This window comes from Azospirillum thiophilum (assembly GCF_001305595.1).
Lineage (GTDB): Bacteria > Pseudomonadota > Alphaproteobacteria > Azospirillales > Azospirillaceae > Azospirillum > Azospirillum thiophilum.
Genome location: NZ_CP012401.1, coordinates 2,159,626 through 2,217,296, shown reverse-complemented (window position 1 = coordinate 2,217,296; position 57,671 = coordinate 2,159,626). Strand labels below are relative to the sequence as shown.

Genomic DNA, 57,671 nt, shown 5'->3' with positions numbered 1-57,671 from the left:
TGTTCGTGGCGGTTCCGTGCGAACCGAAGGGAGGCCGGATGCCTCCCACCCTGGTCATCGGGGAGAGGGCGTCCCACCCTCTCCAGGTCCTGCGGTCGTTGTCCAGGATCAGAGGTCTCCGTCGGGATCCTCGGTCATGGCGAAACCGGCGCCCGGCTCGGCGTCCATGTCGGCGGCGACGTCGTCCTCTTCCGTCAGCTCCTCGCCATCGGTCTCGCTCATGCCGTCCTCATCGCCGAGCGATGCGGCGCCGCGGGCGGCCCAATCATTCTCGCCGGCCATCAGCTCGACGATCTCCTCCTCGGGCTCGTCCGGCTCGACATGCTTCTGATGGCCCTTGATCAGGGCGTTCTTCAGATAGTCCAGCGACACCGTCTCGTCCGCGATCTCGCGGAGCGCCACGACCGGGTTCTTGTCGTTGTCGCGGTCGATCGACAGCGGAGCGCCGCTCGCCACCTCGCGCGCGCGCTGGGCGGCCATCATGACCAGCTCGAAACGGTTCGGAACCTTCAGGACGCAATCTTCAACGGTAACGCGGGCCATGCCAGACGAACTCCGGATTCAAAGGAGGCTCTAGACTATATGGATGTGGCCCGATAGGTGCAAGCGCGAACGACAGCGCTGCTGCATTGCATCACAGGAGCATCGGCCGAAAGTGAGGATCGGCGGCACCGTTGGCGTAGTGGCATAATAGGTTGACGCAGAACACTTGTACGATCGCGTTCGATCCACTAGATTTCAAAATTGGAACGCGAGCTTTTGCGCATGTTCCATTCATATTCCCCAAGCGACGACGAAAGGATCTAAACATTGGACCGCAATTCGACTTTGCCGCGTGACGTCAGCAAGTTGTTTTACAAAGAGGAGCGGCTCGCTCTGTTCATCGACGGAGCCAACCTTTACGCCGCGGCGCGTTCATTGGGCTTCGACATCGATTACAAGAGGTTGCGGGACGGCTTCGCAGGAGAGGGCCGACTTGTCCGCGCCTTCTACTATACCGCGCTGGTCGAGGACCAGGAATACTCCCCGATCCGCCCGCTGGTCGACTGGCTCGACTACAACGGCTACACCATGGTGACCAAGCCGACCAAGGAGTTCACCGACGCGTCCGGCCGGCGCAAGATCAAGGGCAACATGGACATCGAGCTGGCCATCGACGTGATGGAGATGGCCGACCATGTCGACCACATCCTGCTCTTCTCCGGCGACGGCGACTTCCGCCGGCTGGTGGAGGCGGTGCAGCGCAAGGGAGTCCGCGTCAGCGTGGTCAGCACCGTGCGCTCGCAGCCGCCGATGGTGGCCGACGAGCTGCGCCGCCAGGCCGACAACTTCATCGAACTGCAGGAGCTGGCGCCCTTCATCGCCCGCACCCACCACCACCGCGACCCATCTGCCGGCGGCCACCACGATCACCAGGGCGGCCCGACCATGTACGATCCCGACGATCGGGGCTGATCACGGGCCGGGGCAGACGCACCTGCGGACGAATATGAAAACAGGAGCGCCCGGGCGCTCCTTTTTCATTTCGGCCTCTGCCCTTCCGATAAGGAACCCGGAGCTCAGCCGGCCCGGCGGTTCCCCGCCATCCGCTCTGCGGTCTTCAATGCGGCGATCAGGCTGGTCGGATTGGCCGCCCCGCTGCCGGCGATGTCGAGCGCCGTGCCATGGTCCGGCGAGGTGCGGACGAAGGGCAGCCCCAGCGTGATGTTCACGCCGCCGTCGAAATCGACCGTCTTCACCGGGATCAGCGCCTGATCATGGTACATGCACAGCGCGGCGTCGTAGCCGCGGCGGGCGGCGGCGTGGAACATGGTGTCGGGCGGGCGCGGCCCCGTCGCGTCGATCCCCTCGGCCCGCAGCACGGCGATGGCCGGGGCGATGACGTCGATCTCCTCGCGGCCCATCGCCCCGCCCTCCCCCGCATGGGGGTTGAGACCGGCGACGGCAAGCCGCGGCCGGGCGATGCCGAAATCGCGGACAAGCGCAGCGGCGGTGACGCGGCCGGCATGGATGATCGCCGCGGCGGTCAGCTGGTCCACCGCGTCGCGCACCGACACATGGACGGTGACCGGCACCACCCGCAGGTCTGCCGCCGCCAGCATCATGATCGGCTCGTCGGTCAAGCCGGCGAGATGGGCCAGATACTCGGTATGGCCGGGATGGCGGAAGCCGGCGGCGTACAGCGATGATTTCTGGATCGGGTTGGTGACCACCGCGGCGGCCTGCCCGACCTGGACCAGGGCGACGGCCCGGTCGATGCTGGCGATCACCGCGGCGCCGTTTGCCGGGTCGGGCCGGCCGGCGACCGCCGGGATGTTCAACTCCACCGGCAACACCGGCAGCGCGCGGTCGAACAGTGCCGCCGCCTCGGCCGGCGAGGCCACCGCCTGCACCGGCACCGCCAGCCCCAGGGCCGCTGCCAGCGCCGCCAGCCGCGCCGGATCGTCCAGCACGAAAAAGGGCGGCAGGCGGGAGTCGCCCCGCAGCGTCCAGGCCTTCAACGTGATGTCCCCGCCGATGCCGGCCGGCTCCCCCATGGTGAGGGCCAGCGGCAGCGTTTCCGGCGGGGCGCCGGTCACAGCCGGGTCTCGACGAAGGCGGTGCGGCGCAGGTCGCGCAGATAGCGGCGCGACAGCAGGTCGGCGCGCTCGCCGATCAGGTCGCGTTCGATCTCCGCGCGATCGGGCAGCGTCCCCTCCTTGATCGGGGTCGCGGCGGGCGGCGGCGGCGGGGCCGGACGGGCCTCCGGCGGCGGCTGGATCATCGGCACGTCCCGCTTGCAGACGATCAGGATGACCGCGGCGGCCTGGCTCATCAGCACCGGGCTGGCCTGCCCCACCGGGATGCCGAGCGCCAGGTTCTGCAGGCCGGGCGCCATGTCCTTGACCCGCATGGTGCCCATGTCGCCCGATTCCGGCATGCCGCTCTCCTTGGCGCGGGCCTGGAAATCGCCGCAGCTCCTGATCGACTTGCGCAGCTTCTCCGCCTGTTCCTTGACGGCCTTGGCCTGTTCCTTGGACTCGATGGGGATGATGATCTGCTTCATGTTGACGGTGGCCTTCGCCACGTCGGGGCGCGGCTGCGGACGCGGCGCCACCGGCTGGGCCGCCGGCATCTGCATCTCGCCGCCGCTGCTGCCGAAGGGCCGCTGCCCGCGCACCATCAGGATGTGATAGCCGGTCGCCGTGCGGATCGGGGCCGACATCTGGCCGCCGCGCATGCCGGACAGCGCCTTGTCCACCTCCGGCGACAGCTCGCCGGTCCGCACCCAGCCCAGGTCGCCGCCCGTCGCGGCGCCGGCCGATTGCGAGAACTGGCGGGCCAGCGCCGCGAAGTTGCCGCCGCGCTTCACCTCCTCGATCAGGCGTTCGGCGTTGCGGCGGACCTCAGCGTCCTGGTCGGGGCTGTCCACCGCCAGGAAGATCTCGGCGACCAGATATTCGGGCTTGCCGATGTTGGCCTTCAGCCGCTCCATCGCGGCGTCGATCTCGTCCTCGCCGACGACGATCTCCTGGCGGATGCGGCGCTGCATCACCTTCTGCCAGGCGAGCAGCGCGCGGATCTGGTCCTTCAGGGTCGAAACCGGCACATTCTGCCGCTTCAGCATCTCCTGGAGCTGCTGGCCGTTCATGCGGTTCTGTTCGGCGATGCGCTTGATCGCCTCGTCGATCTCGGCCGGCGGCACGGTGATGCCCAGGCGCTTGGCCTCCTGCATCTGCAGCCGTTCGTCGACCAGCAGGCGCAGCACCTGCGGGGTCAGGCGCTGGATCGTTTCCGGGTTGCCGGCGGCGCCGGCATTCAGCAGCGCCATGCGGATGCGGGCATTGACGTCGGAGACCGAGACCACCTCGTCGTTCACCACCGCGGCGATGCCCTCGGCCCCCGGCGTCCTGACCGGGCGCACCCCCTCGTCGGCCGTCCGCGGCGCGGCGGCACCGGCGGCCGCCTTGCTCGACTGCGCCGCGGCGGGCAGGGCCAGAAGCGCGCAGGCGCTCGCCACGGCGACGGTGGTCCGGACGGCTCGCAAACTCGACATGGTGCTCAAGCTCCAAAAACGGGTCGTCCGTTATTACGGTGGGGCCGGTGCCCCATGCAAACGGAATCCGACCCGGCCATTCCCTGCGGAATCCTGATAACCGGCGGGGGCGGCGGAATTATGGCCTGTGGGGACAATCGCCCGCTTTGCGGCGTTTGGTCCCACCCTCCGGAGCCGGGGTCGGGCTCAGCCGTCCTCCAGATGCAGGAGCGCCGCCGTGCCGAGCAACAGGCTGATGCCGGCCGGGCTCCAGGCGGCCATGATGATCGGGATCGTCTCGGACATGCCGAAGGTGCGCACGATGTCGGTCATCACGAACAGCACGAAGCCGGTCAGCACGCCGCCGGTGACCATCGCCATGGTGCCGCCGCGCCGCGGCAGCCGCAGCGAGAAGGCGGCGGCGAACAGCACCATCGCCAGGAACAGGAAGGGCTGGGCCAGCAGCGACTGGTAATGCAGGCGGTGGCGCACAGCGGGGAAACCGGTGGTCTCCAGCGTGTGGATGAAGCGCGGCAGCTCCCAGAAGGAGACGGTCTCCGGCGGGGCGAAACTCTCCTCGATGGTCGCCATGTCCAGCTCGGTCGGGATGGTGTAGCTGTCCAGCAGTTCCGGATCCTTCCTGGCCCGGTTCAGCACGGCGTCCTGCAGCTCCCACTTCCGGTCCCTCAGCGCGGCGCGCGGCGCATCGACGCGGCCGAGATAGGTCTGGTCGGCGTCGAACAGGAAGACGACGACGTTCGACAGCTCGAAGCTCACCGGATTGACCAGCTCGGCATGGATGAAGAACTGCTCGTTCTCGTTGGTCTGGCGCAGCCACAGTCCGGAGCGCGAGATGTTCAGCGTGCTGGACTGGAGCTTCAGGTAGCGGTCCTGCAGCTGTTCGTACCGGGCGATGAAGACCGCGCCGACCGGGTTGATCAGCGTCACCTTCACCACGCCGATCGCAGCTGCGGCGAACATCACCGGCATCAGGAACTGCCAGGCCGACACGCCGACCGCGCGGGCCACCACCAGCTCGGCGCTGCGGGTCAGCCGCCAGAAGGTGAACATGCCGGCGAACAGGATGACGAAGGGAAAGATCTGCTGGCCGATCTCCGGCAGCTTCAGCAGCGCCATCTCCACCACCAGCCCGAAGGTGACGTTGGGCTTGGTGCCGGCGCGGCGCAGCAGCTCGACCGTGTCCAGCAGCAGCACGATGGCGAGCAGGATCACCATCAGCAGGCAGAACCAGACGATGAACTGGCGCCCGATGTAACGGGACAAGGTGGAGGAGGAATACATGCGGTGTCCGGTCTCCGGAGCCCCGTCCGCGGCGCCGGCGGGCGCCGCGGACGGACTGGCGGACCCCCGATCCGATGGGTGCCCGCCTGAACAGTCCCGGCTGTTTACCCCTGTTGCGGCGCGATGACAACCGCGCCCGCATCCCTCAGGTCTCGGGACGGCCCGACCGGGACGCGACCCTGCCCCGTTTTCCGGCTGGACTTCCGCCGTTGGCGGTACAAACTGTCGGATAGGAAGGCTGCACGGGGGAGGGTCGGTCGATGACGGACACCACGGTCGCAATCCGCGAAGCGTATCTGACCGATGCCGCCGGCATGGCGCGCGTCCATGTGCAGAGTTGGCGGTCCACCTACCCCGGCCTGATCCCGGCGCCGTTCCTGGTCGGCCTGTCCGAGCCGGCCGCCGCCCAGCGCTGGGCGGCCATCGCCGAGGCGCGGGCCCCCGGCCAGGGCGCCTTCGTCGCGGTCGACTGCGCCGGGCTGGTCTCGGCGCCCGGCACCATCGTCGGGATCGCGTCCTACGGTGCGCGCCGGGTGGCGGTGCGGGACCATGGCGGCGAGTTCCACGCGCTCTATGTGCTCGACGACGCCAAGGGGATGGGCATCGGCCGGCGGCTGATGGCGGCGATGGCCGACCGCTTCCTGGCGGCCGACATCCGCTCCGCCGTGGTGTGGTGCCTGCGCGACAACCCGTCCCGCTGGTTCTACGAGCGGCTGGGCGGAATCAGGGTCGCGGAGCGGCCGATCCGCTTCGCCGGCACCGACCTTGTGGAAATCGCATATGGGTGGCGCGACCTGACGCCGCTTGCACGCTTGTCGGCGGGGCCGGAGGTGAGGTAGTGAGGGGCCTTGAGTCCCCCCGCATCAGGATTCGTCGATGTCCAGCGCCGCTCCCCTTTCCGCCGAACGCGTCCTCATTCTCGATTTCGGGTCGCAGGTCACCCAGCTCATCGCCCGCCGCGTGCGCGAGAGCGGGGTCTATTGCGAGATCCACCCGTTCGGCATGAGCGACGAGCGCATCCGCGCGTATGATCCGAAGGCGATCATCCTGTCCGGCAGCCCGGCCTCCGTCACCGAGGCCGACGGCCCGCGCGCGCCGCAGGCGGTGTTCGACCTGAGGGTCCCGGTTCTGGGAATCTGCTATGGCCAGCAGACCATGTGCCACCAGCTGGGCGGCACCGTCTCCGGCTCCGACCATCGTGAATTCGGCCGCGCCTTCATCGAGATCAAGGAGCCCTGCGCCCTGTTCGACGGGCTGTGGGAGATCGGGTCGAAGGAACAGGTGTGGATGAGCCACGGCGACCGCGTCACGGCCTTGCCCGACGGCTTCCGCGCCGTTGCGGTCAGCGACGGCGCCCCCTTCGCAGTCATCGCCGACGACAGCCGCCGCCTGTACGGCGTGCAGTTCCACCCGGAGGTGGTCCACACCCCGCACGGCGCCCAGCTGCTGGCGAATTTCGTCCACCGCGTCGCCGGTATCGAGGGCGACTGGACGATGGCCGCCTTCAAGCAACAGGCGATCGAGAAGATCCGCGCCCAGGTCGGCACCGGCAAGGTGATCTGCGGCCTGTCGGGCGGCGTCGATTCGTCGGTGGCGGCGGTGCTGATCCATGAGGCGATCGGCGACCAGCTGACCTGCATCTTCGTCGACACCGGCCTGATGCGGGCCGGCGAGTCGGAAGAGGTGGTGCGGCTGTTCCGCGACCACTACAACATCCCGCTGGTCCACCGCGAGGCGTCGGACCTGTTCCTGGGCAAGCTGGCCGGCGTCACCGATCCGGAGCAGAAGCGCAAGATCATCGGCGGCCTGTTCATCGAGGTCTTCGACGAGGAGAGCCACAAGATCGGCGGCGCCGAGTTCCTGGCCCAGGGCACGCTCTATCCCGACGTGATCGAGAGCGTGTCCTTCACCGGCGGCCCGTCGGTGACCATCAAGTCGCACCACAATGTCGGCGGCCTGCCCGAGCGGATGAAGCTGAAGCTGGTGGAGCCGCTGCGCGAGCTGTTCAAGGACGAGGTGCGGGCATTGGGCCGCGAACTCGGCCTGCCCGCCGCCTTCATCGGCCGCCATCCCTTCCCCGGCCCGGGCCTCGCCATCCGCATCCCCGGCGAGATCACGCCGGAGAAGCTGGAGATCCTGCGCAAGGCCGACACGGTCTATCTGGAGGAGATCCGCAACGCCGGCCTGTACGACGCGATCTGGCAGGCCTTCGCGGTTCTGCTGCCGGTCCGCACGGTCGGCGTGATGGGCGACGGCCGGACCTACGACCATGTGCTGGCGCTGCGCGCCGTGACCTCGACCGACGGCATGACCGCCGACTGGTATCCCTTCCCGCACGACTTCCTGGCGCGCGTGTCGAACCGCATCGTCAACGAGGTGCGCGGCGTCAACCGCGTGGTCTACGACATCACCTCGAAGCCGCCCGGCACCATCGAGTGGGAATGATCAACGCCGGTCCGAGGGTATCCGGGAATACGTCACGGCGCGACGTAGCCAACTGGAAAACATGGATGATTTTACCGGTACCCATCGGGTGCCATGAGGGGCCATCGATGGGTATGGGTCGCGTCCGGCGGCATCGCTGACGGACCTGGCCCCTGTCGATCAACCGGAAGATCAGACGTACCGTCACGACGAATGAGGCTCGTGGCGGTACTTTTTTGACCTGGGTTGAGGAACTGGAAGCACTCGATTTCTCGGGTCGGTCCCTCAGCCCTCGCCTGTCCTCAGTTCCGGCTCCCCGGCGCAAACCGCAGCGAGGAAATCGATGAAGTGCCGCACTCGGGAGGGCATGCGCCGTCCGGCAACGGTCACCGCGTTGATCGGAAAGGGCGGCGGCGCATGCTGGTCCAGAATTCGTACGACCTCGCCGGAGGCCAGCACATCCGTGAACAACCAACTCGCGTGATGGGCGATGCCGAGGCCCGCAAGGACAGCGCCGCGGACATGCTCGGCGTCATTCGTGCGGAACGCTCCCCCACCGTCGAGCGTGACCTGCCGACCGTCAACGTGGAAACCCCACCCAATGATATCGCCCTGGTGGACATAGCCGATGCGCTGGTGGTTGCGCAGTTCGTCCAGCGTTTTCGGCGTGCCGTGTCTGGCAAGATAGCTGGCGGAGGCCAGGGTTATCATCTGCATGTCGCCGATGCGCCGGGCGACGAGTGCTGAATCCAAAAGCCGGCCGATACGGATCGCGACGTCTATCCCCTCTTCGATCAGGTCAACGTGCCGCCCGGAAACCTCCATCTCGATCGCGACGTCGGGGAAGCGGTTCCTGAAATCCGATAGCCGGGGAATCACGAACATTCTCCCGAAGGCTGGCGAGAGCGTGACCCGGACCAGCCCTGAGGGAGCCGATTGCCCTTCATGGATCCTCTCCTCTGCGGAGTCGAGATCCTGAAGGATACGGACGGTGGCCTCGTAATAATCCTGCCCTGCGGGCGTCACGGCGAGGGTCCGGGAATTTCTCGCGAGGAGTTGCGTCCCAAGCCGCGCTTCAAGTGCCGCGAGTTGTTTGCTGACCGTCGGTTGGCTGACGTTCAGATCCCGCGCAGCCTGCGAAAAGCTCCCGCTTTCGACGACGCGCACGAACATCCGCATCGCATCGAGCTTATCCATCTCTCTTATTCCGCATGAGAATAGTAGGCATAGCCGTTTCCAATCTTATCTGACTGCTTGAATGACGTGAATCTGCGGGTGAAAGAAAACCTTATGATCGACCGAAAAATTCTGACTCCTGACGCAAATCATCCCATCGCCATCACCAGATGCCCTTCGATGGTCATCGTCACAAAGGGATCGCTTCATATCGCAAAAACAAGGGGAGCTCTGACGCTTGCGGAAGCGTCTTATCCGCCTGTTCAGTATATACCGCGTCGCGACGTCGACATGTCACTGTTGGAGCGCTCGCAACACATCACCTATTGCCCATACAAGGGCGAAGCGAACTATTACAGCATCCCGGCCCTCGGAGAGTCCGGGCTGAACAGCGTTTGGACCTACGAGACACCCTTCGAAGCGGTTGGCGACATCGCCGGCTGTCTCGCCTTTTATCCCGACCGGGTGTCGATCGAGCTTGTTGACTAGGCCACGACCCGCCACGCACACAATACCTCCATTCATTCCAAAACAGAATATATTCTATTCAATGATCGCCAATATCATTCGAATTAGGAATGTGGGAATTGTCATTCGGCGGCCCGGTCACGGGCTCCGAACCGAAAGGAACAGTTATGACGATCAAGATTTATGGTGATGCAGGCTCGGGCAGCTTGCGTCGCGTGACCGCGGCGGCAAAGATCATGGGGATCGAACTCGAAAGAGTGAACGTGGATCTTTTCAAGGGCGAGAGCCAGACCGACGGGTTCAAGGCACGCTTCAATCCCCACGGCCTGACGCCGGTTCTGGTGGACGGCGACACCGTCCTTTATGAAGCTTCCGCGATCAACCTGTATCTGGCCGGCAAAGTGAATTCACCGCTGGTCGGAACCACCGAGAAGGACCGCTTTCATGTCCTTCAGTGGATGTTCTGGTCGGGCGAGCAGTGGCGCACCTTCACCACCACCATCTTCGATGAGCGGGTCGGCAAGACGGTCATGGGCTTGCCGAAGGACGAGGCCCTCCTCGGCTTTGCCGAGGGTAAGGTTCGCGCCGCGGCGAAGGTGCTGGACAAGCATCTCGAAGGCCGCAAGTTCATGGTCGGCGATGCGTTGACCCTCGCGGATCTCGATGTCGCGGCCCCCTTCTCCCAGGTGGATCGCGCAAAGTTTCCGTTCGGCGACTATCCCAACCTGATCGCTTGGCACGACAACCTGTTGCAGTCGTTCCCGGCGTGGGCCGAGACGAAGGCTGAAGTCGACAACCGTATCGACACCTTCCTGGCGAGCGTCGGCGTGACACTATAGCTCCTGGGAATGATACACGCCGGTCCGAGGTCCGGAGTTGCCGGAAAGGTAACGTCCGTGGAAATTCATCCTCGGATGGCGAATGTCCTCGCCTTCGCCCACATCGCGCCCTTCATCGAGCAGGTCACGGGCTCCTCGACGGGCCGCTGGATCATGACGGCCTCGCTGCCGGTCTTTTGCCGCGGCCGGCGCCCCGCCTCAGCCGCCACGCAGCCGCGGTGCGGCCGGCAGCATGGTGTCCAGCAGCGCGCTTGCGGCCGGATGATCGAAGGTGAAGGAAGGGACGACCGGCCGATCCTCCACCAACTCCCCGTCATGCAGCACCGCCACCCGGTCGCAGAAGCGGCGGACCAGCCGGACGTCGTGGGTGATGAACAGGAAGGCGGTGCCCAGCCGTTCGCGCAGTCCGGCCAGCAGGTCGAGGATCTGGATCTGCAGCACGAGGTCGAGGTTCGACACCGCCTCGTCGAGCACGATCAGCCGGGGCTGCGGGGCCAGCGCCCGGGCGATGCAGACGCGCTGGACCTGGCCGCCGCTCAGGCTGCCCGGCAGGCGGCCGGAGTCCTCGGGTGCCAGCCCGACCAGCCGCAGCAGCTCCGCCACCCGCATCGCCCGCTGGCCGGCGTCGAGGTCGGTCAGGTGGCGCAACGGTTCGGCGATGATCCGGCCGATCGGATGGCGCGGGTTGACGGCGCCCAGCGGATCCTGGAACACCGCCTGCACCGTTTGCCGGAAGGCCCGGCGTCCGGCGGCGTTCAATTTGCCGAGCGGCCGGCCGAGACAGCGCACCGTGCCGCCGTCCGGCCGGTCGAGGCCGAGCATCAGGCGGGCCAGCGTGCTCTTCCCCGACCCGCTGGCGCCCAGCAGCGCCACGCTCTCCCCCTCGCGCACCGACAGGCTGACGCCGCGCAGAACGGTCTTGGCCGGGCGGTCGGCGAAAAGGCCGTGCCCGGAATAGCGCTTCTCCACCGCCTCGGCGGCCAGCAGGACCGTCACGCCAACTCCTCCGGATAGAGCGCCCGATGGGCGGCCAGCAGGGCGCGGGCGGCATCCGAGCGCGGCGCGGCGAACAGCTCGGCCACCGGCGCCGTCTCGACGATGCGGCCGGCCTCCATCACCGCCACCTCGTCGGCCAGACGGGCGACCACCCCCATGTCATGGGTCACGATGAGGACGCCCAGACCCCGCGACACGACCAGCCGCTCGATCAGCGCCAGGATGTGCGCCTGGGCCAGCGGGTCGAGGTCGGTCGTCGGCTCGTCGGCGAGCAGGAAGGGCACCTCGGCCAGCAGCGCCAGCGCGATCATCATGCGCTGGAGCATGCCGCCGCTCATCTCGAACGGGTGCAGCCGGGCGATGCGCCCCGGCTCCGGCAGGCCGACCTCGGCCAGCGCCGCGGCCAGCAGGTCGTCCAATCCGTCGGCAGCGCCACGCACCGTCAGCGTCTCGCGGGCGTGGGCGCGCATCGTCAGCACCGGGTTGAAGGCGCTGCGCGGATTCTGCATCACCGTCGCCACCACCCGGCCGGGCAGCGTCGCCGGCGCGACCTCCGCCCCGTCCAGCCGGACACGGCCGCCGGTCCGCTCCACCCCCGGCGGCGTCAGCCCCTGCAAGCCAAGGCAGGTCAGCGACTTGCCCGACCCGCTGGCGCCGACCAGCGCCGTGACCCGCCCGCGCTCCAGCGCCAGATCGACGCCGTGCACCAGCTCCGCCGGCCGGCCGGCGCAGCGGGCGGCCGGGCGGGCGGCGAGCCGCAGCCCCTCGACGCCCAGGCGTTGCGGGCTCAATGGTCGTCCCCCGCCAGCGTCGGGTCGAGCCGGTCGCGCAGGGCGTCGCCCAGCAGGTTGAAGCCCATCACCGTCAGCAGGATCATCAGCCCGGGCCACAGCATCAGCGCCGGCTGGGTCCAGATGAATTCGCGCGCGTCGTTGATCATCACCCCCCATTCCGGCGTCGGCGGCGTCACCCCCAGCCCCAGGAAGGACAGGCCGGCGACGTGCAGGATCATGTGCCCGATGTCGAGCGTCGCCAGCACCACGAGCTGCACCAGAACCCCCGGCAGGATGTGCTCGACGAAGACGCGCGGGCGCGAGGCGCCGGAGACGATGGCGGCGGCCACGAAGTCGCGCTCGCGCAGCGACAGCACCATGCCGCGCACGAGGCGGGCGTACCAGGCCCAGTGCGACAGCGCGATGGCCAGCATCACGTTGCCCAGCCCGGTGCCGAGCACGCCGACCATGAACATGGCGAGCACGAAGGTCGGCACGGTCAGGAAGCCGTCGCACAGCCGCATGAGGATGCGGTCGGTCCGTCCGCCGAGGAAGCCCGACAGGCCGCCGACGCCGATGCCCAGCGCCAGGATCAGCCCGACGATGACGGCCACCGCCCCCAGCGACACCGAGGCGCCGTGCAGCAGCCGCGCCAGCACGTCGCGCCCGAGATGGTCGGTGCCGAGCCAATGGGCGGCGCCCGGCCCCTCCAGCCGGATCATCAGGTCGACCGCCTCCGGATCCCAGGGCAGCAGGGGTGCCGCCAGGGCGGCCAGCACCATGGTTCCGACCAGGGTCAGCCCGGCCAGCGTCGTGGGGCGCGGCCAGGAGCGCCGCAAGGCGGCGGGTGCCCCGACCTCCTCCGAAAGCGCGCTCATCGCGCCGCCTCCCGTCCCGGCCGGATGCGGGGGTCGAGCCAGGCGTACAGCAGGTCGACGGCCAGATTGCACGTCACGAAGATCACCGTCATCAGCAGGGTGAAGCACTGCAGCACCGGATAATCCCGATTGTAGATGGCGGAGACGGCATAGCGCCCGACGCCCGGCCAGCCGAAGATGTTCTCGATCACCAGCGTACCGCCCAGCAGCTCGCCGATGTGCATGCCGGTGGCGGTGACGATCGGCAGCAGGGCGTTGCGCAGGATGTGGCTGTGGACGATGCGCCGCTCCGGCAGGCCGCGCAGCCGGGCATAGAGGACATGCCGCTGCCCCGCCGTCTCCAGCATGCTGGCACGCAGCAGCCGGGCATTGATGCACAGCGACATCAGTGCCACCGCCGCCACCGGCATCACCATATGGCTCCACCCGCCGCGGCCGAGCGGCGGCAGCCAGTTCAGTGTCACCGCGAACAGCAGCACCAGCAGGAAGCCCAGCCAGAAGTTCGGGATCGACACGCCGACGAAGGCGAGCGCCCGCACCAGATGGTCGGGCAGCCGGTCGCGGTGCCGCGCCGCCCACATCCCGAGCGGCAGGCTCACCGCCAGCGTGACGGCCAGCGCGGCGGCGCCCAATTGCAAGGTGGCCGGCAGGTAATAGAGCAGGTCGTCGAGCACCGGCCGGCGGGTGACGTAGGACAGCCCGAAATCGAGATGCAGCGCCTGCCACAGCCAGGACAGATACTGTTCCGCCAGCGGCCGGTCGAGGCCGAGCAGCCGCTGCGCCGCGGCGACGGCGGCGTCGGTCGGCGGGATGTTCGACAGGCGCAGGTAATCCAGCGCCGGATCGCCGCGCCCCAGCCGCAGCAGCAGGAACACGCCGGCCGACACCGCCAGCAGCAGCGGCGGCAGGGTCAGCAGGCGGCCGGCGATGAAGCGCAGCATCGTCCCCTCCCCCCGCGTTACGGCGCCGGCCGCATGGCGCCGAACGGAATCTCGTAGGCGCTGGCGCCGAAGCCGACTCCATCCACCCCGCGGCTGACGGCCATGGCGGTCAGGTAGGACAGCGGCAGGTAGACCGCCTGCTCGTGCAGCGTCGTCAGGATGTCGCGGTAGAGCGCCTGCCGCTCCGCCTCGTCCGTCGTCACCAGCACGGCGCCGATCCTGGCATCGATCTCCGCCTTCATCGGCAGGCCGCGCTGGGCCTGGTAGTCGGCGTGCGACGCCACCCGCATGGAGCTGACGAAGGAATGCGGGTCATAGGGGGCGCCCCAGGTGTCGCCGAAGATCAGGCCGAAACGGCCGTCCTTCTGCCGGGCCTCGACCGCGTTCTCCTCCTCGCCGACCAGAACCGCGTCGATGCCGATGGCCTTCAGGTTGGCCTGGACCGCTTCGGCAATCGCCTTCTCGCGGGCGTCGTTGCCGATGAAGCACAGCTCCACCCGCAACGGCTGGCCGCCGCGGACACGCACCGTCCCACCCGGCGGCAGGGTCCAGCCCGCCTCGTCGAGCAGCCGCGCGGCCCGCGCCGGGTCGTAGCCGTAGGGCGTCAGGCCAAGGTCGGTGTAGGGAAAGTTCGGGGCGAACAGCGTGTCGGCCCTGGGCTCCAGCCCGTAGAGCAGCTTGGCGGCGATGGCGTCCTTGTTGACCGCATGGTTGATCGCCTTGCGCACCGCCGGATCGCTGGTCGGCGCGCGGCCGCTGTTGATCGCCAGCGTCCGGGTGGCGAGCGGCGCCGACACGGCGGTCTGCCCGATGCCGCGCGTCCTGAAGCGGGTGAAGCTGTCGGCCGAGATCTGGCCGGTGCCGCCATAGATCAGGTCGATCTCGCCGGTCTCGAAGGCAACGGCGCGGGAGGTCGGGTCGGGAATGACCTTGACGACGATGCGCTCGTAGGCCGGCTTCGGCCCCCAGTAGGAGGGGTTGCGGGTGAAGAGGTCGTATTCGCCCCTCTTCGTCTCGGCCAGCATCCAGGGGCCGGTGCCGACCGGCGCCCGGACGCCGTCCGCGGTGAGGACGGAGGGGGCGGCGAAGCGGACCGGGCGGATCAGCGCCAGTTCCAGCAGGGTCGGGTAATAGGGATCCTTGAGGGTCAGCCGGACCTTGGCCGCGTCCAGCACCTCGACCGATCGGATCTGCGCGACCAGCTCCAGCCACTCATGCTTGGCGCGATCGGCCAGCAGGACGTCGAAATTCGCCTTGACCGCCGCCGCATCGAAGGGCGTGCCGTCGGAAAAGACGACGCCCTCGCGCAGGGTGAAATCGTAGGTCCGTCCATCCGGCGACACCGTCCAGGCGGTGGCGAGCCACGGCTCGATGACGCCGCCTTCGCGGTAGCGCACCAGCGGCTCGTAGACCATGGCCTGGGCGAACATCTGGTTGGGCGAGTAGCGGTGCGGGTCGAGAGGCCCGACATTGCTGGTCCAGGAATAGGTCAGCGTGCCCTTCGGGCTCCCCGCCGCCGCGTGACCGCCGGTCAGCGCCGCCGCCAGCATGACGGCCGCGACCGTCCTGACAAACCCCGTTCCCGGAAATGCCATCCCATCCCCCGTCGCGCCCGCCCGGCCCCGGCATCCTTGCCGTGGGCATGCGCCGAAACCCTCCGGCCGCCGGTTGCGGATGGACGGTCGGCCCGGCCGGTTCTATGGTCGATGAGCGCGACGATACGACCGCCCGGGTATGATGTCTATCGTAAATCATCATACTTTGTGGGAATTGGCCTCGTGGTCCTGCCAGAATGATGGGGCCGGCGTTTTGGAACCGGTGCGACGGAGGATGGCATGCAACGGGTGACGATCACGCTGGACGACGACCTGTTGGCCGGCATCGACCGGCTGGTCGAGCGGCGCGGCTACCAGGGGCGCTCCGAGGCGATCCGCGACCTCGCCCGCGCCGGGCTGGCCGAAGCCGCACCGGTGGAGAAGGAGGACGGTCCCTGCGTCGCCGCCCTGGTCTATGTCTACGACCATGCGGCGCGCGAGCTGTCGAAGCGGCTGACCACGGCCTACCACGAGCATCACGAACTGACCTTGACCACGCTGCACGTCCATCTGGACCATGGAAGCTGCATGGAGGTGTCGGTCCTGAAGGGCGACGGCTCGGCGGTGCGCGGCATGGCGGAGCGGGTGATCGCCGAGCGCGGCGTGCGCCACGGCCGGGCGGTCGTCATCCCGGTGCGGGAGACGGAGACGGGAACCGGCCACCGCCACCATGGCCATGGCCACAATCACAGCCACAGCCACAGCCACGAGGACGAGTGAGCGTTCCCGATGCGGTCGGCGGCGATGAACGACCGCCGCCGCCGAACCATCGTCAGTGGGCTGCCCCGGACCCGCCGACGGCGACGATGGTGTAGGGGGTGCCGGCCACCGCGATCGTGCGCTCTTCCTTCAGCGTCTCGGTCGAGACGAGCCGCACCAGCCCCTTGAGCGGATCGGTTACCGCCACATGGTCGCCGGCCACCGCCAGCCGGGGCCGCGGGTTGCGCCAGTGGCCGTCCATCGAATAGGGAGCGGTGAGCTGGACGCTCTTTTCGATCTCGCCGGACAGGATGTTGAGCAGGTGCAGCCTGCCATCCTCGGTCAGGATATAAGCTTGGTTGGCCTTGACGTCGTCCAGGGCGAAATCCACGCGGCGCGTCGGCAGGTCGATCTTGCGGAAGCTCGGCTCGGTGCCGGGTTCGATGATGACGACGGCGCGCGGTCCGTAATTGCCGAGGAAATACTGCATCGCCGTGCCGCCCTTGAGGGTCGAGACGTTGCCCTCGCCGAGCGCGGCGGTGGAGACGTGGCGCAGCGTGGGCGGCTTCGAGCCGCCGCCCGGCTGGGCGAAGACGACCCCGTCCTTGCAGCCGAAGGCGAATACCCTGGCCGACTGGGCCTGACCATGCACGGCCGGGCAATCCACCACCCCACCGACCGGCTTGCCCTGCGCATCGATGACCTTGAGGCCGACACGCGGCTTCTCCGGGTCGTCGTGCGGAACCGAGACGACGAGGAAGTCGCCCATCGGCGCGGCGAGGCCATGGTGGGCGGCGCCCGGCGTCAGGGTGCGGGGCTTGAACGCCCCCTCCAGCAGGTCGTTTTCCCCGAACAGGGTGACGCCGCCCGTACCGTCGTCGAACAGCGCGATGGTGCCGGAGCCCTCCACGACATGGGCCGGCTTGGTCCCCGTGAGCACCGTCGGCAGCAGCCTGGCGTCTTCGACCGTGATGTCGGCGTGGTCGCCGTGATCCTCGAACGAAATCCCGGTGCCGATGACGGCGACCTTGCCGGCATCGCCCTGCACAGCCAGCACGGTGCGTCCGCTGACGCTGCGCGCAAGGGCCGGCGTCCGGTCGATCCTGAATGTTCCCGCGCTCGCCCCGTCCTTGAGGTCGATGGCCCGGACGATCCCGTCGGCGTGGTCGCCGATGAACAGGCGGTGGTGCGTGACGCCCCGATCGTCCTTGTTGTCCTCAGCCTGTGCCGCGCCGGCCGAGAGGCCTCCTGCCGCGGCACCGATCCACAGCAGCGTCGCGAGGGAAGGCAAGCTGTTCATATGTCACCTCGTTGTCGAACCTTCATGCAAGTCTGGAAAAGGCGCGACACGCCCGCCCCACCCCGCCGGACTCATCGCGGGCGGGGCCTTCCCGCAAGCAAATGTAACGTTATAACGTTACTATGAAGGAGCGCAACCGCCTTCCGGCACGGCAACCGCCGGATGGCGATTGCCGGCGGAGGCTGCCCGGCTGCTCAGCTGTAGATCTTCTCCAGCGCGTCCCATTCGGGCTTGCCGACCAGACGCTGGCGGTCGGCGAAGGGAGTGACGAGGCCGCTCGATTCCTTCAGCTCCTTGTCGTCGCGCAGCACGGTCAGCGCCTTCTGCATGCCCATCACGGCGCCCTGCAAGGCGGCGTTGGCGTAGAGCACGACGCCATAGCCGAGCTCCGCCAATTCGGTCGCGTTGAAGATCGGCGTCCGCCCGCCGATGACCATGTTCATCAGCTGGGGCCTCTCCAGGCGCTGCGGCAGGGCGCGGATTTCCTCGGCCGTCCTCACCGCCTCGACGAACAGGATGTCGGCGCCGGCCTCGGCGAAGCGCTGGGCGCGCTCGACGGCGGCATCGAAGCCGTAGATCGCGGCGGCGTCGGTGCGCGCCATGATCAGCAGGTCCGGGTCGCGGCGGGCGTCGGCCGCCGCCTTGATCTTGCCGACCGCCTCCTCGGTGGAGATGACGTCCTTGCCGGCGAAATGGCCGCAACGCTTGGGCGCCACCTGATCTTCGAGCTGGATGCAGTCGGCGCCGGCACGCTCCAGCACGCGCACCGTATGATAGACGTTCAGCGCGTTGCCGAAGCCGGTGTCGGCATCGACGATCAGCGGCACGCCCACGGCGTCGCGGATGCGGGCCGTGTGGTCGGCGATCTCGGCCAAACCCATGAAGCCCTGGTCGGGCATGCCGAACCACATGTTGGTGACCCCGGCGCCGGTGACGTAGATCGCCTCGAAACCGAGATCCTCCACCAGCTTGGCGGACAGCGCGTTGAAGGCGCCCGGAACGATGACGCCGCGGCGGGCTTCGACGAGCTCTTTCAGTGTCTTGCGGGTGGACATGGTGTTTCCTTGGAATTTGGAGCGCTTGGGTTCAGAACGAATCGGCGGGCACGCGGACCCAGCCTTCCATCAGGATGCGGGCGCTGCGGCTCATCACCGCCTTGGTGACGGTCCATCGGCCGTCCACCGGCACCGCCTCGGCGCCGACGCGCAAGCTGCCGGACGGGTGGCCGAAGCGGACCGCCGTGCGTGCGCCGCCCCCGGCTGCAAGATTGACCAGGGTGCCGGGCACGGCGGCGGCGGCGGCGATGGCGACCGACGCCGTGCCCATCATCGCGTGGTGTAGCTTGCCCATCGACAGCGCCCGCACCAGAAGATCGACCTCCCCGGCCCCGACGGTCCGGCCACTCGACACGACATGGTCGGCCGGCGGCGCCACGAAGGCGATCTTCGGCGTGTGCTGGCGCCTTGCGGCCTCGCCCGGCTCCTTGATCAGCCCCATCCTCAAGGCGCCGATGGTGCGCAGGGCCTCGAAGCGGGCCAGCGCCGCGGCGTCGCCGTTGATCGCCTCCTGCAATTCGGTCCCGCGATAGCCGAGATCGGCGGCAGCGACGAAGATGGTCGGGATGCCGGCGTCGATCAGCGTCGCCTTCAGCCTGCCGCCGGGAACCAGGGAGTCCGGCACCTCCAATGTGTCGATAAGGTTTCCGGTGGGGAACATCGAGCCGTTCCCCCCGCCGGCTCCCCCGCTGTCCCCCTCTTCAGCGGGATCGAGGAATTCCAGCACGATCTCGGCCGCCGGGAAGGTCACGCCGTCCAGCTCGAAATCGCCGGTTTCCTGGACCAGTCCGCCGGTGGCCGGCACATGGGCGACGATGGTCTTGCCGATGTTGGCCTGCCAGATCCGCACCGTGCAGACGCCGTTCTCCGGAACGCGCGCCGGGTCCATCAGCCCGGCATGGATGGCGAAGGCCCCGGCCGCCGTGGAGAGGTTGCCGCAATTGCCCGACCAGTCGACGAAGGCGCTGTCGATGGAAACCTGCCCATACAGGTAATCGACGTCGTGGCCCGGCCGTGCGCTCTTCGACAAGATGACCGCCTTGCTGGTGCTGGAGGTGGCTCCGCCCATGCCGTCGATGTGCCGGGCGTAGGGGTCCGGGCTGCCGATCACCCGCAGGAACAGCCGGTCGCGCGCCGCGCCGGCCACGCGGCAGCGCTCCGGCAGGTCGTCGAGGCGGAAGAAGATGCCCTTGCTGGTGCCGCCGCGCATATAGGTGGCGGGAATGCGGATCTGCGGTGCCGACGCCATCAGGCGGTTCCTTTCTGCGTGCTTTCCGAGGCCAGGAAATCCTGGGCGAAGCGTTGCAGGACGCCGCCGGCCTCGTAGATCGACAGCTCCTCGGCGGTGTCGAGACGGCATGTCACCGGCACCCGCAGGGTTTCGCCGCCGCGGCGGTGGACGACCAGGGTCAGGTCGGCGCGCGGCCGGCGCCCGCCGGTCACATCGTAGGTCTCGCTGCCGTCCAGCCCCAGCGTCCGCCGTGTCGTGCCCGGCTTGAACTCCAGCGGCAGCACGCCCATGCCGATCAGGTTGGTGCGGTGGATGCGCTCGAACCCCTCGGCGACGATGGCCTCGACTCCGGCCAGCCGCACGCCCTTGGCGGCCCAGTCGCGGCTCGACCCCTGGCCGTAATCCGCCCCGGCGACGACGATCAGCGGCTGCCGGCGCTCCAGATAGGTTTCCATCGCCTCCCACATCCGCATCACCGTGCCGTCGGGTTCCAGCCGGGTCAGCGAGCCTTTCCTCACCGTGCCGTCGACCACGGCCATCTCGTTGACCAGCTGCGGGTTGGCGAAGGTGGCGCGCATGGCGGTCAGATGGTCGCCGCGGTGGGTGGCGTAGGAGTTGAAGTCCTCCTCCGGCAGGCCCATCCGGGCCAGATACTCGCCGGCCGCCGAGTCGGGCAGGATGGCGTTGGAGGGCGACAGATGGTCGGTGGTGATGTTGTCCGGCAGCACCGCCAGCGGGCGCATGCCCGTCAGGCTGCGCGGATTGGCGGCCAGCGCGCCGACCCCCTCGGTGTCCCAATAGGGCGGACGGCGGATGTAGGTGGAGGCCGGGCGCCAGTCATAGAGCGGGCTGATGCGCTCCGTCGTCCCGTGGTTCGCCGCGAACATCGGCTCATACACCGTGCGGAACTGCTCCGGCTTGACGGAGGAGGCGACGATGGCGTCGATCTCCTCGTCGGACGGCCAGAGATCCTTCAGCCTGATCGGGGCGCCGTCCCGGTCCATGCCCAGCGCGTCGCGCTCGATGTCGAAACGCATCGTGCCGGCGATGGCGTAGGCGACGACCAGCGGCGGCGAGGCGAGGAACGCCTGCTTGGCATAGGGGTGGATGCGCCCGTCGAAGTTGCGGTTGCCGGACAGAACCGCGGTGGCGTAGAGGTCACGCTCGACGATCTCCCGCTGGATCGCCGGGTCGAGCGCGCCCGACATGCCGTTGCAGGTGGTGCAGGCGTAGGCGACGATGCCGAAGCCGAGCGCCTCCAGTTCCCCCAGCAGCCCGGCCTCCTCCAGATACAGCCTTGCGACCTTGGAGCCCGGCGCGAAGGAGGTCTTGACCCAGGGCTTGCGCACCAGCCCCAGCGCGTTGGCCTTCCTCGCCAGCAGCCCGGCGGCGACGACGTTGCGCGGGTTCGAGGTGTTGGTGCAGCTGGTGATTGCGGCGATGATCACCGCGCCGTCCGGCAGCAGGCCGGCCTTCTCCTCTTCCAGCGCCTTGTCGAGATCGACGGCGATGCCGCGCTCCTTCAGCGCCGATGTGGGCAGGCGGCGGTGCGGGTTGGACGGGCCGGCCATGGTGCGCACGACGCCGGACAGGTCGAATTCCAGCACCCGCTCGTACCCGGCGCTTTCCAGCGCGTCGGCCCACAGGCCCAGCGCCTTGGCGTAGGTCTCGACCAGCGCCACCTGTTCCGGCGCGCGGCCGGTCAGCCGCAGATAGTCGATGGTCTGCCGATCGATGGCGAACATCGCGGCGGTGGCGCCATATTCCGGGCACATGTTGGAGATGGTCGCCCGGTCACCGATGGACAGGCCGGCGGCCCCATCGCCGAAGAACTCGAGCCAGGCGCCGACCACGCGCTCCTTGCGCAGGAACCCGGTGAGCGCCAGCACGATGTCGGTGGCGGTGATGCCGGGTTGGTGCCGCCCGGTCAGGCGGACGCCGACGATGTCCGGCAGCCGCATCATCGAGGCGCGGCCGAGCATCACCGTTTCGGCCTCCAGCCCGCCGACGCCGATGGCGATGACGCCCAGTGCGTCGACATGCGGGGTGTGGCTGTCGGTGCCGACGCAGGTGTCGGGGAAGGCGACGCCGTCACGGAGCTGGATCACCGGCGACATCCGTTCCAGATTGATCTGGTGCATGATGCCGTTGCCGGCCGGGATCACGTCGACGTTCCCGAAGGCACGCCGGCTCCAGTCGATGAAATGGAAGCGGTCCTCGTTGCGGCGGTCCTCGATGGCGCGGTTCTTCGCAAAGGCCTGGGGGTCGAAGCCGCCATGCTCGACGGCCAGCGAGTGATCGACGACGAGCTGGGTCGGCACCACCGGGTTGACCTTGGCCGGGTCGCCGCCCCGCCCGGCGATGGCGTCGCGCAGGCCGGCGAGATCGACCAGCGCGGTCTGGCCGAGGATGTCATGGCAGACGACGCGGGCCGGATACCACGGGAAGTCGAGATCGCGCCGGCGCTCGACGAGCTGCCGCAGGGCGTCGTCCAGCAGCGCCGGATCGCAGCGGCGGACCAGCTGTTCGGCCAGCACGCGCGACACATAGGGCAGCCCGGCCCAGGCGCCGGGTCGGATGGCGTCGACGGCGGCCGGCGCGTCGAAATACTCGACCTCCGTGCCCGGCAGCCGCTTGCGGTATGAGCTGTTCATGACGCGTCCGGCTTACTGGCGTTGATCGATGGCGACGAAGACGCGGTCGTCCGGGCCGACATAGTTGGCGCTGGGACGGATGATCTTGTTGTCGATGCGCTGCTCGATGATGTGGGCGGCCCAGCCCGAGGTGCGGGCGATGACGAAGAGCGGCGTGAACATGGCCGTCGGCACGCCCATCATGTGGTAGCTGACGGCGCTGAACCAGTCGAGGTTGGGGAACATCCGCTTGACCTCCCACATCACCGCCTCCAGCCGGGCGGCGATGTCGAACATCCGGGTCGATCCGGCGTCCACCGACAGCTTGTGGGCGATGCCCTTGATCACCTCGTTGCGCGGGTCGGAGACGGTGTAGACCGGATGGCCGAAGCCGATCACCACCTCCTTGTTCTCGACCCGGCGGCGGATGTCGGCCTCCGCCGCGTCCGGGCTGTCGTAGCGCTTCTGGATCTCGAAGGCGACCTCGTTGGCGCCGCCATGCTTGGGGCCGCGCAGGGCGCCGATGGCGCCGGTGACCGCCGAATACAGGTCGGAGCCGGTGCCGGCGATGACCCGGCCGGCGAAGGTCGAGGCGTTGAACTCGTGCTCGGCATAGAGGATCAGCGAGCTGTGCATCGCCCGCTCCCACAGCGCCGAGGCTTTGCGCCCGTGCAGCAGATGCAGGAAATGGGCGCCGATGGAGTCGTCGTCGGTCTCGACCTCGATCCGCCGGCCGTTGGTGGACCAGTGATACCAGTAGAGCAGCATGGACCCGAGCGAGGCCATCAGCCGGTCGGCGATGTCGCGGGCGCCGGGGATGTTGTGGTCGTCCTTTTCCGGCAGCGCGCAGCCCAGCGCCGACACCCCGGTCCGCATGACGTCCATCGGGTGGGCGGAGGCCGGCAGGGATTCCAGCGCTTGGCGGACGTTGGTCGGCAGGCCGCGCAGGGATTTCAGCTTGGCCTTGTAGGCCTTCAGTTCGGCGAAGGTCGGCAGCTTGCCATGGACCAGCAGATGGGCCACCTCCTCGAATTCGCAGCGCTCGGCGATGTCGAGAATGTCGTAGCCCCGGTAATGCAGGTCGTTGCCCGATTTGCCGACGGTGCAGAGCGCGGTGTTGCCGGCGGTGACGCCCGACAGCGCCACCGATTTCTTGGGCTTGAAGGGGAGTGGTGCCGTGGTCTCGGGCGCGGTCATGGTCATCGGGTGTTCCCTGTGCGAGAGCTGTCTGTTGGATGCCCGCATCATCGGAACCTGCCCCTGTTCGGAAAAGGGCTGAAAAGGTGAAGCCTTGCCGGGCCGATCCTGCAAATCGGCGAAATCTGCGAAGATTGCCCCCGCGCCGGCCTGCTTCCCTGCCCCGACCAATGCCTGGCCGGGGATCCTCGATCAGGCCGGGGTGGCGGAAACCGGATACGGCTCGAACCGGCTGAGGCTTTCGTCGACCGCCAGGGTGCGTCCGACCGGCGGGAAGGCACGCTGCGGACAGGCCGGGCGTTCGCAGACCTTGCAACCGGCGCCGATCGGGGTGGCGGCGTCCGGGTCGCCGAGCGCCAGCCCGCGCGAGTAGACCAGCCGTCCGGCGTGCCGGATGTCGCAGCCGAGTCCGATGGCAAAGCTCTTCGACGGTGCGCCGAAGCCGCTGCGACCATGAACCACCTTGCGGGCGATCCACAGATAGGCCCGCCCGTCCGGCATGCGCGCCAGCTGCGTCAGCACACGGCCGGGCGCCGAGAAGGCTTCGTAGACGTTCCACAGCGGACAGCTTCCGCCGACGCGCGAGAAGTGGAAGCTGGTGGCGGACTGGCGCTTCGACATGTTGCCGGCCCGGTCGACCCGGACGAAGAAGAAGGGCACGCCGGGAGCCCCCGGCCGCTGGAGCGTGCTCAGCCGGTGGCACACCGTCTCGAAGCCGGTGCCGAAGCGCTGGCCCAGCAGGTCGATGTCATAGGCCACGGCCTCCGCCGCTTCCAGGAAGGCCTCGTACGGCATGACCACCGCCCCGGCGTAATAGTTGGCCAGCCCGATGCGGGCGAGCGCGCGTGCCTGCGGACCGGAGAACCGTCCCTCCTCGACCAGCCGGTGCAGAAGCTCCGCCTCCCGATGGAAGGCGAGCTGCGTCGCCATCTGGAAGGCGCGGCGTCCAGGGTCCAGCGATCGGGCGACCCGCAATATCCGGTCGGCGGCATCGAAGTGGCGAAGCGCTCCCCCCGGCATGCCCGCGTCGTCGGTCACCAGCGTACGGATGCCGTGGCGATCCGCCAGCAGCCGCTCCAGCCCGCGGTCCACCGCCCCGATCTCCAGCCCGGCCTCAGCGAACAGCCGTTCGGCCGCCTCGTCCAGCGCGGCAATGTGATTGTGATGGCGGTAGAAGAAGTCGCGCACCTCCTCGTAGGGCATCGGCGGCAGGGCGCTCCCCGGCTCGGCCGGGATCACCCCGGCCGCCAGGGCGTCCAGCCGTTCCGCCAGCCCGCGCCCGCGCCGGTGCAGTGCCACCAGCGCCCGGCCGACCGCCGGCATGTTGGTGGCGAGCGCCTTGATCTCCGCAATCGCAATGGCCTCGCCGGTTCCGGCCTCCGACAGGGCTTCCCGCAGGTCGGCGACCATCCGCGCCTCCTCGTCCTCCGAGAAGAGCTGGACGTCGACGCCGAAGGAGGCGTTGATCCGCAGCAGCAGCGGCACGGTCAGCGGCCGCTGGTTGCGTTCGAGCTGGTTCAGGTAGCTCGGCGAGATCTCCAGGATGCGGGCCAGCGCCGTCTGGGTCAGCCCCCGCTCCTCGCGCAGCCGCTGCAGCCGCACCCCCATGAACGCCTTGGCCATGCCCAACACCTTATTTGCAAAATTCGCCGATCTGCTGAAACCGCTTCGCAAAACGTGACAAACTCAGCGGTTATCCAGAAGGATGGTTTGCGTATATTGCAAATTACCTGACCGCCGGGCAAGCCCTGCCGCCTCCCACGGTGCACGCCGCATCAGGCGACGGTGGCGCGCAGGGTCTTCGCCGCGCTGACCATGTTGGTCAGGGCCGGGATCACCTCGGCCCACTGGCGGGTCTTGAGGCCGCAATCCGGGTTGACCCACAGGCGGTCGGCGGGAATGCGCTCCGCCGCCTTCCTCATCAGCGCGACGATGTGCGCTTCGGTCGGAATGTTCGGCGAATGGATGTCGTAGACGCCGGGGCCGATCTCGTTGGGGTAGTTGAAGTCGTCGAAGGCGTCGAGCAGCTCCATGTCCGACCGCGAGGTCTCGATGGTGATGACGTCGGCGTCCATCGCGGCGATCGAGGCGATGATGTCGTTGAACTCCGAATAGCACATGTGGGTGTGGATCTGCGTCGCGTCCTCCACCCCGTTGGCGGTGATGCGGAACGACTCCACCGCCCAATCCAGGTATGCCTGCCATTGGGATTTGCGCAGCGGGAGGCCTTCGCGCAGGGCGGCCTCGTCGATCTGGATCACGCCGACGCCGGCCTTCTCCAGATCCAGCACCTCCTCGCGGATGGCCAGCGCCAGCTGACGGCAGGTTTCGGAGCGCGGCTGGTCGTCGCGCACGAAGGACCAGTTGAGGATGGTCACCGGGCCGGTCAGCATGCCCTTCATCGGCTTGTCCGTCAGCGAGGCGGCGTAGGTGATCCACTCCACCGTCATCGCGTTGGGACGGCCGATGTCGCCGAACAGGATCGGCGGCTTCACGCAGCGCGAACCATAGGACTGCACCCAGCCGCCCTGGCTGAAGACGTAGCCGTCGAGCTGCTCGCCGAAATACTCGACCATGTCGTTGCGCTCGGCCTCGCCATGGACCAGCACGTCGAGCCCCAGCGCTTCCTGCTCGCGGACGCTGCGCGCGATCTCGCCACGCATCGCCTCGGTGTAGGCCGCCGCATCGAGCGTCCCGGCCTTGAACCGGCTGCGTGCCTGCCGGATCTCCTTGGTCTGCGGGAAGGAGCCGATGGTGGTGGTCGGGAATTTCGGCAGGTTCAGGCGGGCGGCCTGGCAGGCGGCGCGGGCGGCGAAGGGGCTCTTGCGCCGTCCGAGCCGGGGGCCGATGGCGGCGACCGCCGCCTTCACCGCCGGGTTGTTGACCCGCGGCGAGGCACGGCGGGCGGCGATGGCGGCGCGGTTGGCGTCCAGCTCGGCCGCGACGGCGGCACGGCCCCCATCCTGTCCGGGGGTCAGCGCGGTCGCCAGGATCCGGATCTCCTCCAGCTTCTGCACTGCGAAGGCCAGCCAGGAGCGAACCTCCTCGTCCAGCTTGCGCTCACCGGCAAGGTCGACCGGCACATGCAGCAGCGAGCAGGAGGGCGCGATCCACAGCCGCTCGCCCAGTTTCCCGGCCACCGGTTCCAGCCAGTCGAGCGTCGCGCCGAGATCGGTCTTCCAGATGTTGCGGCCGTTGACGACGCCGAGCGACACGACGCGGTCGGCCGGCAGGGCCTCGATCAGCGCATCGACCTCGTCGCGGGCATTGATCGCGTCGAGGTGGATGCCCTGCACCGGCAGCGCGCAGGCCAGCGGCAGATTCTCCTGGAGCCGGCCGAAGTAGGTGGCCAGCAACAGCTTGACCGCGCCGGTGTCCAGCGCCCGGTAGGCCTGGACGAAGGCGTCCCGCCACGCCGGCTCCAGCTCGGTCACCAGGATCGGTTCGTCGATCTGGACCCAGTCGGCGCCCTGGTCGGCCAGGGCCTGCAGCAGCCCGGCATAGACCGGCAGCAGGCGGGGCAGCAGCGCCAGCCTGTCGGAACCGTCCTTGGCCTTGCCGAGCGCGAGGTAGGTGACCGGGCCGATGATCACCGGCTTGGCCCTGACGCCCTCAGCCCTGGCCTCGGCGAACTGCTCCAGCAGGCGGGAGGCGTCGAGCGTGAAGCTCGTCCCGGCGTCGAACTCGGGGACGATGTAATGGTAGTTGGTGTCGAACCACTTGGTCATTTCACCGGCGGCGACGCCGCAGCAACCGCCATGCTCCCCGCCATGCTCCCCGGGGGTCTCGGCCGAGCGGCCGCGCGCCACGCGGAAATAATTGTCCAGCGCATCGCCATGGAAGCCCTTCACCCGATCCGGCAGGTTGCCGAGCGTGAAGCTCATGTCGAGAACCTGGTCGTAGAAAGCGAAGTCCCCGACCGGCACGAGATCGAGCGCGCCCTGGTCCTGCCAGTGGCGCTTGCGGAGGTCCGCACCGACGCGGACCAGCTCGTCACGGGAGGATGCCCCCTTCCAATAGGCCTCCAGGGCAAATTTCAGCTCGCGCCGGGCGCCGATGCGGGGGAATCCGAGGGTGTGGGTCGTTGCCATGGGGCTCGCCTTGATAAGGAGGGATCGGCGTCGACCATAGGGAGTTTGTTTCATGAGAAAAAATGGTATGAATTCATCGTTCGATGAAATTCACTCATGCATGAGGCCGTCGGCATGGCGATCCTGGAGCGCATCCATCTGGCGATCATCCGCGAGGTCGACCGTCACGGCTCGCTGACGGCGGCGGCGACCCAGCTGAATCTGACCCAATCGGCGCTGAGCCACAGCATCCGCAAGCTGGAGGATCAGATCGGGGTGGAGGTCTGGCACCGCGAGGGCCGCAGCCTGCGGCCGACCCAGGCCGGGGAATGGCTGCTGGCGGTCGCCAACCGCCTGCTGCCGCAATTGTCCCACGCCGAGGAACGGCTCCAGCAGTTCGCCCAGGGGGAGCGGGGAACCCTGCGCATCGGGATGGAATGCCACCCCTGCTATCAATGGCTGCTGAAGATCGTGGCACCCTATGTCGATGCCTGGCCGAAGGTGGACATGGACATCCGGCAGAAGTTCCAGTTCGGCGGCATCGGCGCGCTGTTCGGCCACGAGATCGACATGCTGGTCACGCCGGACCCGTTGTTCAAGCCCGGGCTGCGCTTCGAACCGGTGTTCGACTACGAGCAGGTTCTGGTGGTCGGCCCAAAGCACCGGCTGCGCGACGCCGCCTTCGTCGAACCGCGGCAGCTCACCGAGGAGATCCTGATCACCTACCCGGTGGCGACCGACCGCCTCGACATCTACACCCGGTTCCTCATGCCGGCCGGGATCAGCCCGCGGCAGCACAAGCCGATCGAGACGACAGACATCATGCTGCTGATGGTGGCGCACGGCCGCGGCGTCGCCGCCCTGCCCCGCTGGCTGGTCGAGGAACAGAGCGCCAGGTTCGACGTGAGCCCGGTGCGGCTGGGGCGGGACGGCGTCGCCAAGCAGATCTTCCTGGGCTTCCGCGAGGCGGACGCCGAGATCGACTATCTGCGCGGATTCATCGATCTGGCGCTGGCCCACCGCAACGGGGCCGCCGCCTGATCGGTCACGGCCGGCCCCTGCCGGGCAATGCCCGCTCCGGCGCTCGGCGCGCTTCGCGCAGATCTCAGCCCTGCGAGGTGTCGCGTTGAACGCTCTGAAAGGTCATGGCCGGGACCGGCCTCCCCCGGTCGTCGACGGCAACCATGACGAACCACCCCTCGGCTGCCAGCCGGCGTTCCCCGGTGGCCAGCACCTCCGCGGTGAGGGAGACGTGGACGGTCATGGAGCTCCGCCCGACCCGTTCGACCCGGCTGACCAGCTCCGCCAGTTGGCCGACCGCCACGGGGCTGTGGAAGGTGACCTTCTCGGACGAGGCCATGACGACGGCATGACGGGCGGCGCGGCTGGCCGCGATGAAGGCGGCCTTCCCCATCAAGTCGAGGGCGGTGCCACCGAACAGCGTGCCGTAATGGTTGGCCTGCTCGGGGAATATCATTTCGAGGAAGCGGGTTTCCTGCCCATCAGGAAAGGAAAGCCGGCGCTTCTCGGCGGCATGGGCGCTGTCCATTTCTTTTTCCACTCGTATTCATAGATTGGCGAGATCCTTTGGTGATTGGAGTATGTGCATGATTAACTCATGGTCTATTGGTGAAAAAGTCGAAATCGGCAAAGGGTACTCTGCAAATTGGTTAATCTTGCAAAAGAACGGCGTCGGCATAGACGGCAATTGCGTTTGCCGCCACAGGCGGTCACCCTGCCGCCCCAGAGGGAAGCGCTTGACGCCCGCACGGCCAAGCCCTACCGTATCTAGCGTTACGGTCCTCGTGTCCGACAAGATACGGGGCTAAGAGGGAAGCCGGTGCCGCCGCGTGAATGCGGTCAGGCCGGCGCTGCCCCCGCAACTGTGAGCGGAGAGCGGTTTCGTCGTTTCAGCGTCACTGGTGCCAACCTGATTTTCAGGGGCCGCACCGGGAAGGCCGGACGAAGCCGCGATGACCCGCGAGCCAGGAGACCTGCCGTAACCAGATGAACGTCCACGGGCGGGGTGACCCGGTGGTGCGCGTGTTCGCCCGTGGCGCTTTCGCCCGGTGCCTGCATGCCGTGCCGTCGTGCCGTCCCGCCGCACAAGAACAAGGGATCACGGATGCCGGCCCACGCCCCAGACTTTGCCCAGGAGCTCGTCCAGCAGCTCGCCAGCGGTTTCGACCGTCACGGGAACCTGCTGACGCTGCCCCGACGGGCACCGGATCGCCTGGACGACCGGCACGGCGTCAACCGCGCGCCGGTGCAGAGCTGGACGCCGCCCAATCCCTCCGTCATCCGCATCGACCGCGGCCGCGACGCCCTGCTGACCGCCTTCGGCAAGGCGACGCTGGACGACCGCTACCTGCTGCCGGGCGAGAGCTACCAGGATCTGTTCGCCCGCGTCGCCGCCGCCTATGCCGACGATGCCGCCCATGCCCAGCGGCTCTACGACGCCATCTCCCGCCTGTGGTTCATGCCGGCGACGCCGATCCTCAGCAACGGCGGCACCACGCGCGGGCTGCCGATCTCCTGCTTCCTCAACGCCGTGCCGGATTCGCTCGACGGCATCGTCGACGTCTGGAACGAGAATGTCCGGCTGGCGTCCAACGGCGGCGGCATCGGCACCTATTGGGGCGGCGTGCGGTCCATCGGCGAAGCGGTCAAGGGCAACGGCAGCACATCGGGCATCATCCCCTTCATCCGTGTGATGGACAGCCTGACGCTGGCGATCAGCCAGGGCTCGCTGCGGCGCGGCTCGGCCGCCGTCTATCTCGACATCCACCATCCGGAGATCGAGGAGTTCCTGGAGATCCGCAAATCCTCGGGCGACTTCAACCGCAAGAGCCTCAACCTGCACCATGCCGTCGTCATCACCGACGCCTTCATGGAGGCGGTGCGCGACGACAAGCCCTTCCCGCTGGTCAGCCCCAAGAGCGGCGCCGTCCTGAAGCATGCCAACGCGCGCCAGGTCTGGCAGAAGATCCTGGAGGCCCGCATGCAGACCGGCGAGCCGTACCTGCTGTTCGGCGACACGGTGAACCGGGCGCTTCCCAAGCACCAGCGCGACCTCGGCCTGCGCGTCTCCACCTCCAACCTGTGCAGCGAGATCACGCTGGCGACCGGCAAGGACCATCTGGACAACGACCGCACGGCGGTGTGCTGCCTCGCCTCGATGAACCTGGAGACCTGGGACGAGTGGAACCGCGAGGAGGGGCTGGTCGAGGACGTTCTGCGCTTCCTCGACAATGTGCTGACCCGCTTCATCGCAGAGGCGCCGGAGGGGATGGAGAACGCCGTCTACTCGGCGATGCGCGAACGCTCGGTGGGCTTGGGGGTGATGGGCTTCCACTCCTTCCTCCAGGCTAGGGGCGTGCCGTTCGAAAGCGCGGTGGCCAAGGCGTGGAACCTGCGCTTCTTCCGCAAGCTGCGCCGCGACGCCGATGCCGCCTCGGTTCTGCTGGCCCACGAGCGCGGCCCCTGCCCCGACGCCGCCGAGCGCAACATGATGGTGCGCTTCAGCCACAAGCTGGCGATCGCGCCGACCGCCTCGATCAGCATCATCTGCGGCGGGGCCAGCGCCTGCATCGAGCCGATCCCGGCCAACATCTACACCCACAAGACGCTGTCGGGCTCGATGCCGGTGCGCAACCCCCATCTGGAACGGCTGCTGGCCGCCAAGGGCGCCGACCGGCCCGAGATCTGGCAGTCGATCATCGAGCATGAGGGCTCGGTCCAGCATCTCGACATCCTCGATGACGACGAGAAGGCGGTCTTCCGCACCGCCTTCGAGATCGACCAGCGCTGGATCGTCGAGTTCGCCGCCGACCGCACCCCCTTCATCTGCCAGAGCCAGTCGATCAACCTCTATCTGCCGGGCGACATCGACAAGTGGGACCTGCACATGCTGCACTGGACCGCCTGGGAGAAGGGGTTGAAGAGCCTCTACTACTGCCGCTCCAAATCGGTGCAGCGCGCCGCCTTCGCCGGCAAGGAGCGCGCGGCGGACAAGGCGGACCTGCAGGTGCCGCGCACCGACTACGAGGAATGCCTCGCCTGCCAGTGAGCCGTCCCGCTTCGGTCCGCCCGCCTTCCCCGTCGCCATCACGGATCCCCGCCCCATGACCTCGCTTCTCCACCTCGATCCCGTCAGCCTGATCGGCACCGGCCGCGTCGGGCTGCTGCAGGGCTCGGCCGCCTACAACGTCGACCGCTACCCCTGGGCCTACGCCTACTGGAAGAAGCAGCAGCAGGTCCATTGGATGGGCGAGGAGGTGCCGCTCGGCGAGGACATCAAGGACTGGACCTCCGAACGCGTCACCGACGGCGAGCGCAACCTGCTGACCCAGATCTTCCGCTTCTTCACCCAGAGCGACGTCGAGGTCAGCGACAACTATCTCAAGCGCTACATGCCGATCTTCCAGCCGCTGGAAGTGCAGATGATGATGGCCGCCTTCACCAACATGGAGACGGTCCACATCGACGCCTACGCCCTGCTGCTGACCACCATCGGCATGCCGCAGACCGAGTTCGCCGCCTTCCGCGATTACTCGGAGATGCGCGACAAGGCCGACTACATGCACAGCTTCGGGGTCGGCACGGTGGCCGACGTGTCGCGCACGCTGGCGATGTTCGGCGCCTTCACCGAGGGCATGGCGCTGTTCGCCAGCTTCGCCATGCTGCTGAACTTCCCGCGCCACAACAAGATGAAGGGGATGGGCCAGATCGTCACCTGGTCGGTGCGCGACGAGAGCCTGCATTGCGAAGGCATCATCCGGCTGTTCCACGAATGGAACCGCGAGACCGGCGCGATGACGCCTTCGGTGCGCGACGACATCCTGGACGTCTGCCGCACCATGGTCGGGCTGGAGGAGCGCTTCATCGAGCTGGCCTTCGGCCTGGGCGCGGTGGAGGGGATGACGCCCGAGGACATCCGCGCCTATGTCCACTACGTCGCCGACTGGCGGCTGACCCAGCTCCGGCTGCCGACGCTCTACGGCTATTTCAAGCCGGTCGACGGCGGCTACGAGCCGGTCAAGCCGCACCCGCTGCCCTGGCTGGTGGAGATCCTGAACGGGGTCGAGCACGCCAACTTCTTCGAGCAGCGCGCCACCGAATATTCCAAGGGCGCCACCAGCGGCCAATGGGACGGGACCGACGGCGTGTGGGCCAGCTTCGACCGGCTGCGGACGGCCACGCGCTGAACCGGGCCGATCCGGGCGGAGGCCACGGCGCCGGTTGCGCAACCGGTGGCGCAACCGGTGGTCAAGCAGGCATCGCCTGCCGGCTCACCCGGCGGTCAGCACGATCTTTCCCTGGATATGCCCCCGGGCCGCGCGCTCATGCGCCTTGGCGGCATCGGCCAGCGGGAATGTGCTGTCGATGGCCACCCGGATCGTCCCGTCGCTCAGCAGCGGGGCGATCTCCCGAAGCTGCGCCCCGCTGGAACGCACCTGCGCCGTCGACACGGTGACGCCCAGCGCCGCAGCCTCCCCGGCACCGGCGAAGCCCAGCGGATAGACCGGGAACAGCGCGCCGCCGCGCTTCAGCGTGCGCAGGAAGCGCGCCGCCGGAGCGCCGCCGACGGCATCGACGACGAGATCGAGGTCGCGCGCAATCTCCTCGGGGGCGGAGCTGGTATAGTCGATGACCTCGTCGGCGCCGAGCTCGCGCAGCAGCGCCCCATGCCGTCCCGAGGCGACCGCGATCACCCGCGCGCCCTTCCACTTCGCCAGTTGGACCGCCAGATGGCCGACGCCGCCCGCGGCGCCGTTGACGAGGACCGTCCTGCCGTCGAGCGGCACCGGCCGGTGCGGGTCCGGCTGGAACGGGTTCGGCTCGCCGTGGCCCAGCTCGACCAGGAATTGCCAGGCGGTCAGCACCGACATCGGCGCCCCCGCCGCCTGCACATGGTCGATGCCGGCCGGCTTCACTGCGAGGTCCGACGCCGGGACGCTGACATACTCCGCATAGGCCTTGCTTCCGCCTGCGAGATCGCCGGGAAAGCGGACCATCGCATAGACCTCGTCACCGACCGCGAAGCCCTCGACGTCGCCGCCGACCGCCTCGACGACGCCCGAAATGTCGGTGCCGAGGATCAGCGGGAACGAGACCTGCGGCCGCCAGTCGGGCGGCAGCGCCCTGTATCCGTCGCGCAGGTACCAGTCGGGGGGATTGATGCCGACCGCGTGGACGCGGACCAGCACCTCGCCCGCCTTCGCTTCCGGCTTGGGAGCATCCTCCCAGACCAGCATCTCGGGGCCGCCGAATGCGTGCTGGCGGATCGCCTTCATGGTGTCGCTCACTCTGACCTCGCAGGGCTGTTGTTGGAACCATCGTTCGCACAGCCATGTAATCCGCTGCCGCAGGGTTGATAATGGGCGCTGATGTTGCTTCACTGATGTCATGAAGGAACAGATGGCATTCGAACGGCTGACCGGCCTGATCGCCTTCGCCCGTGCCGGCTCGCTGGGAAGCTATACCGCCGCCGCGCGGTCGCTCGCGATCTCGCCCTCGGCGGTGAGCCGGAGCGTGCAGCGGCTCGAGCGGCATCTCGGCGTCTCGCTGTTCACGCGGACGACACGCGCGCTGACGCTGACGGCGGAGGGGCGCGACCTGCATGAACGCGCGCTCAGGCTGCTGCGCGATGCCGAGGACATCGAGCAGGCGGCGAGGACGGCACGGTCCGAGCCGTCGGGCACCCTGCGGATCGCGGCGTCGCTGCCCATCGGCGTTCATGTGATCGCACCGGCGCTGCCGGCCTTCCGCAAGCTCCATCCCGCCGTGACCGTCGATCTGCGGCTGAACGACCGGATGATCGACATCGTCGAAGAGGGCATCGATGTCGCCGTCCGCATCGGCGACCTGCCGGACTCAGGCCTGCTGTCGCGCCGGCTGGCTCCCCACCGGCTGTGCGCCTATGCGTCGCCGGCCTATCTCGCCGCGCGGGGCACGCCGGGACATCCGGACGAGCTGGAGGGGCACGACACGGTCAGCCTGCGCTACCAGAGCACTGGCCAGCCGTTCCGCTGGCCGTTCCGGATCGGCGGCCGCGAGATCGAGATCCTGCCGCCGTCCGGCGTCGCCGCCGATGTGAGCGACGCGGTCGTCGCCATGCTCGTGGCCGGCGGCGGCATCGGCGTCGCCGCGAACTTCGTCGTGGCACCCCATGTTGCGCGGGGCGAGCTGGTGCCGATCCTGACGGAGTTCGCCGTCGAACGGCACAATATCACCGCGCTGTGGCCCGAAAGCCGCCGTGCCAATCCTGCCGTCCGCGCCTTCCTCACGCAGTTGCAGGAGGTCTTCCAGGAGCGGATGACGGCAGCATCGCGCTGAGGCGGCCCCTCAATACACCTCTTCGACCCAGTTCTGCTTCGACTTCTTCGGCCGGACATAGCCGTCGTCGCCCTGCCGCGGCGGCAATTCCAGCTCCACCGGCGCGATGTCCTGGTAGGGGATCCGCTGGAGCAGATGATGGATGCAGTTCAGCCGCGCCTTCTTCTTGTTGTCGGCGTCGACGATGTACCACGGCGTCAGCTTCTTGTCGGTGTGCTCCAGCATGACGTCCTTGGCCTTGGAATACTCGACCCAGTGCTTGCGGGATTCGAGATCCATCGGGCTGAGCTTCCAGCGCTTGATCGGATTGCGCATGCGCTCGGTGAAGCGCTTCTCCTGCTCGTCGTCACTGACCGAGAACCAGTATTTGACCAGGATGATGCCGGAGCGCACCAGCATCTCCTCGAACACCGGGCAGGCGCGCAGGAAGTCGTGATACTCCTGGTCGGTGCAGAATCCCATGACCCGCTCGACGCCGGCACGGTTGTACCAGCTCCGGTCGAACAGCACGATCTCGCCCTTGGCGGGAAGCTGCGCCACATAGCGCTGGAAATACCATTGCCCGCGCTCCTTCTCGGTCGGGGTTCCGAGCGCCACGACCCGGCAGACGCGGGGGTTGAGGCTTTCGGTGATGCGCTTGATGACGCCGCCCTTGCCGGCGGCGTCGCGCCCCTCGAACAGCACGCAGACCTTCAGCCCGTTGAGCCGCACCCATTCCTGCAGCTTGATCAGCTCGAACTGCAGCCGGGCCAGCTCGTCGACATATTTGAGCTTGCCACCACCCTTCGGCGGCCTGGTGCCGGCCAGATCGCTCCAATGGGCCTCGATGGCCGCGTTCTCCTTGGCGTCGCGCAACACCTCGCCGCCGGTCGCCGGCACCCCGAGGCCGAGATCCTTCAGCTTCGGCGCCTTCCGCTTCTTCCTCGGCTTGTCCTGCGCTTCGCCGCCGCCGACCGTCTCGCCCTCATCCATCGCGGTGCCCCCCTTGCCTGTCGTTATGTCGTTTCCCCAACCGTCCAACGCTAGGAGAAGCAGGCACCTCAAGCAACCACCTGTGCGGGCACTGCGACGAAATACGCAGGACATCATCGGCCGGGCCGGTGTCGTCATGTGCCCGACAAGCTCCCTGTCGATGCCGCGGCCGTTGCCGCCCACCGCGAGACGGCCCATTTCCGGGACTGTCCCGCCCGCATCGCCGATCTCGCCGAGCGGAGCGCACCGGCGCCCGATCCGGTCCGGGTCGGCCGATCCCGATCAGCCGCCCCCCCAACCCCACCAAAGGAAGAAACCATGGCAATCAAGGAAATCCTGCCCGGCAAGCTTGGCTTCGGCGCCGCGCCGCTCGGCAACATGTTCCGCGCCATCCCCGAGGACGAGGCGCTCGCGACGGTCGAAGCGGCCTGGAACGACGGCATCCGCTATTTCGACAACGCACCCTTCTACGGCGCCGGCCTCGCCGAGCTCCGCATGGGCGAGGCGCTCGCCGGCCGTCCGCGCGGAGAGTATGTCATCAGCACCAAGGTCGGCCGCGTCATCCTCGACGAGGTCGAGGATGCAAGCGCCCGCGACCAGGGCGAGAAGGGCGACGTGTTCCGCCACGGCCGCCCCAACCGGATCGTCAACGATTATTCGGCGGACGCCACCCTGCGCTCGATCGAGGACAGCCTGAAACGGCTGAAGACCGACCGCATCGACATCGCCTTCGTGCATGACGTCGCCCAGGATTTCTATGGCGACGAGTGGCTGGCGATGTTCGAAAGCGCGCGCAACGGCGCCTTCAAGGCGCTCGACCGGCTGCGCGACGAGGGCGTCATCAAGGCCTGGGGCCTGGGCGTCAACCGGGTCGAGCCGATCGAGCTGCTGCTCGAGCTGGAGGGGCCGCGCCCCGACGGCTTCCTGCTGGCCGGGCGCTACACCCTGCTCGACCACGGCCGGGCGCTGCAGCGCGTCATGCCGAAGGTGGTCGAGCGCGGCCTCGGCATCGTCGTGGGCGGCCCCTACAGCTCGGGCGCGCTGGTCGGCGGGCCGAACTTCGAATATGCGCCCGCCAGCCCGGCGATTCTCGACAAGGTGGCCCGCATCAAGGCGATCGCCGACCGCCACGGCATCAGCATGAAGGCCGCCGGGCTCCAGTTCGCGCTTGCCAATCCTGCGGTCGCCGCGGTCATCCCCGGTGCCAGCCGGCCGGACCGCATCGCCGAGGATCGCGCCGCGCTGGAGGAGACGGTGCCCGCCGCCTTCTGGCAGGAGCTGCGCGCGGCCGGGCTCGTCCATCCCGAGGCGCCGCTGCCGGGGCAGTGACGGGGGGCCGGTCGGACTTGGGGACGGAATGGGGCGGGAAACCGCCCTTTTCCTTCATGCGCGGTGTTCCGAACGCGCCGCCGGACCCTTCAGAACAGCGATTCGGCTCAGAACAGCGATTCGGCGGCGGGCGGCCTGGGACTGCGCCGTCTGCCGCGCGTCGGCTTGGGCGGGGGCGGCAGCAACCCTTCCCTGCGGGCGCACAAATCGTGCCAGACGCGCCCCGGCCTCTCCGGAGTCCAGTACATGGGCTCGCCGAGCAGAACCTCTTCGCCGCAGCAGGCGCAGGGAGGATATGGGCTGGATGTGCGTGCGGACCTGTCCATCACATCTTTATGACAGGGCGGATGCGAGCCGTAAGTGATACGGATCAAATCCGAAGGAGAGAAGGCGAAAAATGTTCGGATGGGAAAATGGCCGGCCCCCGCCGTCCTGTCATGCCCGTCCCCTACATCCCCGCCCCGCTCGCCAGCGTCACGCAGGCGCGGTCGCGCCCGGCCAGACTGCCGCACCCGTCGGCGCGCTGCGAAACGAAGCGCATCACCACGCGCTCGCCCTTGCCGACCGACTCAGGCGGCAGCAGCGCCTCGGCGACCTGGGTGGTGAATTGCGGGTTGACTCGGTGGGTAGCCGGCGCCGGTTCGATGCTGGCGACCTGGACCGGCTTGGCGACGGGGGCCGCCGGTTCCGGCAGCGAGGCCACGGCCACCGGGGCCAGGACGGGAATCCGGGGAGGAACCGCGGCGAGGACCGGGGGCGCTTCCACCGGGCGCGGCTCCATCCGCCGCGGCTCGACCGCGCGGGACGGCGGCGCTTCGGCCGAGGCGACGACCACGGGTGCGGGCACGGGCGCCGGCTCGGCACGCTGCGGCGCCGGCTGGCCGCCACGCGGCTTGGGTGCATCGTCCGGCACCACGGCGACCTCGATGGCGCCGAAGCCGGCCGCCTGCGACGCCTCCCGCGGCGAGGATCCGCGCAGAACCGGGGTCAGGGCCGCCAGATAGAGCTTCGTCTCGCGCGGCAGCCGCTGGCGCCCGGCCAGATGCTGGGCATAGCAGGCCGGGCCGCAATTGTAGGCGGCCAGGAAGCCGGGAGCGCCGAACAGGTCGTACATCTCGCGCAGATAGGCGGTGCCGGCCATGACGTTGTCGCGCGGGTCGGCCGGGTTGGACCCCAGCCCATACTGCGTCCGCATCAGTTCGTAGGTGCCGGGCATCACCTGCATCAGGCCGATCGCCCCGGCCGAGCTGGTCAGCACCTTGCCGCTGCTGGTGGTGGCGCGGCCATTGCTCTCGCGCATCATCACCGCACGGATCCATTTCTCCGGCATGTCGTAGCGCTGGGATGCCTCGCGGATCAGCGGCACCCAGCGCGACAGCGGATCGTTCGGGTCGGGCACATAGGCCGTTTCGGCCGAGGGCGCGGTCGTGACCTGCGGCGGTTCGGCGGTGCAGCCGGCCAGACCGAGCGCCAGACACAGCACCGTTCCGGCGACATGGATCGTCGCGAGGCTTCGTTTGACCACGAGGGGATTTCCGTGCTGTTGGCGCAGGCGGGACAATTGATGCATCGCTTTTTCAATGTATAGGCCACGGCTGTCAAGCGACAACACGACCGTTTCTTGATGCCTGTCCCGAAGATGACGTCCCGATGCCCGGACGATCCCTTGTCGTGAAGTCGACAATTAGGATTTTCGGCAAATACCTCTATGCCATTGTTCGGTGACCGACCGGATGAGGCTCCGTGTCACAAAGCGCGACAAAGGGAACCTTGACGGAACATTCACCCCACCCCTAATTGAGGGGCGCGGCCACGCCCGCAACCGCGCGGGATCGGCCGGACTGGATCGAGTGCCATGACCGTCCCCCAACGGCTCCTTCCCCCGGCTATGCCGCCGTCGCAGCCGCAGCCCCCCTCCCCTGCGGACGGGACGCCGCCGGCTGCGCCGGCTGAACCGGTATCCGCTGCGCCGGCCGGCCGGTGGCGGTTCCGCTGGCTCGTCTGGCTGCTGCTGGCAGCGCTGGTTGCCGGGGGGGCCCTGCTGTGGCAGTCCGGCCGCCCGGCCGCACCGCCGGCCGCACCGCCCGTCTCCGCCGCCGACCGTCCGGTCGAGCTGGCGGCGGCGGAGGTGACGGCGGTCGTCCTGCGCACCCTGACGGAGACGGTGCGGCTCAGCGGCTCCGTCACGCCGATGGAACAGTCGGCGGTGAAGGCGGAGGTCGCGGCGCGGCTGGCCGAGGTGCCGGTGCGCGAGGGGCAGGCGGTGCGCCGCGGCGACCTGCTGGCCCGCTTCGAGACGGTGGAGCTCGCCGCCCGCCTTGCCGAGAAGCAGGCCAACCTGGAAGGCGCCCGCGCCCAGCTGGTGCTGGCCGAGAAGACGCTCGCCAAGAATCGCACCCTGAACCGCAGCAACATCGTTTCCGACACCAGCCTCGACCAGGCCGAAAGCAGCTTCGGCTTCCAGCGGGCGCAGGCCGACGCGCTGGCCGCCCAGGTGGATCTGGCGCGCAAGGCGCTGCGCGACGCGGTGGTGCTCAGCCCGATCGACGGCATGGTCGCCACCCGCGCCGTCAATCCAGGCGAGACGCTGGCGGTCAATGCCGCCATGTTCACCATCGTCGACCTGTCGCAGGTGGAGGTCGAGGCGACCGTCCCGGCCGGACAGGTGGCGCGGCTCGCCGTCGGCCAGACCGCCAGCCTGCGGGTCGAGGGCTTCGGCGAGCGGGTCTTCGCCGGCCGCGCCGCCCGCATCAACCCGATGGCGCGGGCCGGCTCGCGCGCCATCACCGTCTATGTGACGGTCGACAACCGGGACGGGGCGCTTCGCGGCGGCATGTTCGCCGCCGGCGAGGTGCTGGTGGCCGAGGCCAGGGACGCCGTCGCCGTGCCGCCGGCCGCCATCCGCCACGACGACCGGGGCGACTTCGTGCTGGCGGTGGCCGACGGCCGTACCCTGCGCCGCCCCGTGACCCGGCTGGACTCCTGGGCGCGCGGCGACCTGGTGCAGGTGGAGGGTCTGGCGCCCGGCGAGCGCGTCGTCACCGGCAACCTGCCCGGCCTGACCGCCGGCCGCGCCGTCACCGTCAGCGGCTCCTGACCCCTCCAGCCTGCCCCCTCCGCCCCCGACCGGGACAAAAGCCCCCCATGCCGATCACCCGCATCAGCGTCGACAACCCGGTCTTCGCCACCATGATGATGGTGGCGCTGATGGTGCTCGGCCTGTTCTCCTACAACCGGCTGGGCGTCGACCTGTTTCCCGACGTCGATTTCCCGGTCGTGGTGGTCAGCACCGCCTATCCCGGCGCCAGCCCGGAGACGGTGGAAACCGACATCACCCGCCCGGTCGAGGATGCGGTCAACACCATCGCCGGCATCAAGACGCTGACCTCGCGCTCCTACGAGGGGCAGTCGGTGGTGATCGCCGAGTTCGAGCTGAAGACCTCGTCCGTCCAGGCGCTGCAGGACGTGCGCGAGAAGGTGTCGGCGATCCGTGCCGGCTTCCGCGACGAGGTGAAGGATCCGCAGATCACCCGCTTCAACCCCGACGACCAGCCGATCCTGTCGATCGCGGTGACGTCGGAGCTGCGCAGCTTGCGCGATCTCACCACGCTGACCGACCAGATCGTCCTGAAGCGGCTGCAGAATGTCCGCGGCGTCGGCAAGGCCACCATCGCCGGCGGGGTGAAGCGGCAGGTGCTGGTCCGGCTGCTGCCGGAAAAGCTGGAGGCGCTGGGCGTCGGCGTCGACGAGGTCATCGCCACCATCGCCAACGAGAACCAGGACGTCCCCGCCGGCACCGTCAGCGGCCAGGGCCGCGAGCGGGTCGTGCAGGTGGAGGGGCGCGTGCGCAACCCGCGCGACCTGCTGGACCTGATCGTCGCCCGGCGCGGCGGCAGCCCGGTGCGGCTGGGACAGGTCGCCGAGGTGATCGACGGGCAGGAGGAGCAGGAGTCCGCCGCCCTGCTGAACGGCAGCCCGGCGCTGGCGGTCGACGTGGTCAAGGTCCAGGGCGCCAACACGGTGGAGGTCGCGCGCGGGCTGCACGGCGCCATCCAGGATCTGCGGACCAACGGCTCGCTGCCGCCCGACGTGACGCTGGCGGTGGTGCGCGACAGCTCGCGCGGCATCACCAACTCGCTGAGCAACGTGCAGAAGACGCTGGTCGAGGGCGGCGTCCTGACCATCCTGATCGTGATGCTGTTCCTGGGATCCTGGCGCAGCACGGTCATCACCGCGCTGACCCTGCCGGTCGCCGTGCTCGGCACCTTCGGCATGCTGGCGATGATGGGCTTCACCTTGAACATGATGACGCTGATGGCGCTGTCGCTCGCCATCGGCATCCTGATCGACGACGCAATCGTCGTGCGCGAGAACATCATGCGCCATCTCGCCCGCGGCCAGGGCCACCGGCAGGCGGCGCTCGACGGCACGGCGGAGATCGGGCTGGCGGTGCTGGCGACCACCCTGACCATCGTCGCGGTGTTCCTGCCGGTCGCCTTCATGGGCGGCATCATCGGCCGCTTCTTCCTGCAATTCGGCATCACCGTCTCGGCGGCGGTGCTGATCTCGCTGTTCGTGTCCTTCACCCTCGACCCGATGCTGTCCAGCATCTGGTACGACCCGGCGGCACATGGCAGGCACGGCAGCTCGGTGTTCGGCCGCTTCGCCGCGGCCTTCGGGCGCGGCTTCGACGCCCTGTCGCACGGCTACGGCCGGCTGCTGCGCTGGGGCCTGCGGCGGCGCTGGCTGGTGATGCTGGCGGCGCTGGCGATCTTCCTCGGCAGCTTCCTGCTGGTGCCGCGCATCGGCGTGGAGTTCGTGCCCGCCGCCGACCTCGGCGAGCAGATCGTCGAGGTGGAGACGCCGGTCGGCTCCTCGCTCGCCGCCACCGCCGCCAAGGTCCGGCAGGTGGAGGTCGCGATCCGCGAATTCCCGGAGATCGCCTACACCTACGCCACCGTCAACACCGGCGTCTCGGTCGGCCACAACCGCGGCAGCGTCTATCTGCGCTACACCCCGATCGACCAACGCAAACGCTCACCCAATGACCTCGCGCCGCTGCTGCGCCAGCGCCTCGCCGCCATCCCCGGCGTCACCGTCGGCATCGCCATTCCCGGCGTCGGCGGCGTGCAGAAGCAGATCCAGGTGTCGGTCCAGGGCCGCGACATCGCCGAACTGGACCGGCTGTCGCAGAAGGTCACCGGGGCGATGCGCGCCATCCCCGGCTTCGTCGATATCGACAGCTCGCTGAAGGCGGCCAAGCCGACCTTGGCGGTGCGGCTGGAACGCGACCTCGCCAGCGATCTCGGCATCGGCACCGCCAAGGTGGCCGACACGCTGCGCCCGCTGTTCGCCGGCGACACGGTGTCGAGCTGGAAGGCGCCGGACGGCGAGAGCTACGACGTGCTGGTCCGCCTGCCGGAAGGCGACCGGGCCGGGCGGGCCGACCTCGACCGCATCCATTTCTCGGGCGGGGTCGATGCCGACGGCACGCCGCGGATGATCCCGCTGTCGCAGGTGGCGGAGGTGACGACGACGCTCGGCGCCTCGCAGATCAACCGCCGCGACCTCCAGCGCGAGGTCAATGTCCAGGCCAACGTCCAGGGCCGCGCCGCCGGCGACGGCGGCCGCGACCTCCAGGCGGCATTGGCGAAGATCGAGCTGCCGCCCGGCTACCGCATCGTCTTCGGCGGCTCGACCAAGGACATCGCCGAGACCAGCGGCTACGCCATGCAGGCCTTGGCGCTGGCGGTGATCCTGATCTACCTGATCCTCGCCTCCCAGTTCGGCAGCTTCCTGCAGCCGCTCGCCATCATGGCGTCGCTGCCGCTGTCGCTGGTCGGCGTCTTCCTCGGGCTGCTGGTGGCGGGATCGACGCTGAACATCTTCAGCGCCATCGGCTTCATCATGCTGATGGGGCTGGTGACCAAGAACGCCATCCTGCTGGTCGATTTCGCCAACCAGGCGCAGCGCCGCGGCGCCGGTCTGAACGACGCGCTGGTCGAGGCCGGCATCATCCGCCTGCGCCCGATCGTGATGACCACCGCGGCGATGATCTGCGGCATGGTGCCGCTGGCGCTCGGCATCGGCGAGGGCGCGCAGCAGCGCGCGCCCATGGCGCATGCGGTGATCGGCGGGCTGCTGTCCTCCACCATCCTGACACTGCTGGTGGTGCCGGTGACGCTGACCTATCTCGACGGCCTGTCGCGGTGGCTGAAGCGCCGGTTCGCCCACGACGACCCCGACGCGGCGCAGCGTCACCCGGCGGAGTGAGCGGGCCTCACACCAGCGCAGGCGACCGGGCGGAGCTTTCCTTCCCGACCGCCGGCAGGTTGTCGGCCACCCAGTGCCCCGCCGCCTCGCGGCCGGCATCGCGCAGCCAGTTCAGGAAGGACCAGTCGGTCATCAGCTTGGAATAGAGGCCCAGATCCTGCAGATGCTCATCCGCATCGATCAGGTGCAGGCGCGGGCCGCCGTTGCCGCCGCCGCGGGCGGACAGGCTGCGCATCTCCTGCAGCAGGGCGGCGTTGAAGGTGATCTGGTTCAGCCGGGCGGCGATGCCGGCCGGATCCTCCGGCGTGACCGGGCAGGTCAGCGGGTTGATCGCCACAACCAGCAGGTCGGCGCCGGGACAGGCCTCCGCCAGCGGCGACAGCGGCGGGTTGGCGAGATAGCCGCCGTCCCAATAGTCCTGCCCGTCGATCCGCACCGCACGGAACAGATGCGGCAGGCAGGCGGAGGCCAGCAGCTGGTCGACCCCGACCTCCTCCTCGTCGAACAGCCGCAGCGCCCCGGTCTGCACATTGGTGGCGCTGACGAACAGCCGCAGCCCGGCCTGCCGGATCAGCTCCGGCTCGACCAGTTCGGCCAGCAGGCCGCGCAGCGGATGGAAGCCGGCGGATTGCGTCTGATAGGGGGTGATCCAGCGCCGCGCCCAGTCCACCAGATGCGATCCCGGCGCATGGTCGACGTTCCAGCGCCCGAGGAGCCGGTCGGCCAGGCTCGGCCGGATCGGCCCGAGCCGGCCGGCGGCGCTCACCCGCTCCCAGAAATTCGCCAGCTCTGCCCGCGCGCCCTCGCGTGCTCCCTCGCATGATCCCCCCGGGCCGCCCCCTATCCGGCCTCTTGCCCAGCCCTGCGCCAGCATCACCGCGTTCATCGCCCCGGCGCTGGCGCCGCTGACCCCGACCAGCCGGATATCCTCCTCCAGCAGCCGGTCGAGCACGCCCCAGGTGAAGGCGCCATGCGCTCCGCCGCCCTGCAACGCCAGCGCCAGCGTCGGGCGCGGCGGCGGCAGGGCCAGCAGCGGTTCGGGCGCCGGCAGCTCCAGCATCTCCAGCGGCTCCTCGCGCCGAATGAGCTCGCGCCTGCGGCACACCCGGTTCCATAGCCTGCGGATCATGGTCATGGTCGGCACGTCCTTGAACATGTTTGCTGCATCGCAACATGAGCGGGGCCTGAGACTCCCGCAAGGGGGCTATGCCCATCGGCCGGCCCACCCACCGGGCAGGAAAAGGCTCGCGCCGTTGGAAAGCCGCGCCCATATGCACTACACAGGCGCAGGTCCAAAAGCCGAGCCGTCCGCCTTGCCGCAGATCATCCCCATCGACGACCCCGACGACCCGCGAATCGAGCCGTACCGCGACGTGCGTGAACGCGACCTCGTCGGCCGCGACGGGCTGTTCATCGCCGAGGGGGCGGTGGTGGTGCGCAGCCTCGTCGTCTCCACCCGCTACCGCGCCCGCTCGCTGCTGCTGGCCGGCAAGCGCGTCGAGGCACTGGGGCCGATGCTGGCGCAGTTGCCGCCCGACACCCCGGTCTATACCGCATCCCAGCCGGTGCTCGACCGCATCGCCGGCTTCCCGCTGCACCGCGGCATCCTGGCGCTGGGCGAGAAGACCGCGATCCCGACCGCCGCCGGCCTGCTGGAGTCCTGTGGACCCGTGGCGCGCGTGGCGCTGCTGTTCGGCATCGGCAATCACGACAACATGGGCGGCATCTTCCGCAACGCCGCCGCCTTCGGCGCCGATGCGGTGATCCTCGATGCCGGCTGCTGCGACCCGCTCTACCGCAAGGCGATCAGGGTGTCGGTCGGGGCGACGCTGCTGGTGCCGACCGCCCGGCTGGCGGAGGGCGAGGATCCGCTCGCCCTGCTCGACCGCTTCGGCTTCGAGGCGGTGGCGCTCAGCCCCGCCGGCTCCGAGACGCTGGCCGCCCTGACCCCGCCGCGCCGCGCCGCCCTGCTGTTCGGGTCGGAGGGGCCGGGCCTGCCGCCGGCCTTGCTGGCCCGCGCCCGCAGCGTGCGCATCCCGATGGCCGGCGGTTTCGATTCCCTCAACGTGGCGACCACCAGCGGCATCGTGCTGCACCACATCGCCTCCGGCCAAGCCGCACTGGACCCCGCATGACCGACGAGACGTCCTCCCTGCCCCCCGACCTGGAGCCGGGCCAGCCGATGGACCCGCATCTGGTCCACGACCTCGCCGTCGCCCATCCGGAGGTGACAACGCTGGGGGCCGCCGGCATCCTGCGGATGAGCGACGCCGAGGCGCGCGGGCTGGTGCCGCTCGGCCTGCCGCTGCCCAAGGGCAAGCGCGACCTGCTGGTCCCGGCGGAACGGCGGCAGGCCATCCTGCTGGAACTCTCCGGCCGCGTCGACCGTGCCAACCGCCGCGACGCCCTGCTGGCCCAGGGGCGCCGCGCGCTGGCCGGCGGCCACACCGCGCTGCTGTCCTGCGAGGACCGGACCCGCGTGCGCGCCGTGCGCGTCGACGATCTGCCCTGGCCCGGCCTGTCGCCTGCGGTGCGGCTCCAGATCACGCGGACCTTCGACGCGTTGGAGCTGTCCGACCTGACCGACACCGAGCTTGCCGCCCGGCTCGACCATGACCCGGCGCTGCGCACGGCGCTGGACGATGCGCTGTCCCGCGTCGCCGCCCGCCTGCGCGATCTGGCCGGGCGGGCCGGCGACGGTCCGGACTGGGGCTTCGCCAGCCTCGCCGAACGGCTGGGCAAGGCCGCCCGCAACCGCAGCGACGCCGACGAACTGCTGGAGCGCTGGGACCGCGAGTACGACCAGTGGCGGCGCGAGCGGGCGGAGGCGCGCGGCCGCGCCTATGTCGACCGCCATTTCGACTTCTCCCGCTTCGAGCGGCTGTTCCCGGTGGCGCGCGGCATGAACCGCCGGCTGGTGCTGGTGATCGGCCCGACCAATTCCGGCAAGACCCACCGCGCCATCACCGCACTGCGCGAGGCGCGCGACGGCGTCTATCTGGCACCGCTGCGCCTGCTGGCGCTGGAGGTGATGGAGCGGCTGAACGCCGAGGGCACCCCCGCCACCCTCGTCACCGGCGAGGAGGAGATCCGCACCCCCGGGGCCCGTCACACCGCCTCCACCATCGAGATCATGGATCCCGACCGGCCGGTCGAGGTGGCGGTGATCGACGAGATCCAGATGCTGGCCGACCCGGCGCGCGGCTGGGCCTGGACCGCCGCCCTGATGGGCGTCCCGGCCGAGACCGTCTATATCCTGGGCGCGCCCGAAGTCCGCCCGCTGGTCGAGCGCGCGGCAGCCCATCTCGGCGAGCCGCTGGAGGTGGTGGAGCTGGAGCGCAAGACCCCGCTGTCGATGCTCGACCGCCGGCTCGACTGGCCGGAGGTGGAGCGCGGCGACGCGCTGATCGCCTTTTCCCGCCGCGAGGTCCACAGCGTCCGCGACACCCTCCTGGCGCAGGGGCTGTCGGTCGCCGCCATCTACGGCGCGCTGGCCCCGGCGGTGCGGCGGCGCGAGGCGGCGCGTTTCCTGTCGGGCGAGGCCGACGTGGTGGTGGCGACCGACGCCATCGGCATGGGGCTGAACCTGCCCTGCCGCCGCGTGCTGTTCACCGCGCTGGAGAAGTTCGACGGCAGCGCCGTCCGTCCGCTGACCGCGACCGAGGTGAAGCAGATCGCCGGCCGCGCCGGCCGCTTTGGCCAGTTCGAGGAGGGGCATTTCGGCGTCATCGCCCGCGGCACCCCGGCCGGGCTGAAACGCCTGCTGGAGGCGTCCGACCGCCGGCTGCACGCCGACGCGCCGCTGCCCGTCCGCCCGACCCGCGCCATGCTGGCCCGGCTCGCCGCCCACATCGACAGCGCCGAGGCCCGGTTGCTGGTGGAATGCTTCGCCAGTGCTGCGACCGCCGGCTCCCCCTTCCGGCTGGCCGACCTGTCGGCGCTGCGCCGCGCCGCACCGATGCTGGACGCCCGCCGACTCGATCTCGCCGCCAAGCTGGAGCTGCTGCTCGCCCCCGCCGACCTGGAGGAGCCGGAGGACGCGAAGATTTTCGCCGCCATCCTCGACGCGGTGGAGGCGGGGGAGGCGCTGCCGCTCGGCCGGCTGGTCCCGGCGCGGCTCGACGGGCTGGCCGCCGAGGTGCTGGAAGCGGCATCGCGCGCCTGCGATCTCTATTTCTGGGCGTCGCGCAAGTTCCCCGCCGCCCTGCCCGACCGCGACCGGGTGCGCGCGGTGCGCGACGGCATCGGCCAACGCCTGTCGGAAGCCCTCGCCTCCCGCGCCCGCCGCCGCGAACCGCCGCCCGCCGCCGGCTTCCGCGGTGCGCCGCGCAAACGCTTCGGCCCGCGCCGGCGCTGATCCACCAATCGTTTGCTGCACTGCGAACGAACCGTCTCCTCCGCTGTTCTGAACGGACCCTCTTCCGGCAAGCCCACCCATCGATAGCCTACCCCTATCGCAACCTTTGAATTTGCCGATTGGACGCTATCGAAAGGGCCTGCCATTCTCGTATCACCAGCCAAGCCCATGGCCGGGATCGGGACCGTTCAGGAGCAACCGGCGTGAAGACCGCATTCCCCACCATCGCCGCCACCTCCATCCCCGACAGCGTCCGTCCAGCCGCTCCGCTGCGGGGGCGGCGCTTCTGGACCATGCTCGGCCCCGGCTTCGTCGTCGCGGTCGGCTACATGGACCCCGGCAACTGGGCGACCGACATCGCGGCGGGCTCCAGCTTCGGTTTCGCGCTGCTGTCGGCGGTGCTGATCGCCAGTCTGGCCGGCATCTTCCTGCAAGGGCTGATCGTACGGCTGACGCTGGCGACCGGCACCGATCTGGCCCGGCTGATCCGCAACCGCTTCCCTCGACCGGTGGCGATGACGGTGTGGGCGGTGTCGGAATTGGCGATGGTCGCCACCGATCTGGCCGAGCTGCTGGGCAGCGCCATCGCGCTGAAGCTGCTGTTCGGCATCCCGATCATGGCGGGCGTGGTGATCTCCGCCGTGCTGACCTTCGGCATCCTGGCCCTGCCGGGCGCCCGCGGCCGCGCCCCGGAGTTGGTGGTCGGCGCGCTGATGAGCGTTGTCGTGGTCTGCTTCGCCTGGGAGCTGGCGGTCGCCCGGCCCGACCCGGCCGCCCTGCTGGCCGGTCTGGTGCCAAGCATCGAGATGGCCCGCAATCCGGAAATGCTGTACCTGTCGCTGGGCATCATCGGCGCCACCGTCATGCCGCACAACCTGTTCCTGCATTCCGGTCTGGTGCGGGAGCGGCTGGCCGGGATCAGGACGGAGGCGGAGCGCCGGCAGGCCGCCCGCTGGCTGACCATCGACCTGTCGAGCGCGCTGGCGCTGGCCGGTCTGGTCAACGGCGCGATCCTGGCGGTCGCCGCGGTTGCCTTCCAGGGGGTCGCAGCGGGTGCCGCCCCCGGCATCGAGGATGCCCATGCCCTGCTGGCGGGCAGCATCGGCGGGGTGGCCGCCCTGCTCTTCGCCATCGCCCTGCTGGCCGCCGGCCAGAGCTCCACCACCACCGGCACCATGGCCGGCCAGATGGTGACGGAGGGCTTCCTGAACCTGCGGCTGCGCCCGATCACCCGGGCGCTGATCACCCGCAGCGCCTCGCTGGTGCCGGCACTGGCGGTGCTGGGCGCCTCCGGTGACGGCGCGGTCGACGGGCTGCTGGTGCTGAGTCAGGTGGTGCTGGCACTGACCCTGCCCTTCATCCTGATCCCGATGCTGCTGTTGCTGCGCAATCGCAAGGTCATGGGCGGGCTGGCGATGGCGCCGCTGACCCTGCGGCTGGCCGGCCTGACCGTCCTGGCGCTGACCTGCCTGTCGGGCTGGCTGGCCGGGGCCAGCGCGATGGTCTGACCCGAGGTGGGTGGATGGGGGGACGGGCGGAAGGGTGGGCGGGAAAGGCCGCTCGACCCGGGCCGGGGAATGGTCCATCTTGCCGCCCTTTCCCGCCCCCTGCCCCCTTATTCCCGGTGCCCCAATGGATCCCGCCCTCCAACAGCGTCTGGCCGACCTCGAAAGCCGCCTCGCCCACCATGAGCGCATGGCGGAGGAGATGTCGGAGGTTCTCTTCGCCCAGGGCCGGATCATCGACCGGCTGACCGCCCAGATCCGCCGGATGGGCGACCGGCTGGAGGCGACGGAATACGCCATCGCCTCCCCCCAGGATGACCGCCCGCCGCCCCATTATTGACGGGGACGGCCCGCCGCCTCAGGCGAACCCGTCATAGACCAGCTCGGTCATCATCCCCGTCGCCATGTGCAGCAGGTTGTGGCAGTGCAGCGGCCAGCGGCCGGGATTGTCGGCGTCGAAGGCGACGGTCACGCTCGCCATCATCGGCACCAGCACGGTGTCGCGCACGGCGCCCGCCACCGGCCGGCCGTCGATCGCCACCACCTGGAAATGATGGCCGTGCAGGTGCATCGGGTGCGCCATCATCGAGGCGTTCTCGAAGGTCAGCTCCACCCGCTGGCCGGACCTCACCAGCACCGACCGGTGCATGCCGAAGGTCCGGTCGTCCAGGCTCCAGACATAGGGCGCCATCCCTCCGGTCAGCCTCACCCGCTGGACCAGATCGGCCTTGCGGGTTGACGGCGGCGCGACCGCGGCCAGCTGCCCTTCCAGCGACAGGTCGAGCGCGCCGGTCGCGGCCTCCCCCCGCTCCGCCACCCGCTCCACCGCGGCGCCGGGGGTGGCGAGGATAAGGCCGGTGCGCTCCACCGCCCCCTCGCGCAATGCCAGGATGGGGAATGCGCCGCCGCCGGCCGGCAGGGTCAGGCGGATGTCGAGCCGCTGCCCCATGCTGATGCCGAAGCGGCTGCCCGCCACCGGCTGCACCGGGTTGCCGTCCACCGCCACGACCTGCCCCTCCAGCCGCCCGAGGTCGAGGTGGAAGGCGGTGGAGGTGGCGCCGTTGATCACCCGCAACCGCACCCGCCCGCCGCGTTCGACCCGCACCACCTCCGGATCGCCGAGGGTCCGGTCGTTGGCGAGATAGGCGTCGTACTCGACGTCGTTCAGGTCCATCGCCATGCCGCCAGCCATGCCGTCCGCCTTGCCCGGCATCGCGCCATGGTTCATCGCGCCGTGGCCCATCTGTCCATGCTCCATCTTGCCATGGTCCATGCCGCCATGGCCGCCATGCGCCATGCCGCCGGCCGATCCGGTCAGCGACGCCAGCAGGTCGGCCGGGTCGCGGAAGCTGAAGTCGTGCAGCAGGATCGTCACCTCCTGCTCGTCGGCGCGGCGGTCCTCCTCCGTCCGCACCACCAGCGGGGCGGCCATCAGCAACTGTTCCTGCAAGCCGTGGTGCGAGTGCATCCAGTGGGTGCCGGGGCGCGGCGCGAAGTCGTAGCCGGCCGACGCACCGTCGCGGATCGCCGGCCGGTTCATGTCGGCGACGCCGTCCTGGGCATAGGGCGGGGTCTGGCCGTGCCAGTGGATGACGGTGTCCTCCCCGGCCCGGTTGGCGAGATCGACCAGGAAGCGCTCCCCCGGATCGAGGAACAGGCCCGGTGCACCGTCGGGCCGGCGGATGCCGAACACGCTTGCCGGCTTGCCGTTCACCTCAAGCGTGCGGCGGTCGACGGTCAGCCGGACCGGCTCGCCCGCAACTGGAGCGGCGGCCAGGACGGATCGGGGAAGGGCGGAAAGCAGGGCGGCACAGCCGCCGGCAACCGCCGTCGACAGCAGACGGCGGCGCGAAAGCGAGAGAGTCATGATGGACCCCGGAAAATCGACTGGTTTGGACAGGTTCGGACGCCGCCCGGCCCCGTCACGAGGCCGGCGGCTGATGCCTCACCCCAGTCGCGGCGGCGGCGGGTCCGGTCGCAGGCCCAGCCCCTCGCCCAGCAGCACCACCGCCCAGGGCAGCGACGCCCCCGCCGGCCGCACCGGCACCGCCGCCCCGCCTGCCGGCAACCCGGCATGCATGGCGGCGCAGGCCATCCCGGTGCAGCAGGACGGCAACGCCTTGTGATGCTTGTCCTGAGCATGCCGGCCATGCGAAGGAGCGGACAGGCCGTGCAGCGCATCGGCGGGCGGCGCATCGGTTGGCGCCGAAACCGCGGCGCCCGGCTCCCCATGCGGACAGGCGGCGGACGCGGTGCCGGACCACAGCACAAAGCCGAGACACAGGCCCAGAATCAGGCACAGAATCAGGCCCGGCGGCAGGGCCGGGGCCCCGATGCCGATCCTCAGTCCCCGCATCCGGTCGGCAAAGCGCAACGGCACCTGCAAGGCTCCTGCCGGTTCACCAGTCTTTCCAAATAGGCCCTTCGTCCAGTCCGGTCAACCGGCTCCAACCGTCGCACAGGGCAGCTACCCATTCGGTCCTAGGCGTTTCCCCGAACATGGAACTGAAACAGTCCGCCCCTATATTGGCGCTCAATCGAAACCAGCAGAACCCTACGTCATGTCCGCCGCAAGCCGTCACGCCCACCCCCCGCACACCGCGACCCGCCAGCTGCATTGCGCCTGCTGCGGCCGTCCCTTCGTCCGCCCGTCGATGCGGGGACCGGCGCCGCTCTATTGCTCGGTGGATTGCCAGAAGCAGATGCGGGTGCGCACGCGGGCATGGAGCCAGCGCGAGGACACCCCGTTCGGCCGCCGCCGCGCGTCTTAACCCCTTCCCTTTCCCTTACCGTATCTCGACGGTCGCGCTGTCGCTGCGGCCGTCGGAGTCCAGGACGGTGACGCGCACCACCCCCGGTCCGTCGGGACGCCAAACCACCTCGCGCGCGATGGCCGACTGGGCGATCCGCCGCCCGTCGATCAGCCAGGACAGCGGGCGCCGCCCGCCGCTGGCCGCGAGGGTCATCGGCTCGCCCTTGCCGTCCGGCCCCAGCGCCTCCAGCACCATGTCGCTGACCGGGAAGGTCAGGCGCAGCCGGTCGGTCTGGCGCGGCCCGGCCAACTCGACCTCGCCCGGCCGCAGCCGCCGCAGCAATTCCGGCGGCGTCTCGTTGCGGATCGGGCCGGCGGGCCGGCCACGGTCGGCGGGCAGCCGGTCGAACAGCTCGAACAGCAGCGGCGCCGCGGTGTTACGACCGTAATGGTCGGGGCTGGGCGTGCCGTCCGGCCTGCCGACCCAGACACCCACCGTGTAGCGCCCGGTGACGCCGAAGGCCCAGGCGTCGCGGAAGCCGTAGCTGGTGCCGGTCTTCAACGCCACCGGCCCGCCGCCGCGCAGTTCCTGGACCTGAACCAACCCTGGCGGCGGCGGCGACCCTTCCAGGATCGCCCGCACCTGCTGCGCCGCGCTGGCGGACAGCAGCCGGCGCTCCTCCCCGCCATCCCCGGCCACCGCACGCAACGGCGCCACCAGCCCGTCACGCGCCAGCCCGCTGTAGAGCATCGTCATGTCCCACAGGCTGACCGACGCCCCGCCCAGCGCCACCGGCAGCCCCGGCAGCAGGGTGCCGCGCGGCAGCACCAGCCGGGCGCCGGCCCGCCGCAGCGCCTCGGAGAAGCGCAGCGGCCCGACGCGGTCGAGCACCAGCACCGCCGGCACGTTCAGCGAGCGTTGCAGCGCCTCGATCACCGTCAGGTCGCCGGTGAAGCTGCGGTCGAAGTTGCGCGGCGCCCAGTCGCCGAAGCGGGTCGACACGTCGGCGATCTGGGTCAGCGGATGGATGATGCCGTCGTCGAAGCCGAGCCCGTAGATGAAGGGCTTCAGCGCCGACCCCGGCGAGCGCACCGCCCGCACCATGTCGATCGGCCCCTGCCGGGTCTCGTCCAGCGCGTCGGGACTGCCGAGATAGGCCAGCACCGAGCGGTCGCGGTTGTCGACCACCAGCACCGCCAGCCCGGCCCGCGGGTTCAGGGTCTCCGCCGTCCGCCGGGCCAGCGCCTCCACCGCCTGCTGCAAGGAGCCGTCGATGGTGCTGGCGATCACCGCTTGGCCGGGATGGGCATGGCGCAGCCGGTCGGCCAGATGCGGGGCCGAGGCCGGCTGGGCCAGCCGCGCCACCGGCACCGGCTCGGTCTTCGCCTCGGCCACCGCCTTGGGCGGCAGCGCGCCGGCCTCCGCCACCCGGTCCAGCACCTTGTCGCGCGCCGCCCGCGCCCGCTCCGGATAGCGGTCGGGACGCAGGCGCGACGGCGATTGCGGCAGCGACACCAGCAGCGCCGCCTCCGCCGCGTCAAGCTCGATCGGCGGCTTGCCCAGCAGCATTAGCGAGGCGGCGCGGATCCCCTCGATGTTGCCGCCATAGGGCGCCAGCGTCAGATACATGCCGAGGATGTCGCGCTTGCCGTAGCGCCATTCCAGCTGCGCCGCCCGCAGCGCCTCGACCAGCTTGGCGCCCAGGGTGCGCGGCCGCGGCTCCAGCAGGCGGGCGACCTGCATGGTAATGGTCGAGGCGCCGGACACCACCCGGCCGGCGCCGATATTCTGCGCGGCGGCCCGCAGCACCGCCAGCGGATCGACGCCGGCATGGCTCTCGAACCGACGGTCCTCATAGGCCAGCAGCAGCTCGACGAACAGCGGCGACACCTCGTCCACCGTCGCCGGCAGCCGCCACGCCCCCGCGCCATTGGTGAAGACGCGCAGCGGCTGGCCCTTGCGGTCGGTGACGCTCACCGACAGGTCGGCCAGCCGGTCGAGCGGCGGCGGGAACAGCCGGTCGAGCGCCAGCGCCATCCCGCCCACCAGGGCGAGACCCGCCGTAGCTAGTCCCGCCCGTTTCAGCCACCTCCGCCCCAATCGTCACTCCGCCGGATGGACCGTGATCCGCCCGGTGGTCTGGCGGGCGAAGAAGCGCGGCTTGTACATGTCCTCCATGGTCGCTCCCGGCAGCTCGTAGGTGCCGGGGGTGATGGCGCGGACCAGGAAGGCCAGCTTGAAGCTCTGCTGCTCCTCGGTCAGGTCGACCGCGGCGACATAGCGGTCGTCGCGCGCCTCGCTGGTCCGGGTGTAGCTGAGGTCGCCCAGCCACTGCATCTCCTCCGGGGTGCCGCCGCCCAGCTTCGCGTTCTCGATCTCCCAGCCGGCCGGCAGCGCGTGGGTCACGATGCCCTGATGGAACAGCTTGGTGTTGGCCTCGCCCTCCAGCACGACGACGAACACGTCGTTCTGCCTGATGGTGTCGAGGTTCAGCACCTCGCCCTTGCGGGTGAAGAAGTTGCGCTTGATGCGCAGCCCCTCGCGCGCCGCCGGCTGCGGCGCCACCGGCACGCCGGACAGCGACACCGCCTGCCACACCGCCGCCTTGCCCGCATTGGCGACCGGAATGCCGGCCTTCAGCTGGGCGAGCGTCGGGGTCAGGTCGACCCGCGACCCGTCGCGCCGGGTGCCGCCCAGCGTCACCTCGACCTTGGCCGGCGCGCCGCGCAGCAGCGCGTCGGCGGCCAGCACCGACCATGCCTTCTCCTGGGTGTTGGTGCGGTTGGCGGCGGTGGCCGAGGCCGGCAGCCGGTCGATCAGGGCCGGGATGCGGTTGCCCGCCATGTCGACCTCGGTCATCAGCACCACCAGAGCCGCGGCGTCGCGGACGGTGGAGCCGTAATCGACGTGCCAGTCCTCGCGCGCCAGATGGGCGACCGCGCTGTCGAAGGCGCTGGCCGCCCGCTCCTGGTCGCCCATGCGGGCAAGCGCGGCGCCGAGCTGCCCCTTGGCCAGCGGGGTCGGCAGCTTCTCCAGCGCGGTGTCGTGCAGGTAGCGCGCCGGCCCCGGCAGCGACACCCCGGCCAGCGCCAGCGTGTGCAGGGCATAGGCGCGCACCGCCAGCTCCGCCGGATCGGACGCGCTGGAGATGGCGCGCTGGCGCAGCCAGGACAGCGCGTCGGCCAGCGGCTTGTCCGGCACCGCCTCGCCCTTCTGCTTGGCGCGCACCAGGAACTCGGTGGCGTAGGCGCTGAGCCAGCCGTCGGCCTCGTCATGCGCGCCCCACAGCCCGAAGGCGCCGTCGAAACGCTGCTTGTCCATCGTGCGCGAGATCGCCTGCTGGACCCGCAGCTCCAGCCCGTCGTCGGGCTTGCGGTCCCGGCCCAGCGCCAGTTCCACGTCGCGCACCGACAGCAGCGGCCACGCGCGGCTGACCGTCTGCTCCAGGCAGCCGAACGGATAGCGGTCGAGCGCCCGCAGGATACCGCCGACGTCGAAGGGCGGCGCGGTGGTGAAGCTGGCCGACCAGCTGGTGGTCCCCGGCAGATAGGCGGCGAGGTCGGCGCCGTCGAAGCGGACGCTGTCGCCCGGCGCGATCTGGCGGGTGACGAACTGCGTCTCCACCGCGCGGGCCGGACGGACGGTGATGCCGTACTCGTGGTTCAGCGCCAGGTTCTCCGGCCCCTTGACCGACACGGCGACATGGCCGATGCCGGCGGCGACGCCCTTCAGCGGCACCACCAGGGTCTTGCGCTCGCCCTTGGCCAGCGGCACCGACAGGGTGCCGCCCTCAACCGACACCGCGTCCTGCGCGGTCACGGCGACGTCGTAGGTGCCGGCCGCCGCCTCGACATTGTGCAGCGACAGCGTCACCCGGCTGTCGTCGCCGGGGGCGAGGAAGCGCGGGAAGATGGCGTCGGCGACCAGCGGATCGCGCACCGTCACCGGCCCCGCCGCCGAGCCGACCCGGCCGCGGCTGTAGGCCACCGCCATCAACCGCAGCTCGCCGTTGAAGTCGGGCACGTCGAAGCCGATGCGGGCGGTGCCGTCGGCCCCGACCTTGACCGGCCCCTGGAACAGCGAGACCACGGTGAAGGGCACCACCGGCAGGCCGGCCCCGCTGGAATCGCCGCCCTGGCGCATGGCGCCATAGGGGCCGTCGAGCGGGTCGATCAGCCGGCCGTAATCGTCGCGGATGTCCAGCCCCAGCCGGCGCTTGCCGAAATAATGCTTCTCCGGCTGCGGGCTGGCGAAGTCGGTCAGCCGCAGGATGCCCTCGTCGACCGCGGCCAGCGTGACATAGGTGTCCTCCAGGGTGCCGCCGCCGGCGGCGGCCACCTTGACGCCGACCTCCAGCCGGCTGCGCGGGCGCAGCACCTGCGGCGCATCGAGCGCCACGTCGAGCGTGCGCACCGACGGGTCGATGCCGACCCAGGCGACGCCCATCGCCCGCACCGGCTGGCGCTCCCGCCCCTTGACCGGCGGGCGGTAGGCGGTGGCGGTGACGTAGGCGCCCGGCCCCCAGGCGGCATCCACCGGGATCTCGACCCTGGTGCCGCCGGCCGGGACCGACAGGGTGCGCACGTCGAAGATGCGGTCGGTCGCCACCGTCACCAGCAGCTCGCCGGCAAAGGGCGGCGCCACGCGGATGCGGGCGGTCTCGCCCGGCTTGTAGGATTGCCGGTCGGTCGAGACCTCCAGCTTGTCGGGGATGCTGGCCGTGTCGTCGCCGCTCGCCCAGCCGGAATGGAAGCGGTAGGAGCTGGCGACCCCCGCCGCCCTATCCGTCACCTCCAGCCGGTAGCGGCCGAACTCGCGCTTGCCGAGCGCGACCTCCGCCGGCTTGTCGGCCCCGACATCGACGCTGCCCGAGGCCAGCGGCACGTCGCGCACCGTGGCGCTGTAGCTGTAGCGGCCGTCGCGTCGATACCAGACGAAGGAGACCCGCTCCTCGACCAGTTCCCACCTGATGCCGGGCTTGGCGATGGCGCTGCCGTCCGGCGCCACGGCGACCAGATCGAAGGCGGCCTCGCTCCCCTCGCCGATGCGTCCGTCCGAGAAGTGCGGGCGCAGGCCGAGCGCATGGGTCTTCGGCCGCACCGGCACCGACACCGACTTGCGGACCGGACGCCCGCCCGGCTCGGACAGGGTGACGCGGATGTCGGCGCGCAGCGGCTTGCTGGTGTCGGGCACCTCGGGCAGGGTCACGGCGATGTGCGACACGCCCTTGTCGTCGGTGGTCGGGAATTCCAGCGGATCGAGCCGCTCGGTCGGATTGTCCTGCACCCGGCCGAAGCGATAGTCCTTGAAGGCCGGATAGGGCATCGGGTCGGTCTTCAGCGCCACCTCGGCGGTGCCGTCCAGCCCGGCGGCAGGCGGGCCGTAGAGAAAGCGGCCCTGCGCCGTCACCTCGAAGGGCTGGCCCGGCACCAGGATCGGCGCGCCGGCCGTCAGCTCGAGCGCCAGCTTGACCGGCACGAAATCCTCGACCTGGAACTCGCCGCGGCCGATCGGCTCGCCCTTGGGATCGCTGTAGACCAGCACCTCCCAGC

At 69.6% G+C, this 57,671-nt stretch carries 44 protein-coding genes and 1 riboswitch (1 of these 45 running past the window's edge); of the genes, 18 read left to right on the top strand and 26 right to left on the bottom strand.

Features of this window, described 5'->3' with window-relative positions; translation table 11 throughout:
• Window positions 1–108 precede the first annotated feature (108 nt).
• Window positions 109–543: a DNA-directed RNA polymerase subunit omega gene (gene rpoZ / locus AL072_RS10270; protein ID WP_045580417.1), complete on the bottom strand. Its 435-nt coding sequence runs from the start codon at window positions 541–543 to the stop codon at window positions 109–111.
• Window positions 544–849: 306 nt separating this feature from the next.
• Between rpoZ and AL072_RS10265 the strand changes: the two genes are divergently transcribed.
• Entirely contained in the window at window positions 850–1,455 is a 606-nt protein-coding gene (locus AL072_RS10265; protein WP_045582318.1) for a LabA-like NYN domain-containing protein, read from the top strand.
• A 104-nt stretch (window positions 1,456–1,559) separates the two neighbouring features.
• On the opposite strand, the gene pdxA is transcribed toward AL072_RS10265, so the two are convergent.
• The 3 genes from pdxA to lptG form a co-directional block, all read right to left on the bottom strand.
• Window positions 1,560–2,537, bottom strand: coding sequence for a 4-hydroxythreonine-4-phosphate dehydrogenase PdxA (gene pdxA, locus AL072_RS10260; protein ID WP_045582319.1), 978 nt, complete (start codon window positions 2,535–2,537; stop codon window positions 1,560–1,562).
• A gap of 38 nt (window positions 2,538–2,575) precedes the next feature.
• Window positions 2,576–4,036, bottom strand: a complete 1,461-nt coding sequence (locus AL072_RS10255) for a peptidylprolyl isomerase (protein WP_045580418.1) — start codon at window positions 4,034–4,036, stop codon at window positions 2,576–2,578.
• A 186-nt stretch (window positions 4,037–4,222) separates the two neighbouring features.
• Window positions 4,223–5,317, bottom strand: a complete 1,095-nt coding sequence (lptG, locus tag AL072_RS10250; protein WP_045580419.1) for an LPS export ABC transporter permease LptG — start codon at window positions 5,315–5,317, stop codon at window positions 4,223–4,225.
• A gap of 260 nt (window positions 5,318–5,577) precedes the next feature.
• Between lptG and AL072_RS10245 the strand changes: the two genes are divergently transcribed.
• Together AL072_RS10245 and guaA are read left to right on the top strand one after the other, a co-directional pair.
• Window positions 5,578–6,156: a GNAT family N-acetyltransferase gene (locus tag AL072_RS10245; protein ID WP_045580420.1), complete on the top strand. Its 579-nt coding sequence runs from the start codon at window positions 5,578–5,580 to the stop codon at window positions 6,154–6,156.
• Window positions 6,157–6,193: 37 nt separating this feature from the next.
• The gene (gene guaA / locus AL072_RS10240) at window positions 6,194–7,762 is read left to right on the top strand and encodes a glutamine-hydrolyzing GMP synthase (protein WP_045580421.1); all 1,569 of its coding nucleotides are present in this window, start codon (window positions 6,194–6,196) and stop codon (window positions 7,760–7,762) included.
• A gap of 264 nt (window positions 7,763–8,026) precedes the next feature.
• Here guaA and AL072_RS10235 read toward each other — a convergent pair whose 3' ends face one another.
• Window positions 8,027–8,938 (bottom strand): LysR family transcriptional regulator, encoded by a 912-nt coding sequence (locus AL072_RS10235; protein WP_045580422.1) that lies wholly within the window; start codon window positions 8,936–8,938, stop codon window positions 8,027–8,029.
• 93 nt (window positions 8,939–9,031) lie between these two features.
• On the opposite strand from AL072_RS10235, the gene AL072_RS10230 reads away from it, so the two are divergent.
• Together AL072_RS10230 and AL072_RS10225 are read left to right on the top strand one after the other, a co-directional pair.
• Window positions 9,032–9,406, top strand: coding sequence for a DUF427 domain-containing protein (locus tag AL072_RS10230; protein WP_045580423.1), 375 nt, complete (start codon window positions 9,032–9,034; stop codon window positions 9,404–9,406).
• Window positions 9,407–9,552: 146 nt separating this feature from the next.
• Window positions 9,553–10,224, top strand: a complete 672-nt coding sequence (locus AL072_RS10225) for a glutathione S-transferase family protein (RefSeq protein ID WP_045580424.1) — start codon at window positions 9,553–9,555, stop codon at window positions 10,222–10,224.
• Window positions 10,225–10,422: 198 nt separating this feature from the next.
• On the opposite strand, the gene nikE is transcribed toward AL072_RS10225, so the two are convergent.
• Genes nikE through nikA form a run of 5 tightly spaced genes read right to left on the bottom strand, consistent with a single transcriptional unit; the run spans window position 10,423 to window position 15,407 of the window.
• The gene (gene nikE / locus AL072_RS10220; RefSeq protein WP_082108796.1) at window positions 10,423–11,220 is read right to left on the bottom strand and encodes a nickel import ATP-binding protein NikE; all 798 of its coding nucleotides are present in this window, start codon (window positions 11,218–11,220) and stop codon (window positions 10,423–10,425) included.
• Entirely contained in the window at window positions 11,217–12,011 is a 795-nt protein-coding gene (locus AL072_RS10215; RefSeq protein WP_425388545.1) for an ATP-binding cassette domain-containing protein, read from the bottom strand. The genes nikE and AL072_RS10215 overlap by 4 nt, the downstream gene beginning before the upstream one ends.
• Window positions 12,008–12,871 carry a nickel ABC transporter permease subunit NikC gene (gene nikC, locus AL072_RS10210; RefSeq protein WP_045580425.1) on the bottom strand — a complete coding sequence of 288 codons (864 nt, stop codon included), beginning with the start codon at window positions 12,869–12,871 and terminating at the stop codon, window positions 12,008–12,010. The genes AL072_RS10215 and nikC overlap by 4 nt, the downstream gene beginning before the upstream one ends.
• A complete protein-coding gene (gene nikB, locus AL072_RS10205) occupies window positions 12,868–13,812 on the bottom strand; it encodes a nickel ABC transporter permease subunit NikB (protein WP_045580426.1) in 945 nt (314 codons plus the stop codon). The genes nikC and nikB overlap by 4 nt, the downstream gene beginning before the upstream one ends.
• 17 nt (window positions 13,813–13,829) lie before the next feature.
• The gene (nikA, locus tag AL072_RS10200) at window positions 13,830–15,407 is read right to left on the bottom strand and encodes a nickel ABC transporter substrate-binding protein (protein WP_045580427.1); all 1,578 of its coding nucleotides are present in this window, start codon (window positions 15,405–15,407) and stop codon (window positions 13,830–13,832) included.
• Window positions 15,408–15,647: 240 nt separating this feature from the next.
• Here nikA and nikR point away from each other — a divergent pair, with 240 nt between their 5' ends.
• Window positions 15,648–16,127 (top strand): nickel-responsive transcriptional regulator NikR, encoded by a 480-nt coding sequence (gene nikR, locus AL072_RS10195; RefSeq protein ID WP_045580428.1) that lies wholly within the window; start codon window positions 15,648–15,650, stop codon window positions 16,125–16,127.
• A gap of 52 nt (window positions 16,128–16,179) precedes the next feature.
• On the opposite strand, the gene AL072_RS10190 is transcribed toward nikR, so the two are convergent.
• The 7 genes from AL072_RS10190 to metE all read right to left on the bottom strand — a co-directional run bounded on the left by AL072_RS10190 (window position 16,180) and on the right by metE (window position 27,613).
• Window positions 16,180–17,406 carry a metallochaperone AztD gene (locus AL072_RS10190; protein ID WP_045580429.1) on the bottom strand — a complete coding sequence of 409 codons (1,227 nt, stop codon included), beginning with the start codon at window positions 17,404–17,406 and terminating at the stop codon, window positions 16,180–16,182.
• Between the two features lie 194 nt (window positions 17,407–17,600).
• Window positions 17,601–18,461: an isocitrate lyase/PEP mutase family protein gene (locus AL072_RS10185; protein WP_045580430.1), complete on the bottom strand. Its 861-nt coding sequence runs from the start codon at window positions 18,459–18,461 to the stop codon at window positions 17,601–17,603.
• Window positions 18,462–18,492: 31 nt separating this feature from the next.
• Window positions 18,493–19,710, bottom strand: a complete 1,218-nt coding sequence (prpF, locus tag AL072_RS10180; RefSeq protein ID WP_045580431.1) for a 2-methylaconitate cis-trans isomerase PrpF — start codon at window positions 19,708–19,710, stop codon at window positions 18,493–18,495.
• Window positions 19,710–22,346, bottom strand: a complete 2,637-nt coding sequence (gene acnD / locus AL072_RS10175; protein WP_045580432.1) for a Fe/S-dependent 2-methylisocitrate dehydratase AcnD — start codon at window positions 22,344–22,346, stop codon at window positions 19,710–19,712. Before acnD ends, prpF begins: the two co-directional genes overlap by 1 nt.
• Window positions 22,347–22,358: 12 nt before the next feature.
• Window positions 22,359–23,528, bottom strand: coding sequence for a bifunctional 2-methylcitrate synthase/citrate synthase (gene prpC, locus AL072_RS10170; protein ID WP_200909750.1), 1,170 nt, complete (start codon window positions 23,526–23,528; stop codon window positions 22,359–22,361).
• Window positions 23,529–23,714: 186 nt separating this feature from the next.
• Entirely contained in the window at window positions 23,715–25,145 is a 1,431-nt protein-coding gene (locus tag AL072_RS10165; protein ID WP_045580433.1) for a short-chain fatty acyl-CoA regulator family protein, read from the bottom strand.
• A 152-nt stretch (window positions 25,146–25,297) separates the two neighbouring features.
• Window positions 25,298–27,613 (bottom strand): 5-methyltetrahydropteroyltriglutamate--homocysteine S-methyltransferase, encoded by a 2,316-nt coding sequence (metE, locus tag AL072_RS10160; RefSeq protein ID WP_045580434.1) that lies wholly within the window; start codon window positions 27,611–27,613, stop codon window positions 25,298–25,300.
• Between the two features lie 96 nt (window positions 27,614–27,709).
• On the opposite strand from metE, the gene AL072_RS10155 reads away from it, so the two are divergent.
• Window positions 27,710–28,633: a LysR family transcriptional regulator gene (locus tag AL072_RS10155; protein WP_425388544.1), complete on the top strand. Its 924-nt coding sequence runs from the start codon at window positions 27,710–27,712 to the stop codon at window positions 28,631–28,633.
• A gap of 64 nt (window positions 28,634–28,697) precedes the next feature.
• Here AL072_RS10155 and AL072_RS10150 read toward each other — a convergent pair whose 3' ends face one another.
• Window positions 28,698–29,141, bottom strand: a complete 444-nt coding sequence (locus tag AL072_RS10150; protein ID WP_245636649.1) for an acyl-CoA thioesterase — start codon at window positions 29,139–29,141, stop codon at window positions 28,698–28,700.
• Window positions 29,142–29,372: 231 nt separating this feature from the next.
• A riboswitch (cobalamin riboswitch) is annotated at window positions 29,373–29,608 on the top strand.
• Between the two features lie 109 nt (window positions 29,609–29,717).
• Here AL072_RS10150 and AL072_RS10145 point away from each other — a divergent pair.
• Both AL072_RS10145 and AL072_RS10140 read left to right on the top strand, forming a co-directional pair.
• Entirely contained in the window at window positions 29,718–31,661 is a 1,944-nt protein-coding gene (locus AL072_RS10145; RefSeq protein ID WP_045580435.1) for a ribonucleoside-diphosphate reductase subunit alpha, read from the top strand.
• 55 nt (window positions 31,662–31,716) lie between these two features.
• Window positions 31,717–32,799, top strand: a complete 1,083-nt coding sequence (locus tag AL072_RS10140; protein ID WP_045580436.1) for a ribonucleotide-diphosphate reductase subunit beta — start codon at window positions 31,717–31,719, stop codon at window positions 32,797–32,799.
• 84 nt (window positions 32,800–32,883) lie between these two features.
• Here AL072_RS10140 and AL072_RS10135 read toward each other — a convergent pair whose 3' ends face one another.
• On the bottom strand, window positions 32,884–33,900 hold the full coding sequence (locus AL072_RS10135; protein ID WP_245636648.1) for an NADP-dependent oxidoreductase: 1,017 nt from the start codon (window positions 33,898–33,900) through the stop codon (window positions 32,884–32,886).
• 112 nt (window positions 33,901–34,012) lie between these two features.
• Here AL072_RS10135 and AL072_RS10130 point away from each other — a divergent pair, with 112 nt between their 5' ends.
• Window positions 34,013–34,930 (top strand): LysR family transcriptional regulator, encoded by a 918-nt coding sequence (locus tag AL072_RS10130; protein ID WP_245636647.1) that lies wholly within the window; start codon window positions 34,013–34,015, stop codon window positions 34,928–34,930.
• A 9-nt stretch (window positions 34,931–34,939) separates the two neighbouring features.
• Here the strand turns inward: AL072_RS10130 and ppk2 are convergent, their stop codons facing one another.
• Window positions 34,940–35,902, bottom strand: a complete 963-nt coding sequence (gene ppk2 / locus AL072_RS10125) for a polyphosphate kinase 2 (protein WP_245636646.1) — start codon at window positions 35,900–35,902, stop codon at window positions 34,940–34,942.
• A gap of 318 nt (window positions 35,903–36,220) precedes the next feature.
• On the opposite strand from ppk2, the gene AL072_RS10120 reads away from it, so the two are divergent.
• Entirely contained in the window at window positions 36,221–37,231 is a 1,011-nt protein-coding gene (locus AL072_RS10120; protein ID WP_045580438.1) for an aldo/keto reductase, read from the top strand.
• 448 nt (window positions 37,232–37,679) lie between these two features.
• Here AL072_RS10120 and AL072_RS10115 read toward each other — a convergent pair whose 3' ends face one another.
• Entirely contained in the window at window positions 37,680–38,756 is a 1,077-nt protein-coding gene (locus AL072_RS10115) for a lytic transglycosylase domain-containing protein (protein ID WP_045582327.1), read from the bottom strand.
• Between the two features lie 330 nt (window positions 38,757–39,086).
• Between AL072_RS10115 and AL072_RS10110 the strand changes: the two genes are divergently transcribed.
• Together AL072_RS10110 and AL072_RS10105 are read left to right on the top strand one after the other, a co-directional pair.
• A complete protein-coding gene (locus AL072_RS10110; RefSeq protein ID WP_045580439.1) occupies window positions 39,087–40,328 on the top strand; it encodes an efflux RND transporter periplasmic adaptor subunit in 1,242 nt (413 codons plus the stop codon).
• 47 nt (window positions 40,329–40,375) lie between these two features.
• Complete coding sequence (locus AL072_RS10105; RefSeq protein WP_045580440.1) at window positions 40,376–43,504, top strand: efflux RND transporter permease subunit; 3,129 nt, start codon at window positions 40,376–40,378, stop codon at window positions 43,502–43,504.
• A gap of 7 nt (window positions 43,505–43,511) precedes the next feature.
• On the opposite strand, the gene AL072_RS10100 is transcribed toward AL072_RS10105, so the two are convergent.
• The gene (locus tag AL072_RS10100) at window positions 43,512–44,660 is read right to left on the bottom strand and encodes a patatin-like phospholipase family protein (protein WP_245636645.1); all 1,149 of its coding nucleotides are present in this window, start codon (window positions 44,658–44,660) and stop codon (window positions 43,512–43,514) included.
• A gap of 157 nt (window positions 44,661–44,817) precedes the next feature.
• On the opposite strand from AL072_RS10100, the gene AL072_RS10095 reads away from it, so the two are divergent.
• From AL072_RS10095 to AL072_RS10080, 4 genes are all read left to right on the top strand, one after another.
• Window positions 44,818–45,639 (top strand): TrmH family RNA methyltransferase, encoded by an 822-nt coding sequence (locus AL072_RS10095; RefSeq protein WP_045580441.1) that lies wholly within the window; start codon window positions 44,818–44,820, stop codon window positions 45,637–45,639.
• Window positions 45,636–47,861: a helicase-related protein gene (locus AL072_RS10090; RefSeq protein ID WP_045580442.1), complete on the top strand. Its 2,226-nt coding sequence runs from the start codon at window positions 45,636–45,638 to the stop codon at window positions 47,859–47,861. The genes AL072_RS10095 and AL072_RS10090 overlap by 4 nt, the downstream gene beginning before the upstream one ends.
• 203 nt (window positions 47,862–48,064) lie before the next feature.
• Window positions 48,065–49,369 (top strand): Nramp family divalent metal transporter, encoded by a 1,305-nt coding sequence (locus AL072_RS10085; RefSeq protein WP_052709872.1) that lies wholly within the window; start codon window positions 48,065–48,067, stop codon window positions 49,367–49,369.
• 124 nt (window positions 49,370–49,493) lie between these two features.
• Complete coding sequence (locus tag AL072_RS10080; RefSeq protein WP_045580443.1) at window positions 49,494–49,706, top strand: SlyX family protein; 213 nt, start codon at window positions 49,494–49,496, stop codon at window positions 49,704–49,706.
• 18 nt (window positions 49,707–49,724) lie between these two features.
• Here AL072_RS10080 and AL072_RS10075 read toward each other — a convergent pair whose 3' ends face one another.
• The gene (locus AL072_RS10075) at window positions 49,725–51,233 is read right to left on the bottom strand and encodes a multicopper oxidase family protein (RefSeq protein WP_045580444.1); all 1,509 of its coding nucleotides are present in this window, start codon (window positions 51,231–51,233) and stop codon (window positions 49,725–49,727) included.
• Window positions 51,234–51,311: 78 nt separating this feature from the next.
• Window positions 51,312–51,746 carry a hypothetical protein gene (locus AL072_RS34905; protein ID WP_158511058.1) on the bottom strand — a complete coding sequence of 145 codons (435 nt, stop codon included), beginning with the start codon at window positions 51,744–51,746 and terminating at the stop codon, window positions 51,312–51,314.
• A gap of 181 nt (window positions 51,747–51,927) precedes the next feature.
• Between AL072_RS34905 and AL072_RS33375 the strand changes: the two genes are divergently transcribed.
• Window positions 51,928–52,137, top strand: a complete 210-nt coding sequence (locus AL072_RS33375; RefSeq protein WP_082108797.1) for a hypothetical protein — start codon at window positions 51,928–51,930, stop codon at window positions 52,135–52,137.
• Between the two features lie 15 nt (window positions 52,138–52,152).
• Here the strand turns inward: AL072_RS33375 and pbpC are convergent, their stop codons facing one another.
• The gene (gene pbpC, locus AL072_RS10065; RefSeq protein ID WP_082108798.1) at window positions 52,153–54,156 is read right to left on the bottom strand and encodes a penicillin-binding protein 1C; all 2,004 of its coding nucleotides are present in this window, start codon (window positions 54,154–54,156) and stop codon (window positions 52,153–52,155) included.
• A 66-nt stretch (window positions 54,157–54,222) separates the two neighbouring features.
• On the bottom strand, window positions 54,223–57,671 hold the 3' portion of the coding sequence (locus AL072_RS10060) for an alpha-2-macroglobulin family protein (RefSeq protein ID WP_045580447.1). 1,768 nt of this gene lie beyond the right edge of the window; only the last 3,449 of its 5,217 coding nucleotides appear in the window; its start codon lies off the right edge, out of view; it ends in the stop codon at window positions 54,223–54,225.

What these genes read in the sequence shown, in the direction of transcription:
- rpoZ (WP_045580417.1), bottom strand. Translation starts at nt 543, where the DNA reads ATGGCCCGCGTTACCGTTGAAGATTGCGTCCTGAAGGTTCCGAACCGT.
- pdxA (WP_045582319.1), bottom strand. Translation starts at nt 2,537, where the DNA reads ATGGGGGAGCCGGCCGGCATCGGCGGGGACATCACGTTGAAGGCCTGG.
- AL072_RS10255 (WP_045580418.1), bottom strand. Translation starts at nt 4,036, where the DNA reads ATGTCGAGTTTGCGAGCCGTCCGGACCACCGTCGCCGTGGCGAGCGCC.
- lptG (WP_045580419.1), bottom strand. Translation starts at nt 5,317, where the DNA reads ATGTATTCCTCCTCCACCTTGTCCCGTTACATCGGGCGCCAGTTCATC.
- AL072_RS10245 (WP_045580420.1), top strand. Translation starts at nt 5,578, where the DNA reads ATGACGGACACCACGGTCGCAATCCGCGAAGCGTATCTGACCGATGCC.
- guaA (WP_045580421.1), top strand. Translation starts at nt 6,194, where the DNA reads ATGTCCAGCGCCGCTCCCCTTTCCGCCGAACGCGTCCTCATTCTCGAT.
- AL072_RS10235 (WP_045580422.1), bottom strand. Translation starts at nt 8,938, where the DNA reads ATGGATAAGCTCGATGCGATGCGGATGTTCGTGCGCGTCGTCGAAAGC.
- AL072_RS10230 (WP_045580423.1), top strand. Translation starts at nt 9,032, where the DNA reads ATGATCGACCGAAAAATTCTGACTCCTGACGCAAATCATCCCATCGCC.
- AL072_RS10225 (WP_045580424.1), top strand. Translation starts at nt 9,553, where the DNA reads ATGACGATCAAGATTTATGGTGATGCAGGCTCGGGCAGCTTGCGTCGC.
- nikC (WP_045580425.1), bottom strand. Translation starts at nt 12,871, where the DNA reads ATGAGCGCGCTTTCGGAGGAGGTCGGGGCACCCGCCGCCTTGCGGCGC.
- nikB (WP_045580426.1), bottom strand. Translation starts at nt 13,812, where the DNA reads ATGCTGCGCTTCATCGCCGGCCGCCTGCTGACCCTGCCGCCGCTGCTG.
- nikA (WP_045580427.1), bottom strand. Translation starts at nt 15,407, where the DNA reads ATGGCATTTCCGGGAACGGGGTTTGTCAGGACGGTCGCGGCCGTCATG.
- nikR (WP_045580428.1), top strand. Translation starts at nt 15,648, where the DNA reads ATGCAACGGGTGACGATCACGCTGGACGACGACCTGTTGGCCGGCATC.
- AL072_RS10190 (WP_045580429.1), bottom strand. Translation starts at nt 17,406, where the DNA reads ATGAACAGCTTGCCTTCCCTCGCGACGCTGCTGTGGATCGGTGCCGCG.
- AL072_RS10185 (WP_045580430.1), bottom strand. Translation starts at nt 18,461, where the DNA reads ATGTCCACCCGCAAGACACTGAAAGAGCTCGTCGAAGCCCGCCGCGGC.
- prpF (WP_045580431.1), bottom strand. Translation starts at nt 19,710, where the DNA reads ATGGCGTCGGCACCGCAGATCCGCATTCCCGCCACCTATATGCGCGGC.
- acnD (WP_045580432.1), bottom strand. Translation starts at nt 22,346, where the DNA reads ATGAACAGCTCATACCGCAAGCGGCTGCCGGGCACGGAGGTCGAGTAT.
- prpC (WP_200909750.1), bottom strand. Translation starts at nt 23,528, where the DNA reads ATGACCATGACCGCGCCCGAGACCACGGCACCACTCCCCTTCAAGCCC.
- AL072_RS10165 (WP_045580433.1), bottom strand. Translation starts at nt 25,145, where the DNA reads ATGGCCAAGGCGTTCATGGGGGTGCGGCTGCAGCGGCTGCGCGAGGAG.
- metE (WP_045580434.1), bottom strand. Translation starts at nt 27,613, where the DNA reads ATGGCAACGACCCACACCCTCGGATTCCCCCGCATCGGCGCCCGGCGC.
- AL072_RS10155 (WP_425388544.1), top strand. Translation starts at nt 27,710, where the DNA reads ATGCATGAGGCCGTCGGCATGGCGATCCTGGAGCGCATCCATCTGGCG.
- AL072_RS10150 (WP_245636649.1), bottom strand. Translation starts at nt 29,141, where the DNA reads ATGGACAGCGCCCATGCCGCCGAGAAGCGCCGGCTTTCCTTTCCTGAT.
- AL072_RS10145 (WP_045580435.1), top strand. Translation starts at nt 29,718, where the DNA reads ATGCCGGCCCACGCCCCAGACTTTGCCCAGGAGCTCGTCCAGCAGCTC.
- AL072_RS10140 (WP_045580436.1), top strand. Translation starts at nt 31,717, where the DNA reads ATGACCTCGCTTCTCCACCTCGATCCCGTCAGCCTGATCGGCACCGGC.
- AL072_RS10130 (WP_245636647.1), top strand. Translation starts at nt 34,013, where the DNA reads ATGGCATTCGAACGGCTGACCGGCCTGATCGCCTTCGCCCGTGCCGGC.
- ppk2 (WP_245636646.1), bottom strand. Translation starts at nt 35,902, where the DNA reads ATGGATGAGGGCGAGACGGTCGGCGGCGGCGAAGCGCAGGACAAGCCG.
- AL072_RS10120 (WP_045580438.1), top strand. Translation starts at nt 36,221, where the DNA reads ATGGCAATCAAGGAAATCCTGCCCGGCAAGCTTGGCTTCGGCGCCGCG.
- AL072_RS10110 (WP_045580439.1), top strand. Translation starts at nt 39,087, where the DNA reads ATGACCGTCCCCCAACGGCTCCTTCCCCCGGCTATGCCGCCGTCGCAG.
- AL072_RS10105 (WP_045580440.1), top strand. Translation starts at nt 40,376, where the DNA reads ATGCCGATCACCCGCATCAGCGTCGACAACCCGGTCTTCGCCACCATG.
- AL072_RS10100 (WP_245636645.1), bottom strand. Translation starts at nt 44,660, where the DNA reads ATGTTCAAGGACGTGCCGACCATGACCATGATCCGCAGGCTATGGAAC.
- AL072_RS10090 (WP_045580442.1), top strand. Translation starts at nt 45,636, where the DNA reads ATGACCGACGAGACGTCCTCCCTGCCCCCCGACCTGGAGCCGGGCCAG.
- AL072_RS10080 (WP_045580443.1), top strand. Translation starts at nt 49,494, where the DNA reads ATGGATCCCGCCCTCCAACAGCGTCTGGCCGACCTCGAAAGCCGCCTC.
- AL072_RS10075 (WP_045580444.1), bottom strand. Translation starts at nt 51,233, where the DNA reads ATGACTCTCTCGCTTTCGCGCCGCCGTCTGCTGTCGACGGCGGTTGCC.
- AL072_RS33375 (WP_082108797.1), top strand. Translation starts at nt 51,928, where the DNA reads ATGTCCGCCGCAAGCCGTCACGCCCACCCCCCGCACACCGCGACCCGC.
- pbpC (WP_082108798.1), bottom strand. Translation starts at nt 54,156, where the DNA reads ATGGCGCTGGCGCTCGACCGGCTGTTCCCGCCGCCGCTCGACCGGCTG.